The organism is Catenovulum agarivorans DS-2, assembly GCF_000568405.1.
In the GTDB taxonomy this organism is placed as follows: Bacteria; Pseudomonadota; Gammaproteobacteria; order Enterobacterales; family Alteromonadaceae; genus Catenovulum; species Catenovulum agarivorans_A.
In genome coordinates, this window is the sequence record NZ_ARZY01000010.1 from 57,672 (window position 1) to 112,175 (window position 54,504).

Here is a 54,504-nt window from a genome sequence, read left to right on the forward strand (position 1 = left end):
TAATATCTACAGCAAAAAATTCTGCTAAATATTGCATCACCCAATGAGTTTGCACAACGCCAGCTAAAATTGGCGCACTGCTAAAATGACCTTGGAAGTAATACAGGTTAGCCGGCACATGAAGCTTTAAATCAACCTGTTGCTCACCAACCGTTTGCGAAAGCACCTTTGCCTCGTATACAAAATCAGTCAAAATATGATTCCATTTCTAGTTTGTTCAATTTTCCCTGCGCATTATAAGGTAATGCGCCTATATATCTAAATTTTTTTGGTGTGACAACAGATTCAAACCACTGAAACAAATGCCGACGCAAGTGTTGATCAAATTTAAACTTACCTAGTTGCTCGAGCTGAGAACAACCAAGCTCAGTCAATACCGCAACTGCGGCAAGTTGTTGGCGCTTTTTGCGTTCAACTGGCAATACAAAAATATCTTGAATAAATTCGTGTTCAGACAATCTGAGCTGAAGGTCATCTAAGCTCACGCGTTTTTCTTCGATCTTAACCACCCTGTCCACTCGACCGAGCAATTGAAATTTTTGCTGAGAGTTTACCTCAACTCTGTCATCAGTCAGATAATTGCTCACGGCTATGTATGGAGAATTGATAATAAGCCGTTGATCGGCTTGATTAGCGGACACTTCAACACCAGGAAACGGCTGCCATAATTCACTGTCGGCTGAACCATCGTATTGACGCCACGCTATGCCACCCGTTTCTGTACTACCAAAAACCTCTGTAACCTTACAAAACATGGGTGCAGAGAACAGCAAATTTTTTTGCTTATCAAGTGGACCACCTGAAGAGTAAATTTGTTTAATCTGGTCTGCGACCTCAACTAAAACATTATCCAAAACCAATCGATGAATATGCGCTGGGCTGGTTATCACCACGAATTGTTGCTGTGTCGCAGAGATTGCTTGCACCATATGTTCTGGGTATTCAAAAGTTTGGCTGAATAATTTATGCCCACAGACCAGTGGCCACAAAAGTTTAAACAACATTCCATAAATGTGTTGGTGCGAGACGGTCGATACAACACAGATGTTTTGTTGGTTAATTGCAAACGTCTGCTCTAGTGTAAAAATTTCGGTCAGCAACTGTTCAAGCGTTTTATTAATGCACTTAGCTTTACCAGTCGAGCCTGATGTAAAAAAATCAATTTTACAGCTGACGGTTAGCTCAATTTGCTCAGCCGCTGTTACTGTAGAATCTAACACCAGCTTGTCTACCGCAAATATTTCAGCGCCAGTACATTCAACAATTTCAGAGACTTTTTGCTTTTGATTACTCGGCGGCAGCACAATGTGTCTATTTTCTGCAATTAAAGCAAACAAACAGGCTGAAAATATGAACGAGTCTTTTTCAAATAACAACCACGTATTATTCTGTTGTTGTCTAATTAATTGACGACTCGCTTGAAAGTATTGCATCCACAAATCGCTACTTTCACCAGCATCACAAAATTTAAAAAGTTTAGGGTTAAGATTCAGATTCTGGTTCATGACGTTTTTTGTACTGTTGACGTACAATCCATTCAATAACAAATAACAAGCCGCAGAGTAAATAAGATAAGAAACCGTTGTAAATCAACCAATATTTACCTTGTTGGTAAAATATACTCCAAGTCGCGACACAGGCATTTAGCAGAAAAAAAACACTCCACACTTGAGTAACCTTGGAGGTATATTTGACCATGGATTCGCTGGTCTTTTCTCGAAGCTGTGCAATTAAGGTGACAACCGTTGGTGGTTTATAAACAGAGTAAATAAATACACTTGCCAAACTCAAGTTGATCACAACAGGGTAAAATTTTAATGCCCATTCGGAATCAAAAAGTCCACCAACCACAAACAATATGGCGGCACTAACCGTTGCTAGTTTCAACGCTGGAGGGGGTTGCGCACTCGAACGTGCAAATAATCCATAACGAGCGGTGACGATAATCAGCATCAATAAACAAATCCATTGAGCTGAAAAGCTTTGTATACCGAAGTAAACTAAAAACGGATAGGCGAGCATAACTATCGCCAATATTGCTCGCACTATCATTGATAATTTAGTTGAGTAGTTTATGTAATACTGCTATCAAATCACTAATCGTTCTAACTTGCTTAAAGCTTTCAGGTTCAATTGATTTACCTGTTGCTGCGCGCAATTTAACCATTAGATCAACCGCATCAATACTGTCGATATCCAAATCTTGATAGATATTAACCTCTTCGGTAATGTCTTCTGGATCAATCTCAAATTCGTTAACCAGAATATCTTTTACCATTGAAAAAATTTGTTCTTGATTCATTTATTCTAACCACTTATTGACAACTGCGGATAAACTCACATAACGAATTTACCGAGTAAAAATGTTTTTTGCTTTCTTCAGAATTGCCGTCGATTTTTACATCATAGGCCTTTTTAATCGCTACACCTAATTCAAGCGCATCGATTGAATCTAATCCCAAACCGTCGACAAACAAAGGAGCATCGTCTTCAATATCTTCGGGTGTTATATCTTCTAGGTCTAAGGCTTCTATAATTAATTCTTTTACTTCTAGATTTAAGTCAGCCATGCGCTTGCATTTCCTTTCTAATATATTTCTCAATGTTTTTAGTTAACAAACGAACCGATTTAGCATCACTGTCCGTTTGGCTATATTCGGTAACTTGGTATTCAGGCAGCACAACTAAATGCACCTTGACCCGTTTAGGGCTCACTTTATACCAAGGCTCACCCTTAGTTAGGGTTGTTGGCGATACGTCTATCAATACAGGCAAAAAATCAGATTGAGTTCTGACCGCTATATTGCCCGCACCTCGTTTAAAACACGGGAGTTCGCCGGGTGTTGTACGAGTTCCCTCAGGAAACACAACTAAATTTGCACCTGCCGATAGAGAGCTTTTACACGCTTGGATAAATTCCTCAGGATCAGTATCGTTTGCAATATAGCCAGCGCTTCTAACAACCCCACCGATAAATGGTGCTCGCCAAAGTGCGGATTTTACCACACAATCTGCGTTTTCTAATAACGAAATTAACACAACCACATCAATTAAAGACGGGTGGTTAGCAATTACCACTTTGCCTTTGGCTTGTTTAAGTAACTCAACATTGTCGACTTGTAAAGAGATTATGCGCATAAAACGCATATATCCAACAAACCCTTTAAACGTATAATGAATTACCTTACGGGCATACTTTGTTTGCACTTTCCCTTTAGGCAAACAGATTCTAATTAGGGGAAAAACCGTTAACGTTAAAATTAATCCACCTAAATTGAAAAACAAAAAAGCACTGCCAGTGGCGAGCACACGATATGCGTACAACATAATTGGCCCTTTATTATTGTTTTTTGCCAATTGTCAATTGCCACCCCAAACCACCAGATTGAAGCTGGCAGCTTGGTTGGCCACTGTAAAATTTTTGCAAAAAGTCTAATGGTTGATACCCTTCAGCGTCGCATGGTTCAGACATGGGTGACAATTGGCATTGAGTACCTGTATCGGCACTCAGCAGCAGAGCAATCGAGCACGCGCATTCTTGACTATTGACATAAGGTCGGTAGTACTCTGGTATATCATAGTCAGAGTACACATATAAAATACGTTGCAGGTGGTTTGCTTGCAGTTTACTCACTGCGTCGAGTAAACCTGTCATAAAGCTTTGCTCACCAGCCGCTACCGCCGACATCGGCGCTTTGTTTTTAGTAAAAATACTGTATAAACCTGCCACTGCGTTGTGTACTGATAGTCCAAACTGCGTTGGTGACAACGTTTCTTGCTGTGCCACATCTTCAATCAACAAAGCGGTGCGCTTTAAATCTCCGTGACGCGAAGAAAAAACTGTATCAATATGCTCTGAAGGTAGATCAGCACAAACATCAAGCGTCGTTGCCAAGGTAATTTTTGCAAAAGGGCTCAATCGACGCCTCTGCATTGCTGGCACTTGTTTTAGTGCAGGCATGACCGCATTAGCTGGATCGATTCGTTTTTTATTGTTTGCCCAGTCTACCAAGTCCTGCTGTGTATCAATTCCTGGTAACCAAGCAGAACATTGCTCTATATTAAATGCCAAACTCATTTTATTCCCCCAAAAGCATATGGAGGCGAATATTACAAAACAGTCAGGTGTGAATCAACTTGGAACGCTGGCATCTGATTGGGGTTTGGGTATAAACTAGGTTTTTTTGGCCAAAAACGTAGTGAAAATGCAATTTCCACATCTCCTTTCAAGTTATCAAGTCGGCTCAGTGCACTTAAAAAACCGCGTCATTATGGGCTCAATGCATACTAATCTTGAAGAACAACCACAAGGATTTGAGCGTTTAGCAACTTTTTATCAGGCCAGAGCAAAAGGCGGGGTTGGTCTGATAATTACGGGTGGTGTTTCGCCCAACCAACAAGGGATTCTTGCGCCAAACAGAGTGGTTTTTAATCACCACAGTCAAATCGCCCAACACAAAAAAATTACTGATGCAGTGAATCAATATAACAGCAAAATTTGCATGCAAATTTTGCATGCCGGCCGCTATGGTTACCATCCAGATATACTAGCGCCGAGTCCGCTGCAAGCTCCAATGATTCCATTTGCGCCCACAGAGATGACGGATGAACAAGTGCAGCAACAAATTGGTGATTTTGTAAACTGTGCAAAACTCGCTGAGCAAGCAGGCTACCATGGCGTAGAAATCATGGGCTCTGAAGGCTATTTAATAAACCAGTTTTTATGCGCTAAAACCAATCAGAGGTCGGACAAATGGGGCGGCTCATTGAATAATCGCATGCGCTTTGCATTAGAAATCGTCAAGCAGATTAGAGCCAACTGCAAGGATAGCTTTTTACTCATCTTCAGAATATCGTTAATTGATTTAGTTGAACAAGGCAGTCCGTTTACTGAGGTTATTGAGTTTGCCAAACAACTGCAAGCCTGTGGTGTGGATATACTCAACTCTGGGATTGGATGGCACGAATCTCGAGTTCCAACGATAGCAGGGGTCGTGCCACCAGCAGCTTTTATCTCCCCCACTGCGACGCTTAAACAGCATATTGATATACCTATCGTTGCTTGCAATAGAATAAATACACCACAAATTGCTGAAGAAATCTTAAAACATCAACAAGCTGATTTTGTTTCACTCGCGCGCCCTTTTTTAGCTGACAGTGACTTTGTCAATAAAGCAGCAAACGGCAACAGCCACTTAATTGCCCCCTGTATAGCGTGCAACCAAGCATGTTTAGACCGAATTTTCGAAAATAAAGTTGCCAGCTGTTTAGTCAACCCATTGGCTGGCCATGAGACGCTTTACCATAAAAAAACGCAAGCTAAACTCAAAATTGCAGTGGTTGGCGCTGGACCTGCAGGTATTATGGCTGCAATTACTGCCGCTCAGCTTGGGCACACGGTAAGCTTGTTTGAAAAAACAACAAAACTTGGTGGGCAACTCAACTTAGCAGCCAATATACCAGGCAAAGAAGACTTTAAGTTGTTGCTTAATTATTTTACCAACATGCTTGAACACCTGCCCATTGATGTCAAACTCAACATGTCAGTCGATGCGCAACAGCTCAACCAATATGAGCACGTCATCATTGCAACAGGCAGTACCCCAACAATACCTGAAATTGACGGCATAGAGCATGAGAAAGTCGTCACGTATCAGCAAATATTGAGTAAACAAGTAACAGTTAAAAATGAAATTGTCATCATAGGCACTGGTGGTGTGGCAATCGATACATGTTTATTCACCCTCAAGCATCAACAACACTGTGATTATAATGAACATTGGGGAATAGATTTATCGAACCAGCAAGGTGGATTAACAGAAAAACAAATAACGCCAAGCAAGCGCCAGGTGACATTAACCCAGCGCAAGGTGCGCAAACCAGGAACTGGATTAGGCAAAACAACAATTTGGATCCACCGACAAGAGCTTAAAGATTATGGTGTTAAAGTTGTATCAGGTGCTCAGTATCAGAGTGTGACTCAACAAGGTTTGCAGATATCAACACGCAAGCAAGACAGACTTTTGCCCGCCGAACAAATTATCCTTTGCGCTGGGCAACAAGCGCATATTCCTGAGGTGCTTGCTCAGCTAACTGTCCCTTACCAAGTCATTGGTGCCGCCGATAAAGATACAACTATGGATGCGTATAAAGCAATAAAACAAGCTGTTGAGCTTGTATACGCGTTATAGCTTATCAAAGTGCGACGCCCGCCTCATAAACCGCTTTTTTCTTCACCCCAAATGTTTCGGCGACAATCGCCGAAGCAGCTTTTAGCGGCATGTACTCAATCAAGCTTTTAAGTAACTTAATACATTTCTCGTCTACTTCTGCTTGTTGACTATTACCTTCTAACACCACAACAAACTCACCCTTTAGTTGATTTGCATCATCAGCCATAATTTGCAAAATTTCACTTACTGGAGCAGAAAGAAATGTTTCAAACGTTTTGGTTAGCTCACGCGCAATTACCACAGGTTTATCCGCGCCCAATACATTTTGAACATCCTGCAAACAGGCAACAATTCGATGAGTTGACTCATAAAATACACTGGTTGCAGCAGTTTGTGCTGTGGCGGCTATCGCAGCTTGACGCGCTTGTTTTTTCGCTGGAAGAAAGCCTCCAAAAAAGAATTGGTCAGTAGCAACGCCCGCAGCAGAGAGCGCTGTGATAATCGCACAAGCGCCAGGAATAGGCACCACTTTGATATTAGCTTGACGGCAAGCTTTGACAATCCGATATCCAGGATCATTAATTAATGGCGTACCAGCGTCTGAAATTAACCCAATATTGGCGCCAGCTAATAATTGTTTAACTAAAGATTGCGCTTGTTGTGTTTCATTATGGTCATGATATGCAATACATTTTTTATCAATTGAAAAATGCTGGAGCAGCTTATATGCATTGCGGGTATCTTCAGCGGCTATTACATCAACCATTTTCAATGTTTCGATAGCTCTTTGGGTAAAATCAGCCAAATTACCAATCGGAGTTGCAACAACATATAAAATGCCGCTATTTTGCGCAGTTCGATCTTGCATATAGTTTACCTATATCATGTTATTTATTTTCTTGGCGTAGTAATATACCCGCCATGCGAGTGAGATAATATAGTTATTCAGGAAAGAATGAACAAAGGTCTAAAAAAAGCGCTAATTGTTGCATGCCTAGTAGGTTTAACCGCCTGTGGCAGCACGCCGAAAAAATCACCACAAGTGGTTGAAAGCAAACCTGAGATCAAACAACCCGAAGCGGCACGTATAACCGCGGGCGCCTATTTGCTTCGAGCAGAAAAAGCCCAAGACCAATTCCAAGCAAGTATTTGGTATGTTCGCGCTGCTGACGCTTATTTACAAGAGCAACAGCCAGCTAAAGCACTCGCGCTGTTAAGTGAACTAAACGATAGTTATTTAAGTGAGTACTTAGTCAAACAAAAACAGTTATTTCAAGCAGAAGGGCTTATCCACTTTGAGCAATTCCAACAAGCATATGCACTGATTGAGGGTATTGAAAAATTACAAGGTTTCGAGCAGCGCTTACTCCAAGCCAAAGCGACTTCAGCACAACAAACCCAGCATTATTTAGTTGCTATTAAAAGTCGAATTGCGCTTAAGCGTTTTGTTGTACAGGAACAAAAAGCACTGATAGACGAACAAATTTGGTTAGATCTCAATCAATTAGAAGCCACCGCACTAGAACATTTTCAAGAACCAAATCAACCTGAGTTGAGCGGTTGGTTAAAATTACTGCAAATAACCCGTACGCATGCTAGTGCTCCTGCCAACATGCTACTCAACATTAAAAACTGGCAAAGCCAATACCCCAGTCATCCAGCGGCCCTGCAGCTGCCACAAGCACTTACCAAAGCGCTTGAAGTTAAACCCTATCAACCGCAAAATATCGCAGTAATATTGCCGTTAACGGGCAAATACCAAAAACAGGGGCGATACATACAACAAGGAATAATGGCAGCATTCTACGAATTGCGTCGTTCACACTCACCCAATATTGAATTTTTAGACAGCAACAATTTAAGCCTGCCAGACTTCATACAAACACAACAGCAATCGGCCACTTACGACTTTATTATTGGTCCATTACTAAAGAGTAACGTTGAGCAGCTCAGGGCAGCAGAATTGCCAACCCCTAGGCTATATTTAAATGACATATCCCAAGACCTAACACTAACAGATCACCAATATAGTTTTGCACTTGCACCTGAGATAGAAGCTGAGCAAGCGGCGAAGCATATACTTGCGCAGGGATATACTCAACCTATAGTTTTGGCTGCAAACAATGCCTATGGTCAGCGCATGAGCCATGCCTTTAGCCAAGTTGTCGAACAACAAACCCAACACCCAGTTTCAATTGGATTTTTTAGCAACACCGACGAAATGCAAAACCAAGTTGAAAATTTGCTTGAAACAGCACAAAGCAAAGATCGTATCAAAACCATTAAACAATTATTGGGTAACCCACAAGGGTTTGAAGCCGACGCGCGTAACCGTCAAGACATTGATGTGATATACATTATTGGCGATCCAACCCAAACTCGAATTTTAAAACCTTATATTGATGTAAATACCGCACCATTTGCCGAGCTCATCCCCATTTTCGCCAGTTCGATTAGCTTTAGCAGCAAATTAAATAATGCCGACTTACGCGATCTAAACGAAATTATATTTAGCGATATGCCGTGGATATTGCCCGGACAAGCAAACAGAAGCAAATTGGCCTATCAGATGGAACTAGTATGGGAAAATCCATCAGATGCGCTTTCACGCTTTTTTGCTTTTGGATTTGATGCCTATCAGCTAATAACTAATTTAGCGCAAATGCGTGTCTTTCCAAGTTATACAGTGACTGGATTGACCGGCAAATTAACCGTTAACCAGCAAGGAAAATTACACCGACAACTGAAATGGGCCAAATTCAATAATGGTCGTGTTGTAAACCTCGTTATGAAATAACATGAATAAGAGACAAATAGGCGAGCAATACGAACAAGCTGCAGAAAACTTACTTTCCAAACAAGGAATTAACTGCATTGCGCGCAACTTTAACTGTAAAATGGGCGAAATAGACTTAATTTGTCGCGACCAAAACTGTTTTGTATTTGTAGAAGTCCGCTTTCGTCAGCAAAACAGTTACGGCAGCGCAGCTGCAACTGTGAGTTATGCCAAGCAACGAAAAGTGCAAAAAGCAGCAATGTTTTTTCTAAAACAACAAGGGCTGAACATACATCACACCGAAATGAGGTTTGATGTTGTTAGTTTCGACTTTGATGTATCACAACCCAACTGGATAAAATCAGCATTTTAAAAATCAGCTATGCAAGAATTAATTAAACAAAGTTTTACCGAGAGCATCCATACAAAAATAGCCGCGTTAGACGTGCTTGCCCCAATCGTAGAAAAAGCGGCAGAAACCATGCTTCAAGCCTTATTGGCAGAAAAGAAAATACTCACCTGTGGCGACGGTTTAGCCCATGCTAACGCAGGTATATTAGCCAATGCGCTTAATTACAAATTAGAACACGAGCGCCCTAGCCTGCCAGCAATGGCTCTATCGTCAGATGCAATGGCTACGTCCATGTTAAGTGATGACAACCAAGCTTACCAACAATTTTCAGGACAATTACGCGCCATAGCGCAATCTGGCGATGTTTTGGTGATAGTCAGCAGTAACATGAACTCACCTGTATGTTTAAGAGCAATCGAGGCGGCACTTTCTAAAGACATGTTAGTCATAGCATTAACAGGTGGTGACGGTGGTGAAGTCGCTGGACTATTAGGGCCAAACGATGTAGAAATTCGAGTCCCTTCAGATAGCCCAGTTAGAACCAATGAAGTCCACCAACTGGTGATCCACAGTATAGTAGACGCAATCGAGAAAACGTTATTTCCGGGTATGTGATATGAAATCAATCTTTAAATTTACCTTTATTTTTATCCTTGCCACTCAAACCTTGGGCTGTGCTGTTGCTGTATTCAGTGGCGCAGCTGCGACAACAGCAGCGGTTTCAGCCGACAGAAGAGATTTAGACACCCAATTGCTAGATCATGAAATTGAACAAAGTATCGCGCGAGCTATAGATAATGAAGCAAGCCTATTTGAACAAGCACACGTGAACGTTGTTAGCTACAACCGTAATGTCTTACTGGTAGGTCAAGCGACAAGTGAGTATGTACGTAACAAAATACTCGATATCGCTGGACAAAATACCGACCTCAAGGATATCTATAACGAAATCACTATCGAAAAGCCCACATCGACAGCACAACGAGCAAAAGATGCATGGTTAACAACTAAAGTAAAAACACGTATGCTCGCCGACAAAGAGCTTGATGGCCATCAAGTAAAAGTCTTCACTGAAAACCAACAAGTTTTTTTAATGGGCTTGCTGACTAAACGAGAGAAAAAAATCGCAGTCACGATAGCAAGAAATATGGACGGTGTAGACAGAGTGATCGACGTTATCGAAACGAACGAGCAATACGCGAATGAAAGATAGCTACATCATTGCTGTCGACGGTGGTGGCTCAAAATGCCAAACAAGATTATATAAACACCAGCACCACAATTTTTTGGCTGAGCACATTGGTGGTGCCTGTAACTTCGCATCAAACTTTGCACAAGCAACGACAAACTTAATCCAAAGCATTGAAAAGCTGTTACACAAAGCCAACTTTGCTGAACTTAGTATTAGCCAGTGTGTCGTGGTTGGTGGATTTGCAGGGGTCAATTTGCCAAAAGTCTGTCAACAACTGTCAAATTGGCAACACCCATTTAAAGAATTTTTATTTACGACCGATTTACATTTAGCCTGTTATGCAGCTAACCAGTCATCCACTGGCAAAGCTATTATCACCGGAACTGGCAGCTGTGCAATCGCAACTAATGATCATTCAGAAGTTGTCTTTGGCGGTTACGGCTTTCAACTGGGCGACCAAGCATCAGGCGCTTGGTTAGGCCGACAAGCCATAGAACACACTTTACTTGAATTAGATAATTTGGCCACAGCTAGCCAAGTGAGCAAGCAAGTCACCCGCTACAGTCAAACATCTGATGCCACCCAATTGAGTCAGCAATGGTACCTTGCCAGCCCGAAGCAGTTTGCACAACTGTCGCATATCATCATAGAGCTAACACAACAGCAAGATCCAACTGCGATGGTGATTACTCAAACAGCTGTCAGCTATTTAGCCAGAATAGTAATGCAGTTGAATCAAATTCAAGACGGGCCTATTTATTTACTCGGTGGTTTGGCAGAATTTTATAAACGACAATTACAACAGCAATACCCTGTAAGCTTATCTGACCATCAACCGATTGATGGAGCCTTGGTTTTGTTGCAAAATCCAAAGTTAAGTTTAAATGAAACAAATGCTTAACAAACTAAACATTGAATATATGTATGGAATAAATCGATATAAAAAAGCGGTTTTAAGCCACGCATAACCTGCTAAAGTTGCGGTATCAAGCTGCACATAATCAACACAAAATAAAAATGCAAAATTCATTGCTCACCCAAGAAGCACTCGAAACACCTGAACGAGTCGCAGAACAGTTAGAAGAAAACGAACACGCAATAGAAAAACTCGGCTCCCATCTAAAAATCATGCAACCAAGGTTCATTTACATGGTTGGTCGCGGGTCATCTGATCATGCGACTGGATTTGCCAAATATTTGTTTGAGACAGAAACAGGCGTACCCGTCGTTGGCGCGGCTCCTTCTGTCACTAGTATTTATGGGCAAAAACTTAACTTAGAAAAAGCCTTAGTATTAGTTGTCTCTCAAAGTGGTCGAAGCCCAGATATTGTCGAACAAGCTAAAATGGCCAGAGAATCAGGTGCGTACGTTGTCGCGATAGTCAATGATGAAAACTCACCACTGGCAGATGAGATTGACGTGATCTTACCGCTCAAAGCGGGGGAGCAGCAAGCTGTAGGCGCAACCAAAACCTATCTTGCAACACTCTCTGCATTGCTCCAATTAGCCGCAACATGGTCTCATAATAAAGCTCTTAAAAAACAAATTCTGCAATTACCCGAATATCTTCGCCAAGCAATCGACCAACCAGCGTTGTTAACACCGGAAGATTTTAACCAAGTTGAACATTGCGCTATTTTAGGTCGAGGGTTTAGTTTTGCGGTCGCAAAAGAAATAGCCCTAAAATTAAAAGGTTTGTGTGCTATTCATGCTGAACCATTTTCAACGGCTGAGTTTTTACATAGCGCCGCGGGCTTAACAGAACAAAACATTAAAGTATTTAACACAGTGATTGAAGATGAATCATACAGCAGTCACATGCAACAAATTAACAAGCTTACTGAGCACCAGCATCAAGTTCGCAATATACAGAGCCAGCTCAAAGACATCCCCGTCAGGTTACAACCTCTTACGCTACTGCAAAGGTTCTATTTAGACTTAACACCAATAGCGGCCTCTCGTGGCATAGATATCAATCATCCACCTGGATTACAAAAGATTACAAAAACAGTTTAATTATTCATTTAAACTTTGCGCTTTTGCCTAAGCACTTCTAAAATTTTGCCTAGGGCAGTTAATAAGTTGGGTAAAAGTGCACAAGTTCCTTGGAAAGGTTATCGCTGTTAGTTTGCTTATAAGCACACCGCTTTGGAGCATAGCAAAAGACAATTTATTAGCGCGCCTCAATCAACAATATCAGCAAACACTCATTGATAACCATATGGGAGTTATGCGTCAACTCGCCCAGCATAAGCTAACGTTAGATTTATTACAGCAGAGAAATCAAAATCCATTGCCACTAACGAAAATTCTTGAGATTGATAAAAATTGGTCTAACAATCAGTTTTGGCATAATCAAGTTACCAACAACCCTATCACAGAAAAGTTTGCGAAACTTGTGCAAGCAAAACTCTATGGCTTTTCAGAGCTAATGCTAGTTGACACAGCGGGAGCATTAGTTGCCGCATATCCACTCACCAGTGATTTTTGGCAAGGTGACGAAGAAAAGTTTATTGTCGCAATGAACAAACAAATGTTTTCCGTGACCAGTGCAAATTGGGATCACAGCACACAAAGGTATTCTTTTTTTGTAACCGTGCCAATACAGCAAGATAATCTATCACTCGGCGCTTTAATCGCAGGGCTCGCGGTTACCCCACAGTATATGCAAAGCTTGAGTAAAGCCTCACAAGATTAACGGTTCAATTGCTTGCGTTGATTGAAACAGTCCATTTGGCGTTTGCATTACAGTACGACCTTGCACGAAAAAAATCTGCACAACAAAAGCCGTTTGTTGACCTGCAAACCAAAAACTCACAACTCGGTCTGGATATTGATTGGCTGCTGCAGGCATCTCATGCAAACTTTGCACTTCAAGCTGCTGCCACTGCTGAATAATATTGTGTAAGTGCTCACTAGAGTGGTTCGACTCAGGCACTGTGCGCCAACTTCGGCCAATCCGCTCAACCGATAGATTTGCAAAATCTACAGTTAAAATCATCTGGTCTGCGGGCAATAAATAACTCAGCTCAATAGCATCGTCGTCATTGGAGAATATTTTTAAGTGCAAACCATTAAATAAAAAGATCATAATCAAGCTAGAGAATATCAGAATATTATTCCAGCCAGCTCTGGACAGCCTGATCATACAAAACTCCTTGCGACTAGCTCATCTGCGTAACTGATTTAGCTTAACGAATTTTAGATATAAAAAAACCCGGCAAGCCGGGTTTTTTACACAAAATCAGTAAAGATGCTTATTTAATTTTAGCTTCTTTAAAAACAACGTGTTTACGAACAACTGGATCAAATTTTTTGATTTCAAACTTGCCAGGCATGTTCTTTTTGTTTTTGTCGGTCGTGTAAAAGAAACCCGTACCGGCACTAGATACTAATCTAATTTTATCGCGCATTACAGAATTCCTTAAACTTTAACACCGCTAGAGCGGATGTCTGCTAAAACGGCATCGATACCTTTTTTGTCGATGATACGCATACCTTTAGTGGATACACGCAGTTTGACAAAACGGTTCTCACTTGCTACCCAAAAACGGTGCGATTGTAAGTTTGGTAAAAAACGACGCTTAGTAGCATTTAACGCGTGAGAGCGATTGTTACCAACCATCGGACCTTTACCAGTCACTTGGCATACTTTAGACATTGCTGTGTCTCCAATACTGAGTTTCAAAGTTGCTGCTTCGAAACAAAATAAGTTGCGTACCCTTGATTCAAGAGGGCGCATTTTATACATGACAGGGGGCGTTTAGTCAATCTATTTTATTAAAATTGTCGAAAATTAAAGCAAACCACGCTCGGCAAATGAAACAGGCTCGCCATCGCCAATTATAAAATGATCTAGAACCCGAATATCCACCAACGAAAGCGCCTGCTGCAACCTATTCGTTATTTGGATATCTGCATGGCTTGGTTCTGCCACTCCTGATGGGTGATTATGACTAAATATTACGGCCGCAGCTTTGTGTTTCAGCGCTTGCTCAACGACCACTCGTGGATAAACACTCGCACCATCTATCGTGCCATAAAACAACACATCAAAACGAATGACTTTGTGTTGATTGTCTAAAAACAACACAGCAAATACTTCGTTATGTTTATCCTGCAATTGCGCTTTTAAGTAACTTTTAACCGCATCAACTGAAGTTAACGCATCTCCTCGCTGCAAATTTTCAGCTAAAAAGCGCTTGGTCATTTCGACACTGGCCTGCAGCTGGCAGAATTTAGCAGCACCTAAACCTTTAGCGGCACTAAAATCATCTAAAGAAGCGCCTAGCAGAGCACGTAAGCTACCAAAATGGTCGAGCAGTTGCCTAGCTAGGTCGACAGCAGAAATACCAGCTACGCCCGTTCTAAGAAATATTGCGAGTAGTTCCGCGTCTGATAAAACATCAGCACCGTGTGCCAGCAGTTTTTCCCTTGGCTGCGCCTCCGCAGGCCAATCCTTGATACTCATCGTTTATCCTTATCCTTGATTCGTATATTTGCAGTATACAAGTTTTTGCAATCAATAAAACCCAGCAGCAACGACTAAATAAAGCGCTGCCAGAATTGTGCTCTATACCCAGAAGGTAAATGGCGAATTTATCGCAAAAACGCTTCAGGCCCGTCCGTGAGTCGCTCACACAAGGCTTCCCTTCCTTGTGAAGTTTTGCTCCAAACCTCCCCATCCACCTTCTTATCCCTTAAATCGCTGACATATTTTCCAGGCTTCGGTACAAATTAGCTACGTCAATTCGCACTCCGAAAATAAAGCGATAAAAATGTTAAATACAAGCCTGTTTGAATGCTGGTTTTCAAAAACTTCTTTATCAAGGATGATAAAGCAGAGCGCCCACGGACGGGTTTACCGCGTTTTTTGAACAACATGCTTCAAACGGGCTTGATGTGCACTGACCACACAGCAACGACCTAGCTCATATGCACCAACACATTGCCATATACCGCCTTTTAAGAGTATAGTTAGTACCAATTAACATAACAAAAAGAGCTTGGTTGTGAGCATGTTAACCAACAAAAATATCCTACTTGGCATAAGCGGTGGAATAGCCGCTTACAAATGCGCTGAATTAACCCGCAGATTAAAAGACCAAGGTGCAAACGTACGGGTGGTAATGACCGAAGGTGCAAAAGCATTTATCACCCCGCTAACCATGCAAGCCGTTTCTGGCAACCCAGTATCAGATAATTTACTCGACCCCGCAGCGGAAGCTGCAATGGGACATATAGAGTTAGCCAAATGGGCAGATGTTATTTTAATCGCCCCAGCCAGCGCTGATATAATGGCAAAATTGGCCCATGGCTTAGCAGACAACTTATTGACCACACTATGTTTGGCCAGCAAAGCCCCAGTAGCTATAGCACCAGCAATGAATCAACAAATGTGGGCAGCCCCCGCCACACAACGCAATTTATCTATATTGCAGCACGATGGTCGATTTATATTTGGTCCAGGCTCTGGTGAACAAGCCTGTGGGGATGTTGGTGCGGGTCGCATGTTAGAACCACATCAAATCATTCAATTATTACCGAGTTTATTTTTACCCCAAGTGCTGCAAGGTCGACGTGTGCTTATAACGGCAGGTCCGACACAAGAAGCAATCGATCCTGTTCGTTACATCAGCAACCACAGCTCAGGAAAAATGGGTTACGCGCTCGCTGAAGCCGCAGCTAATATGGGTGCCCAAGTTACCCTAGTATCTGGGCCAACTAATTTGGCTGAACCTGTATGGAGTAATCGAATACCCGTCACCAGTGCCCAGCAAATGTTAAATGCGGTTGAACAAGCAAGTCATGACCATGATATATTTATTAGTTGTGCTGCAGTGGCGGACTATAAAGTTAAAGACGTAGCAGCCGAAAAAATAAAAAAATCACAGCACCAAATGAGCATTCAGCTTGACCGAAATCCAGATATTCTAGCTACGATTGCACAACAAATTGAAAAACCGTTTTGTGTTGGTTTTGCCGCTGAAACCAACAATGTCATTGAATATGCTAGCGGTAAAATGCAGCGTAAAAATTTAGATATGATCATCGCTAATGACGTGTCTAACAAGGATATCGGATTTAACAGTAGTCAAAATGCGGTAACTGTGTTGTGGCCCGATGGCCAGCAATCATTTGCACAAATGGATAAAAGTGCTTTAGCTGAAGAATTGATTCGACTTATCGCCAAACAATTTGAACAAACAAGAAGTAACTAAAGATGAATACAAAACGCGGTAATCGCAAACAAGAAATATTACAAGCACTGGCCAATATGCTCGAAACCAAACCTGGTGAGCGTATAACCACGGCCAGATTAGCCGAAGCGGTAGGCGTAACGGAAGCGGCGTTATATCGTCACTTCCCCAGCAAAGCGCGAATGTTTGAAGGTCTGCTAGACTTTGCAGAAGATACTTTGTTTACTCGCATCAACAAAATTTTAGAAGAAGACAAACAATCGCTTGGGCGCTGTTTAAAAATTTGTCAGTTAGTCTTGTTATTTACGGAGAAAAACCCAGGCATTTCGCGCTTGTTAACCGGTGATGCATTAATGGGTGAACAACAAAGATTACGTGTTCGAGTAAACGCTTTGTTTGAGCGCATTGAAACTCAATTTAAGCAAGTATTGCGCGAAAGATCGATGCGTGAAGGAAAGGAACTACCTACAAACGAAGCAGTAATTGCAAACTTATTTAGTAGCTGGTTAGAAGGGCAAATTCGCCAATTTGTACGCAGCGAGTTTAAACATCTGCCATCTAAACATTTGGCGGCACAATGGCAGCTTATTCAAAAATCTATTTTTGCTTAAAATTTGTTACGGCTCTGCTTGCCAGCGGGCTTATCGCTGGCTGCGAGCAACCTCCAGCAGAAGAACTCGCGTTGGTGCAAACCGACAATGGTGCATTTGCAGCAGATTTATCAACCGCTGGGGTATATTCAGTGATTAGCACACAAACTGGTGTGCAACTCTGGGATGTTGAAAAGCAATTACCAACATTTGCTTGGCAGCATCAACCTAACCAGCCTAACCTTGTACATACGGTAAAAATTTCGCATAACAATAAGTTTGTGCTGACCGCTGAAGATCAGGCCTTTGCCGTTTGGAATATGCAAACTGGTGCAAACAAGGGTTATTACCGGATAGAAAAATCAGAAATTGTTACCGCTGATATTTCTCAAACGGGCCAACAAGTTGCGCTGGGGTTGATGGATGGGCGGGTCCTTTTTATCGAGCTAGATACAGGTCGACGACTAGAGTTTTTAGGTCACACTGAGCGAATCAGCCAACTGAGCATGTCTGCTAACGGACAATACATATTAAGTGGTGGGTATGATGGCAAAGCACTCCTATGGCGCAGCCAAAACGCTCAAATTGTCTATGATTTCGCGCACACTGGCCGCATCACCCAAGTCGCTTTAGATCACCAAGCGAGGTTCGCATTTACTGCAAACAGTACCAATCAATCATATATTTGGGATCTAACCAATGGTGAAAAGCTCAGCCAACTCAACTACACAGCCCGCCAGCAAATATTCACCAGCGTCAAGTTTTCGCACAATGGCCTGTGGTTGGCAACAGGCGCACCAAAACAAAAAATAAAGATATGGTCGGTAAAATCAGGTGAGCTACTGGCTCAGTGGCCTATTAAAGCGGACAATTTCGCAGCCACAGTGCTCGACTTTGCCTTTAATTTGCAAGACGACGTGTTATATGCAAATACAAGTTTTGGGTTAGTCCAAGCTTGGTCGTTACAACTGTTTCAGCAACAATAGAGCCTCTTCACAAATATTGACGCAGAAAATCAACCGACGGGGCAAAAAATGCGGCGCCCGTTTCTGCCTTGGTGTATTCCAATAGTTTATCATGTTGGCCCTGCTCATCTCCTTCAATCATACTGCGCAACATGAGTTCAAATGGTTTAGGGCTGTGACAAACCGAGATAAAAAACAACCCCTGTATTTTCATCGTGCCATAAGGCATGCTCTGACGAAGAATTTCAATAGAGTTACCCTGTGGGTCTTTTAAACCCGTACGTTTGACATGAGAAAATGCCATCTTTTTCTCACTTGAATATTCTATGTTGTCGGTTTTAGTGCGTCCAATAATGTTCTCTTGCACTTTAGTTGGTAACTCATTCCACTGCTCCATCGCATGACGATAGCGCTGAATATGCACATAACTGCCACCAGCAAAAGTCTGATCTTGCGCGGCATCGACTAGCGCCACTTTGCGTCGGTGCGCTCCATGCGGGTTTTCCGTACCATCAACAAACCCTGTCAAATCTCGCCCATCTAAATAGCGAAAACCTTTTACTTGTTCTTGCAAATGCACTGCATCTCCAAGCAACTCACATACATGAGTGCCAACCAAATGGTTAACATCAGTTCGGTCGGAGCGAATATGGACAAAAAGATCGTATGGTGTATGAGGTGCTTTTCGGTTGTCTTTACCCATTTGCGGAAAATCGCACAGCTCAGCTGGGCGATTATCTGGAAATAATTGATCCCAGTAGGTTGCACCTACAGCAACAAAAGCAGATAACTCAGATTCGGAATAGTCTTCAGCAAACTGATTAATCAAAGCTTGAAAACACGCAAGGTGTTGTCTTATTTCTCGCTCAAAACCATCTTTGGCATTAAACATCAAGTACAAACTATGTAAATTAGCTTCGGCAACTAAGCCACGCTGAAATTGCATTAAAATACCTCAAAATTATGGCTGAGTTGCAGCCGACTGCCTTCAAACCAATCGAATATACTAATGAAATATATTACTGAATGGTCAAAAAATACAGCGACTTGGCACTTTAAACTGTCAATAACTATAATTTAATCAGATAACTCATCAAACCACTTAAAATTTATTAAAACTGACACTGTTTTGTCGTCAACTATTGTTTATAATTCAAGACAAATAGCTGTATTACAATCCAAAAATAAATAGAAGGCTTTAGCCCTATGTCGTTCAAACACCTATTTGCAGCAAAAGCTATTGCAATATCTAGCTTGGCTGTAAGTGGTGCAGTACATGGAATTGGTTGGCACCACGGTATCAGCATTGGTTTAGCTTCAGAGCAATCTGAACTGACTCTAACATCAAACGCGAAAACACTGGCTGAATTAGATAATTTATCCAGCAAATTTGCAGACAACTACTCCATTCAGGGTTATTCCATCAGTCCGAATTGGGCAATTAGCTACCAATTGGATAAAAACGAAACCGAATTAACCGACATCTCAAGCAAATACCAACAGCAAAATTTGCAGTTTGATATAGGCATGAGCGTTTTTAGCTTAGATAGAGGGTTAAACCTCTATCCACTTATTGGTATCAGGCACACTTCAGTTGATATCTTAAGCCATGACTTTTCTAGCACTCAAGGTTACGCAGGATTTAGGCTAGATGTTCCTGTTTTCAAACGATTATATTTGCACGCCAAAGCAGACACGAATTTAACCAAGGATAAAGCGACAAACATAAGCGCAGCTATTAATTATCGTTACATGCGTAATCACAGCATAATGCTGGAATGGCAAGCTAAAAGCCTTGAAATGACCGAGCAAGAAAACAACACGGACTATTTACTGGAACGAGACTCATCGCAGCTAGCGCTGCGCTGGTATCTAGTTTGGTAAATCGGCGAGCCAATTAGAAAACTGAAGAAGATCCAACTCACCCTGTTTACGCGCAATAACTTGACCATTTTTGATTGCAACTAAAGCAGGGGGAGCTATCACCTTCCATTCATTTAACTTAGCCTGTTTCTGTGCATCTACATCTGTTAGATCAAGTTGATAATATTGGTACTCAGCTTCCCTATTTGTTGGCTGATAAAGTAAAAATACATCCCGTTCCATTTGTTTACAACTGGCGCACCAATCGGCATAAAGATCAACAATAACAATCTGCTGGTCGGCAGCTTGCTCGATCTGCTTGGACAAAGCTTGCGCTGAATCAAAACGACTAAATAGCCTAGAGTCTGTATGTTCAGTTTGATTTTGTTGAATTTCGGCTGTAATCATTCCAGCTGGCTGATTAATAACCGAGACTAAATACAAAAATAACGCTGATACAACATAAGCATGTATTTTAGTTTGGCTAAATTTATTTGCTAAGCCATACACCTGAACTGCTAGCCAAATGAAAAATACTGACCATAAGTACACGGAAAAATTACTATCGAGTAATCGAGCAAGTAACCAAACGGCCATTGCAAGCATAGAGGCTGCAAAAAAATACTTCACGTAAATCATCCAACCACCAGCTTTAGGTAATAAATTCCCCATGCCAGCACCAAGTAACAATAAGGGCAAACTCATACCTAAACTCAATACAAACAAAGACAGCCCTCCTAATGCAGCATCACCAGTCGCAGCAATATAAACTAATAAGCTTGCCATAGGAGCTGTAACACAAGGAGATAAAGCCAAACTTGCAATACCACCAGTTAGATATGTAGTGAAATATCCGCCACTGGCCTGTTGATTTGTCCCCAACCAATTTTCTAACTTTTGCGGCATTTTTAGCGTAAAAACGTCAACCATAGTTAACGCAAAAAATATAAAAACGATTGCAAATACAACGCTTACAATCGGAGTTTGCATCCACAACTGTAAATTAAATTTTGCCCCTAACAACGCGATTAAAATACCACTGATACTATAAAAACTCGCCATCCCTAACACATAGGCAATAGATAAAAACAAACCATCCCATTTCTTGTTGGGTTGTTTTTTAGCAGTGATGATGCTTGAAAGAATAGGCGCCATAGGCAATACACAAGGAGTAAACGACAAGCCCACTCCAATAGCTAAAAAGCTAATTAAAGTGACGATTAACCCTCGATTCGCTAGGCTTGCTTGCTCAGTCATTTCATTTAGCTCGTCCCGTTGAACCAACAAATTCTCAACAACATTTTGCGATGGCAAAAGCAAAATTTTGTTTTGCGGTGGATAACACAACCCCGCTTTAGCACATCCTTGATATTGCAAATGAATTTGAGACGCAGAAGTAGAGAATTCAATTGAAAAATCCTCTTCAAATACAGCCACCTCACCAAAAAACTCATCTTGTTTTATTATTGGAGAAATTGAAAAATGCGGAGTGAGCTTTTCGCCGTTGGCTTTGACACTCAACCTATTCTGGTAAAGGTAGTAGCCATGCTCGACGTCAAACTGAATAACAACTCTCTCACCTTGCTGCTGGTAACTATATTGAAAGGCTTTGTCCACAGGCAAAAATTCACTTTCTGCCGACAACGCCAGATTCGCTGAAGCGAAAAGACAAACAAACAGATAAATTGAACGAACCAAAAGAGTTTTCATAATGCTTCCGACAGATATTTTCTGCCAGAATACATATCAAAACTTAACGTAAGCTTAAAACCACACTGGCTTTTAACCCTTTACCATTTACATTGTCTGAAAATATCAGTTTAGCCTGAATAATCTCTGTGGCGCGCTGCACAATAGCTAAACCTAAGCCGCTACCTTGTTGCACACAAGTATTAGCACGATAAAACCTAGTGGTCGCTTGCGCTTTTTGCTGTTCAGTCATACCTTGGCCTTGGTCTAGTACATAAATTTCAACCGCCCCCTCTTGCATGACTGCCCCCAACTCAATAGCACTACCCACTTGACTATATTTGTGTGCATTTTCAAGTAAGTTCCGCATAACAGTGAATAACAGTTGCCTATTTGATTGCACAACAACAGGTTCAGCTTGCAAGCTCACATCATAATTTTGCAAAACATTCACCGGTAATTCAGCAATAACTTGCCCTAACAGCTCTGCTAAATTAACCAGCTCAAACAAATCATAGTTACCTTGTTGCTCTAAACGATTTAACTGCAATAACTGCTCAATCGTGTTCGACATTCTATCTATGCTAGATAACAACAAATGGTGTGATTCTTCGGCTTGAGCGGACAATTTAATATCATGTTTCAAGTTGTGTGCATGCACTCTCATCGCGGCCAGTGGTGTGCGTAATTCATGTGCCGCGTCTGCACTAAAGGCTTTTTCTTGTGCAACATTTTTATGCACTTGTTCAACTAAGCTATTTACCGCATTTTCAATCGGCTGTAGCTCTTTTATATGACTGTCCGGCAAAGATTGAAATTGTAGAGGTTTTACTTCCGCTAACGCTTTAGACAACCGGCGTAACGGTTTAAGTCCTAAAGAAATAATCCCCATTAGCACTAATACAGTTAACATAGAAGCAAGCCACATCGGCCACAAATTATCCATAACGATCTGGACGATAAGTTGCTGGCGAATATCGCTACGCTGAGCAGTATGCACCCACATATCTAATCTAGGCATATACAAAGTAAAAATACGCCAATCTATGTCCTGATACTGCACTGAGGTAAACCCTTGATTATTTGCAGATAAAGGGTAAAGCGGTGCATTACGCGACATGATACGTAAATTACCTAAGTTGTCCCAAACCTGAAAAGCAATGCTGGCTTCTTTATTGTGTTGAGAGGACAGTTCTAAAATTTGATCGGACGGTGACAATCTTTCTTGTGCAAAAACATCTTCACCATTATGTAAATGAGTATGTCGAGAAATAATAACAGCAATAGTGCGAGCAAGTTGGGCTTGCTCAGCATCTAATAAATCAGCTAATTGTTTTTGGCTATGTAAATATACTAAAACACTGGTCAATACGTTGCTGATCAGTAATACCAATAAAGTCCATTTGATAACTAAAGAACGAATCGAACTCAAAGCAATGCATCCGTATTTAGCATGTACCCTACTCCACGTATAGTTTTAATTGCGGCGTTAGTACCTAATTTTTTACGTAATTTATGCACATGAACTTCTAAAGCATTACTCTCAGGTTCTTCGTTTTCAGCGTAGGCATGTTGCTCTAGCTGACAGCGGCTTAGTACTCTATTTTTGTTTTCAAATAAATAAACCAACAAATCAAATTCACGTTTAGACAAATCTATCAACTCATCCTTAACTTGCAAACGACGTTGCGCTAAATCTAAACACACATCTCCAACAACAATATTATTGTCAACTACACCTAACTTACGCTTTAGCAACACGCGAATGCGTGCTTCTAGCTCAGGCATATCAAAAGGCTTTGTTAAATAATCATCGGCACCTAAATTAAATCCTTTTAACTTGTCATCTAACATGTCACGCGCAGTTAAGATAATAACAGCCAACTCAGCATAATTTTTGCGGATGCGTTTTAGTAAGGTTAAACCATCCATGTCCGGCAACCCCAAATCCAAAATAACTAAATTAGGTGTTTGCTGTTCAATGGCTAACTCACCTTGACGAGCAGTGGTACACCAATTCACTAAGTAACCAAAGTGTTCAAGACTCGTTTTAACGCCCGAACCCAGTAAATTATCATCTTCAATCAATATAATATTCATCAGCGACTACACCAAAATTTAACCTGTTGCGCTTGCAGAAAATCTTCACAATCAGCGCCATACAATAACCCTATAGTTGCCAAACAGCCGGCTTGGATACAATGGCTAGCCAGAACTGTTACTGAGCGCGGTGCGTTTACAACTGGCCAACCCGTTTGCGGATTTAAGATATGGCTATATCTAACACCATCTTTAAGCAGATATTTATTGGTATCCCCGCTAGTAGCGAGTGCACCACTGGTTAACTGTAATACCTGCTCAGCTTTACCAGTAATGGGATCTTCAATGCCAACATGCCAAGCTTGACCATTTTTTTTGGCTTGGCTAACCTGAATATCACCACCAAAATTCACCAATACCGAATTATTTGGTGCATGTGCTAAACATAACTGAGCTACGCGACTTACTGCGTATTCTTTACCTATTCCGCCAAAATCTAATTGCATATCCGGCTGAAGGCGAATGCTGTTGTGTTCAAACTTCACTTTATCCCAACCAACATACTGCATGCAGCTTTCTACTTGCTGTTGGCTAGGTAAATTATCACTACAATCAAAGTGCCAGGCTTTGCGCAGCACACCTGAAGTGATATCAAATAAATGCTCAGACAATTGATAACATTGTTCAGCAAAGGTGAGTAATTGAAAAACTTCTTGATCAATTTCGACTACTTGACCACAGGATGAGTTAATCTTCGCCACTATGTTGTCAGCAACATAGCGGCTAAATTTATGTTCGATGCGTTTAGTTTCCGCATAAGCGAGTTTGGCTAACAGCTCAACGAGTTCAGGCTCTAAAGTATCAACTAACAACTCACAAGGACTAGCCATAGCATTAAAGTGGATAGAAGCATGCTCATCTTTTAATTGCCAATGGTAGCCTTGTTGTGTTTGTAGCAAAATAACTTAGCCTATTATTTAAAATTTATAACCTAGTTGAAATATAACCGCACTGACAGATGGATACAAATCTACATCGGCTAATTGCCCTGGACTGTTAAATCCCGAATTTTCAGGCGTTTGCTGATAGTATTCCAACCGCATGCTCAACTCGTCACCATCAGATAATTTCTGGGTATATTTTAAGCCTAGAGTGTAGGCTGTCATTTGGCCAATTCGATAGTCTGCTGACATATATTCAGCAAGATCCCCTTGCACAAATGGACGATAGAAGTCTGCGGCTGACTGCTGATAATAACGCACATGAGGCGTGATCCAAGCTGAATCTGAAAGCGGAATATATAACCTAGATTCTAAGGTGTGAGAATCAATTCCCCAGTCATCCGATGCTAATCGATACGACATATCCCAAACCAAACTATCAAAGTGATACTTTGACTGAGCAAAAATTGAATGTTTACTGCGAGAGTCTGGTCTCGACTCGTAATAATGACCAAGTGCACTACCTGTATCATCAACCAAACTCACGACTTTAAACGGGTCGGATAAATAACCATCCACTTGTGAATAGCCATAATTAAATTGCACTAACCAACGTCGATTAATAACTTGGCTTAAACCAAATATAACATCGAGCGTATCCTTGTTTTCACTCTCTCCAATTCGAGTATCATCAAAACCTGAGTTAAATGCGTCGTCATTGGCAAAGTCACCACGAATCGCCATTTTCGACAACGCCAGCGGTATGCCGCCTTCAGGACTATATTCGTCTGCAGCATAGGATGCGGCAACTGAGAAAGTAGTATTTTTACGATTAAAATCAAGTGCATAATTGGCATTTAATGCCACAGATAAATAATCATATTCATTAGAAATATGTAAACCTGCACCGACTTTTTGGTTAGCACCCCAAGGTTGATTCCACGCCAAATTTAATTGCACACGCGTATCTCTAAAAGTATCGTCTAACGGTGTATCGCCAGCTTCAACTGTGTACTCACCATTACCTGATGGGCGCGTAAACGTTTGCGCACTTGTTTGTGCAACAGCCCCATTTGCCGAAGCACCGGTTAAAGTGTCTAATACTAATTTTGTGCTAAAAACGTGTTCATCACCAAAATCTTTAGTTGCACTAACAACGCCTTCAACCGCTTGCACACGGTCAGGTTCGCCGTAATACATGATTGCAGTATCAAATTGCCAGTCATTTGACTTTTCGTCCGCTTGCGCGTTTGATACGCCCGCCAGCAAGGTACAAGTAGCAGCAGCTAAAGCACCATTAATATTAGAAAATTTTATTAATTGCATCCACAACCTCCACCAGCAAAACTACGGCCACCGCTGGTCGCTTCTTTACTAAAATAAATATGATCATCTAATGCCATATCAGTACTTTCAGCAGCTAATTGCATTTGCGGTTTGGCAAGTAAATCACGCTCCCAAGGGTTAACCCCCAAGTTTGCACAACCAGATAAAGCTAAGGACATCAAAGACAGAGCCAACAATTGTTTTTTCATAACCAACTCCTAATTAGCAGCAGAGGAATGTTTAAGCAAACTTTCAATTTCGCTTTGATAGTCTGCAATTTTGTTTTCAAAAAATCCTGTGTGGCTATAAGCAATTTCACCTTGTTTATTAATAATAAAACTACTTGGCATGCCTAGTAGATCAAACTTGGCCGCGATCTCACCCTTTGGGTCATAAACTATCGGAAAGTTTGCAGGGACTTGCTGCAAAAATATTTCAGCTAAGTCTATATCTGAATCTACATTTACCGCCAACATGACAAACTCATCATTTGAATACTTTTGCTGCAGTTGGTTCATCCAAGGAAAAGATTTGCGACACGGCTGACACCAAGATGCCCAAAAATCTACGTAAACAACCTTACCTTTAAGCTGCGACAACTGCTTTGGCAAAGTTGGACTTTTTAGGGAAAAGTCGGGGGCTTGCTGAGCGCTAAGCGGCGCGACAAGAAAAATCAATAAACAGATTATTTTTTTCAACATGGAGGTCTCCACAAATATAAACTAAAGTGAAGAATAGAAAACAAAGCTTAAAGAAACCTTAACACTTGTATACCTGTTACACATCAAAGAAATCTTCGATACTATCGCTATTTACCTTATCAAACCGCCTAACATAGGCTTGGGCTATGTGGTTCAAATTCATGGCGCCAATCAAGTTGATTCTACTGCGACTACCTGTTGTCTTTATAGCTTTGTCTTGACCTTTTTTTTATCCAACCACAGCTCATTTTAGTCGCTTGACTTGGATGTGTCGCATCCATAAAAAATATTTCATCATCAGGCACTTGTGACTTTAATTCTTCATAATGTTGAATAAACTGCTCTTGCTTATTTTCATCGAATTAATGGGGTACGCCTTTAGGCTGTTTATAACTAAAACCTTGTTGATGAAGCCATTTATTTAATCCCGAAATCGAAAATCGGATAGCGAATTCTTGCCATATATAATCAGCAATTTGATAAGAGTAGCGGTAGGTGTGCTCGCTAATGTGGTTAACAACTGTCTCTGTTTGCTCTGGAGACAAATAAGATTGGGAGCCACCATTATCAGGCTTGAGTTTATTTTTATTCAGAAAATCATCAATGTGGCGGATTATTGATGTTTCATGTAGTCGAAGTGCTTGAGCTATCATAGGTGTCGTCCACCCTTCAGAGCGAAGTAAAACCGCTTTAATTCGGTCACGCACACAGCCATCTCTAGTCGCGTCATGTTGCGCTTCTAAATCAACTTTTTGCTCTGGAGTTAAGATAACTTTTTTCATGGGGCATATCATGATCCTCAATTAATAATTAATCAAGCATCTTCATTGATCACGGGTATATAATTTTATAATGTTTAACACAACTATTCGTTTGATATTTGCTAGCACAATTGAGTATCATCAAAGCTCACCTTTGTTGCGGGGGTGCTGTTACAACAATAATAAGGACAGCGTGCATGTTGTTAGATAGCAAATCAAAACCAGGTAGTGTTGCTTATCAGCAAGATAAACTGAGTAAAATACCGTCAATGGCGAGTGGTATTTCAAAAAAGATCGCCAAATTTCGTCAAGATTACAATCAATTAGTCAGTAATGCAGAAAAATTCTTTGTAGATTACCCACAACAAGCTGAACGCAAACAAAAATTATCCGACAATATTGATGTTTATCAGCAGCAAATTACCGTCATCGATAACTATAAAAAAGAACACGGCAAACTACCTAAAATAAAAAACGAACCTTCCACCGAGGTTTACCATAAAAAGCTCCACCGTCTGCTATCGCAAGCCAAAGCAGAAAAAGCCCAACTGGAAAAAGAATTAGGCACCAATCAGATACACAGATACGAGATGCTAGATCATTTAGTTGACCAAATGCTTGATTTACTCAATGGTCACCGTATCTTCAGTCAATTTTTGGGGACCATTGCGTTATCAGTGCCAGCGCCCGAAGAAAAAGTCCGTCATGTGCGCAATGAAAAAAATAAACCCATTTACATTGCCGCACTAACCATAGCTTTGTTTGAATCGTTAAGAATGGCTGGTTACAAACACATACCATTTCTACAAGCAAAACTAGATAGGCTGTTTCCAACAGACGAACACCAAACGCTTAGCCTGTTGGCCGAGGCACACGAAGTAACACCTGAATTTGTGCCAACCTCGCATTTAAAGCCTATGCCGCTCGAACTCAAGGTCCAATATCGCGAAGAAATCCTAAAACCAATCGCCAAAGCAGCTTTAGTCCAGTCTATCGGTAGCCATAGCCAAGCATGTAAAGATATTTTAGGTGAAGATAAGTACCGTATTTTAGCCAATGATGAGCGTGAAAAATTGGTCCATACTATTCGGGTAAAATCAGTCGAGTTTATTCAAAAAGGTATAGGTATTCCACCTAAACGTTTTAATACTAAACAAGAGCAAGCCGAGTACGTAAAAGAACATACAACCCTGCTCAAATTTATGATTAAAATGCAGCAAAGCCTGCAAAAACCACTCGACCCACTTGGCGATTTAGTTCGGATACCTATGGTATATTCGTCGATTATCCTTTCGACCAAACCTGAATTTGATTACACACAAATTTATCAAGCTTACGATATACTGAAAAAAGGCGCTGCAGACAAAAGTTACCGACAAGACTATATTGAAGTATTTTTGTCTATGGTCGGTCGATTCCCACTAGGCTCTGGTATCTACATGATCCAGCAACAAAGTGGCGAGGTTGAACGAGCAATAGTTTCATCACTCTTCCCTCTAAAGCCTGATGAACCAATTGTTAAACAAATTACTCGTCGGCAGCTCCAGTTTTTGAGCCATATGGAGCTACTGGTACATCCCAGAAGCAACATGTACTTTGAGAATACTCGGCGAGAGTGTCATGTTAACCGTGAATATATGGCCATGCGCTTTAAAGGTGAATATGTTTGGAATGCCGCTGAGCTGTGGGAAGTTCAAATTCCAGCACTGACTTTTTGGAAAAAAGACGGTACTCGCAACTACAATGATATTTACCAACCGCCTGATGTAATAGAAGGACCACAAGGTCTAACTTAATGCTCCAACTAAGGATAAAAAATGAAATCTGATATAGATAGCCCGTTGATCTCTAGGTTATACAAGATTGTTCGTGTTGCTGTAAGAGTGTTAGCCGTAATGATGGTGTTTGTTATCCTTATGGGTGTGGTTGACGTCGCATGGACAATTTACGAAAAACTATTTACGCCGCCAAAATTTATTTTAACCATATCTGACATGTTAGCGACCTTTGGTGCTTTTATGGCGGTGTTAATTGCAATCGAAATACTGATCAATATTACCGTTTATCTCAGAGATGATGTCATCCACGTAAAAATAGTGATGGCAACCGCGTTAATGGCGATTGCCCGAAAAATCATTATTCTCGACTTTGATAAAGTGGAACCCAGCTACTTATACGGCACCGCACTCATCACGATAGCGATGAGTATTGGCTACTGGCTGATCCACACTATGCCCAGCAAAAAACATGTAGAGTAGGCAATTAAAATGCGGAACAGCACATTGTGGTAAGCTACATAGTTACAAACTCTTCAGCGCTGGTTGGATGAATTGCGACAGTATTGTCAAAATCGGCTTTGGTTGCGCCCATTTTTAAGGCAACAGCAAACCCTTGCAGTAACTCGTCAGAGCCAAACCCAATACTATGTATACCAACAATTTTTTCTTCAGCGCCAACACAAACTAATTTCATCCGTGTTGGTTGTCTGTGTTGTGTCATTGCTTGGTACAACGCAGTAAACTGACTGGTATAAACCTTTACTTGCGCATCACCAAATTGCTGTTTTGCTTGTACTTCAGTTAACCCAATCGTTCCGATTGGCGGATGGCTAAAGACTACGGTCGCCACATTGTCATAGTCTAATTTAAGGTTTGTTTTGCCATTAAATAGGCGTTCGCATAAACGGCGCCCAGCAGCTACAGCGACAGGCGTTAACGCTAAACGGCCAGTATTGTCACCTACCGCATAAATACCAGCAACACTGGTATTTTGGTATTCATCAGTAACGATAAAGCCTTTGTTGTCTGTTTTCACATCGGTTGCAGCTAAGTTGATATTATCCGTTGCAGGCTCACGACCAATCGCCATTATCACACATTCGACTGGCGGTAAACATTGACCGTTATCACTAACTAACTGTAATAAACCATCTGGCTGTTTTTCGATTTTAGCTGGAGTGAATTGTTTGTGCAGGGTTGGCCCTTCACTTTCCATTATATCAACGAGTGTATCCGACATCAGCGCATCAAAGTCGCGTAATGGTTTGTCTTTGCGCACGGTAAGATGGGTTTCACTACCCAATGCATGCATCACACCAGCAATTTCAACTGCAATATACCCAGCTCCAACTACAGCTACACTTTTTGGCTGCTGAGCAAGTTCAAAAAATCCGTCAGACGTAATTGCATGCTCGATACCGGCAATATCCGGCAAAATCGGCCGTCCACCTGTCGCAATAACAATATGGTCTGCGGTATATATTTCACCATTCACCTCAACACTTTTGTTATCTACAAACCGAGCAAACCCATTAATCAAGGTAACACCATTGTTGGCAAACCCTCGGCTATACGAAGCGTGAATTCGTTCTATGTAAGCCTGACGACTCTCAATTAACTTTTGCCAATCTAATTTATTCACGGACAAGTCAAACCCATAATCTGGCGCATATTTAAATGCATCGGCTATTTGACCTGCATACCACATAGCTTTTTTAGGTACACAACCAACATTTACACAAGTGCCGCCAACGTGCTTGGCTTCAATGACAGCGGCCTTTTTGCCTAACTTAGCTGCTCTATTAGCGCTGGCAATACCACCGCTTCCGCCCCCGATGGCGATAAAATCAAAATGTTGAGACATGGTTTTTCCTATCAATTTAATCTGAATTTGGTCTATGATAAGACCGTTTAAAATCAAATATGCATTCAGCTAATCACTATAATCAAGGAGCTTGTATGTCACAAGAGACGATCTTTAGCAAAATCATCAACAAAGAAATTCCTGCAGACATAGTTTACGAAGACGATATCGCATTAGCGTTCAAAGATATTAACCCCCAAGCACCTTTTCACTGCTTAATTATTCCTAAAAAGCCAATCGCAACCATTAATGATATCACAGAAGACGATCGCGAAACGGTTGGGCATTTGTATGTTGTGGCAGCAAAACTCGCCAAAGAACAAGGATTTGCCCAAGATGGTTATCGTGTGGTAATGAATTGTAACGACCACGGCGGCCAAACGGTTTATCACATCCATTTACATATGTTAGGCGGCAAAAGCATGGGTTGGCCACCTTATACAAACAAAATAAAATCCACGGCGTAATTTATTTTGCTGATAATCGGTCTATTATCATTCTAGTAGACCGATAATATTTGGAAAATACTAATGCCGATATTTCGCACTGTAAACAGCAAGATGATGGTGGGTTATTTATTAATCGGGCTAATTGGCCTATTAACCGCCATCTTATTAGAATTTAGTTATAAGCAAGTACTCGATAAAAAAGAAGAGTTGATTCAACAAACCCTGCCAGAGTACAGGCAAACCGCAGTATTAAACAACGCCTACAACCAATTAGTGATCAATGCATATGCCCTGTACGGCACCACAATAAGTACAAAAAGTTATACAGAGAAAAACCAAGTCTATCTCGAGATAATTAACGTAAACACATTCGAACAAACGAGCTCATTTACCCAGCAGCTGCAAAGACTACATGCCATCATGTCGGCCAATTCAGTGGATTGGGATTTGGCTCGGAATGTACTTAACCAACTGGAACAGAGCAAACAACAAATTAAACAGCAGCTTGAAGAAAACGCACAAAAAATATCAAATCATATGTCGGCGAATATTGATGAACTAGCTAGCTCATTGTCGGATAGCCAAACAGCTATTTATGCCCAATTTGCATTAATAGTACTAGTATCTGCAACAGCCTACTTGCTTGCGAACAAACTCATCTCAATACCTGTGCGTGACACATCTAGCAATATTAAAAACATTGCTGAGCAGCACGACTTAACCAAACAGCTTACCACCCGCAGTAAAGATGAAATTGGCGACATATCTCACCAACTATCCCATCTGCTTGCAGTTTTCAGACAAAGTCTACAAAAAGTCTCAACCGCGGTAAGTGATATTACCGAAGCAACAACCTCTTTGGAGCATAACGGCCAGCAATCACAGCAAATTAACCGAGAATTGGCAGATGCACTTGGTTATTTAGCAGGACAAATTGATAATTTAAATGCGCACATGGACAACAGCGTAAATTGTTCCTCTGAAGCGGCAAACCAAGCTGAACAGGGCGCAAACGTAATAACCTCATTGCAACAGCAAGTACAAACCACCTCTGACAATATCCAAGTACTGGCAACTGACATCAAACAAACAGCAGACATCTTGGCACAATTGCAACTGGCGGGTGACAATGTTTCAAGCGTGGTTGGCACAATAGCCGATATAGCCGCTCAAACCAATTTACTAGCTCTCAACGCTGCAATTGAAGCTGCACGCGCAGGTGAATCCGGCCGAGGATTTGCAGTGGTTGCAGATGAAGTTAGAACACTAGCAACACGCACCCATCAATCGACAGTAGAAATTAATCAGATATTGGTCACAGTGGTCGAATCAATAGGTTCGGCACAAAGTACTATGGATTCTAATCAGCAAAAAGTACAAGTGTCGGTGGAACAAGCAAGCCAACTGGTTGACGAGCTAGAAGTTACTCGCGGCGTAATGCTCGCACTCAGCAGCAGCAGCGAACAATCTGCGCAGTTTGCCCGAAGTGCGCAAAATGACGTTGAACAACTCAACAACAAAATAGCCTCTTTTAAACAAATTGGTGATACAGTCACACTAGTGAGCAAGCGGACACAAAGCACAGCGCAAGATTTATCCGATCTTGCTGAGCATTTAACTCAGCAAGTGAAAGTTTTTAAGCTTTAAGGGATTAACAGCTAATCTTCTGCGGGAATATTTTCTTTTAAATACTGAAAAATTTGTCGAGCTGATTTTGGTGGTTTATTTAATGAAGCTTCTTTTTTAGCCTGGCGGACCAACTGACGCAATTTAGGACGCTCTAAATCTGGATATTCGGCTAACAATTGATTAATTGCGTCATCCCCTTGCTCAATCACTTGATCACGCAAGTTTTCAAGCTTATGGAAATATTGATTGGCAATCAGGTGCTGATTTTCCACTTTAGCTATCGCAATATTGATCGGCTCTAGCTCCCGAGAACGGAGCAATTTCCCGACATAGTTGACCTGACGCTTAAATGCGCCATGTTTATTCCTAATTTTAACGGCTAAATGTACAGCTTCCGATAATTCAGCATCCATTGGAATTTTTTCTAAATTTGCTGGAGACAAATTAATTAGCTTCTCACCCAGTTCTAAATGCATTATTGCATCACGTTTTAACTCAGATTTACTGATATAAATAATTTCTTCGTCTGGATCGACTTCATTTTGCCATTCGTCGTTCATACCACTCACTTAACGATAATCATACTTGTGTAAACTATAGCCTATTCGTAGCTACTTATTCGGCTTTTTAACGGTTAAAAACGCTATCACCTTCAAGTAACTTAGGTATATGTTACACTAAGTTATATGCTTTGTATTATTTGAATAAGAATATGCTTCAAGAAATAGATTCAGTAAAAGTAGCGGTTGCCGATGCGCTGGCACTTGCTAAAAAACTTGGCGCAACGAGTGCCGAAGTGTCAATCTCAAAACAACAAGGGTTATCAGTTAGTTGCCGGATGCAAGAGCTTGAAACCGTTGAGTATGACTATGGTGGTGCACTGGGGATTGCTGTATGGTTTGGCCAAAAGAAAGGCAGCGCATCTACCTCTGATTTATCCACTGCGGCACTCAAACAAACAGTTGAAGCAGCATGCAATATCGCAAAATATACCTCTGAAGATCCGTTTTCGGGAATCGCTGATCCTGAGCTAATGGTAAAAGCAGAGCAACTGCGCGATTTAGACTTATACCATCCTTCCAATATATCAACAGAACAAGCGATTGAATTAACGCTCGCATGTGAAAAAGCGGGTTTGCAAGCCAACAAGTTAATTACCAATAGTGACGGTGCGTCTTTTTCTTCACACCAAGGTTTTAAAGTATATGGCAACTCGACAGGGCTGATTGCCAGCTACCCTAGCTCCAGACACAGCTTAAGTTGTTCGTTAATTGCGAACTCTGCTCAAGATATGCAACGAGACTATGCCTATACAGTTTCACGCCTAATGAGCAAATTGGACAGCGCTGAATTTGTTGGACAAAAAGCCGCAAAAGAAGTGGTCGAACGCCTTGATGCGCAAAAAGTCAAAACCTGTAAAGTCCCAGTTATGTTCAACAGCGAAATTGCCAGCAGTTTATTTGGCCATTTTATTGGTGCTATCAGTGGCGGTAACTTATACCGTAAAGCGTCATTTTTACTCGATGCAAAAGGAACCCAAATATTCCCAGATTGGTTGACCATACGCGAAGATCCATTTATCGCCCAAGGACTATCCAGCCGAATGTTTGACTCTGAAGGCGTCGCCACCAAACAACGCCAAATTGTCACTGACGGAATATTAAATACCTGGTTGTTAAGTAGCTATGCCGCACGCAAGTTAGGTGAACAAACCACAGGCCATGCAGGAGGCATTCATAACTGGTTAGTCAGTGCTGGCGGTGGTGCATTTGAACAAATGCTACAAAAACTCGGCACCGGCCTGCTGGTCACGGAAATGATGGGGCAAGGAGTTAACTTGGTTAATGGCGACTATTCACGCGGCGCTGCTGGTTTTTGGGTTGAGAATGGTCAAATCCAATACCCTGTTAGCGAAATTACCATAGCTGGCAAACTGCAAGATATGTTTAAAAATATTGTCGCAATTGGCGATGATGTAGACCCCAAAGGCTCTATTCAAACCGGCTCTGTTATCGTTGAACAAATGACAGTAGCTGGCAATTAAAGTAAACAGTCGGGTTGCAGATTATGCGGCCCGCAACAGGAAAATCCGTTTGTTAGCGATTATACTCTGATTAATATTCATTCATGAGCCGATCTGTGTCCAATTTAATAACTATATTCATATATGCGTTTATTCTATCTGTGTATAGCAGTATGGCTATGTCGGCTGTTAGTGTTGTCTATATTCCTCAGCCGCGTTCGCATTTAGATATTGGTCATCATTATCACGTTTCATTGTTGGAAAAAGCCTTAGAGCATGGCTCAAACGGTCGCACCATCCCTCGAATTGTTACTTCTTTGCATATGCCCGAAGCTAGGGCTTACCACGAACTTATTAAAGGCGAAAAAATAGACGTATACTGGTTTGGAACCGATGGCAAAAAAGAGCAAGCTTTACACCCGATAAAAATACCGACCAGCCGAGGACTCATAGGTTACCGAACCTTTATCATTCACAAAGATTCAGTGGTTCAGTTTGAGCAAGTAGAGAACTTAGCTCAGCTACGTAACTACACTGCATGCCAAGGTGCTCATTGGCCTGATGTACATATCTTAAAGTCAGCACAATTGCCTGTGGTGACCAACACCATGTATGAAAACATTTTTAAACGAGTTCATGCCAAGCGCTGTGATTATTTCCCTAGACCATATCATGATGGTTATAATGAAGTAAGAGTGAGACAACTGCAGTATCCTGACCTTTATCATTATCAAAAAATTATTCTGCATTACCCGTTTGCAGTATATTTCTTTACCGCCAAACACAATAAAGAACTGGCGCAATGGATTGAAGACGGATTAGAAAAGATGATAGACAACGGTGCGCTGATTAAACATATGCAAAATCATCTACTCACTGGACATATTTTCCCACTATCAGTTGAACCAGGTACTCGACATATCTTAATTGATAACCCAATCATGTCAGCTGACACAGACTGGACGAATACCCGGTACTGGATGCAACCTAGTGAGTTTGGTTTTGCCCGTTAGAGCGTTCAAACTGTGCCTGAATAGCTGTAAGCGCTATGGTATACACAATGTCTTCAACCAAAGCTCCACGACTTAAATCATTCACCGGCTTACGCAAACCTTGCAGCATAGGCCCTATGCTGACTACATTGGCAGAGCGCTGAACTGCTTTATAAGTTGTATTACCCGTGTTTAAATCAGGGAATACAAATACCGTTGCCTGGCCTGCTACTGGACTATTTGGTGCTTTGCTTTTAGCCACAGATGCAACACTAGCAGCATCGTATTGCAGAGGCCCATCAATCAGAAGATCTGGGCGTTTCGCTTTAGCTAATTCGGTAGCTAATTTAACCTTCTCGACATCTTGACCATGGCCACTGCTACCAGTGCTATAACTAATCATGGCAATTTTGGGTTCAATACCAAAAGCCAATGCAGAGTCACCGGCTTGGCAGGCAATTTCGGCCAGTTGCTCTGCAGTGGGATCAGGATTGATAGCACAATCCCCATAAATTAACACTTGATCGGGTAAACACATAAAAAAGATCGACGAAACAATACTGCTTTCAGGTTTAGTTTTAATCAGCTGCAATGCTGGACGCACAGTATTTGCAGTGGTATTAACCGCACCAGAAACTAACCCATCCACTTGCTCAAGTGCTAACATCATAGTGCCTATCACCACTGGGTCTTCCAGCATTTCGACCGCTTGCGCTTCGGTGACTCCCTTGTGCTTACGCATTTCCATTAAAGGCGCTACATATTGTTCACTAATGCTAGCTGGATTCATCACAGTCACACCGTCAGGAAGGGTCAACGACAAGCTATTTGCAACCATTGAAACTTTTTCGGGTTCTGCCAATAAAATACAATCTGCAATGCCCTTTTGTGCACAAATAATGGCAGCTTCAACAGTGCGAATTTCATCTCCTTCAGGCAATACAATCCGCTGCTTTTGTTTGGCTGCTTTACTGATCAAGCTATGACGAAACGCGGCTGGAGACAAACGAATATGTCGTTTAACATCAATTCTATTCGCCAACTTAGCGACATCAATATGTTCGGCTACATACTGCATCACCAATTCCATTCGCTGTAAATCGTCTACTGGCACATGTGGGTTGAGTTGATTTAACGAAATTGCAGTATTAAAAGTATTCTCTTCAACCGACATAACAGGTAAACCCGTTGCCAAAGCATTTTGACACATATTGAGCAATTTCGGCGCAGGTTGATATCCACCGGTTAAAATAATTCCAGCCAATGGAATGCCGCTCAATGCTGCGCTACAACAAGCTAAAAAGATATCATCTCTGTCGCCTGGCGTGACTATTAACGCACCCGCTTTTAAAGAGTCAACCATGTTCACCACTGTGCGAGCACAAATACTGACGTTATTAATGCGCCGATTTAAATCAGCAGCGTCATTCAGCACAACACAATTTAAATGTTTTACCAAATCACACAAACGTGGCGCAATTAACTGGTGTGAATACGGCACAGCGCCTAAACACGCAATGCTCACTTTGCTCTCAAATACCGCTAGGTCTAGGTTCTGCTCAATCGGTTGATTGTCTGAAACTTCAATTGGTAATGCACTTTTACTTTGTTGTTTATTTGCACCTACTTTATTCAGCACAAACCCTAAAATATTCGCTTCTTTACTCTGTCCATACACATTGGCTGTTACTTTTAATTGATTCACCCATGCTTGTGCACGTTGTTGCGATTTTTCAGCACCTTCAGCTGCAACCAGTACAACTTGACTATCCAACGAGTTAGCGATACTGGTGTTAATTTTATGAATAAAAGGCGAATCGTCTTGCGGTACCAAACCTTCGATAATTATCACATCAGCATCTTCGCCAGCTTGATTGACTTTATCGACCACCAACTCCATTAAGTCATCCGATTTCCCCTGCGCCATAAGCTGTACAGACTGTTGCAAGGTGATAGGTTCAGGCACTGGTAGTTTTTTTATCTGGCGAATAAAACTAACCGATGGCTCAACGCCTTTGGCGGTGTCATTCCCTTGGGCAATAGGTTTGCAAAAAGCAACTTTAATCCCTTGTTTATCCAGCGCATGAAATAACCCCAAACAAATCGAAGTAACCCCAGTTTCATAGCCTGTCGGTGCAACTAATATCGTTTGTTTCATAATGTGTCCTCCGCAGCCGTTTTTACAAGTTGGCTAACACTCTGCGCTATCATCCACTCTTCATTGGTGGCAATAACGGCCAATTGCACCAAAGACGAGTTATGGTGGATTGGATTAAATTCATCATAAGACTGTAAGTTTTTCTGCTCATCCAGCACGCAATGCAACACTTTCAAATGTGCTATCGTTTTACTGCGTATGGCAGCAGCATGTTCGCCAATACCACCCGTAAATACAATCGCATCAAGCTTAGGCAAAGCAGCGGTGCTCGCACAAATATGTTTTGCTAAACGATAACAAAACATATCAATTGCCAATATCGCTCCCTCATGCCCTTGCTCAGCATGCTCCAATAAGGTCCGCATGTCGTTGCTCAGTTGCGATATTCCCAACAAACCACTTTTTTTATTTAATATATTGGTTAACTCAGTTGGCGATAAATTCAGCTTGTCACATAAATAATTAAACACACCAGGGTCTAAGTCACCACAACGAGTGCCCATCATTAAGCCATCTAGTGGTGTTAACCCCATTGAGGTCTCAACTGATTTGCCATTAAACACAGCACAAACACTCGCCCCATTACCTAAATGCGCCACAATCAGACCATGATCTTTTTGCGCTAAGTTAAGTTGCGCTACAGCTTGTTGACTGACATATTGATGCGATGTTCCATGAAAACCATATTTCCTAACCTGCAGGTCTTGGTAATAGTTATACGGTAAGGCATATAAATACTTTTCAGCCGATATACTTTGGTGGAAAGCTGTGTCAAATACCACAACCTGTGGCAAATTCGGCTGCATTTGTTGAATGAGCTTAATTGCGATTAAATTGGCTGGATTGTGGAGTGGCGCCAAATTGTTGCAACTGGCAATTTTTTCAATCACTTGCTCGTTGACTAATACGGGTGTTGAAAAATGCTCGCCGCCATGAACGACTCTATGGCCTACTGCGGCTATATTTAAATCAGGTAGCTGCTCAGATAAAAAATCGAATAAAGCAAGCAATACCGCTTTGTGGTCTTCGCCTTTTATTCTTAGTGAATGTTTTTGGTGTTGGTACTTAACCACACAGCTAATTTGTGCGCTAAATAAACATTCAGCTAAGCCTGTTAAAATTGGTGTGGGTGAGTGAAAATCAAAAAATGAAAACTTAATCGATGAGCTGCCGGCATTGACAACTAGATGTCCGTCGATATGCAAAATAAATCTCCCCTGGTGCATGTGTTTACACTAGTGTAGGTATAACTGAAATTTTCACCTTGTGCTAGATCAAACTGAGTATTTACAATTGCGATGAACAATTCGGCTGTTTAAATTTTACACTAGACATTCAATCTAGTTGCTGTACACTATGCAACATAGCTTGAAGAAGCAATCTAAATTTACATTCTACATTTCGCTGTTTTATTCATAATAATTAACTCGTTCTGCAGTATTAAGTTCAATTCTCAACCAAGCTACATCAGCCAATTTTGGCACATTTTTTTAAGAACAGGATATATTATGTCTAATACAGTTAAAGGAACCGTTAAGTGGTTCAACGAAGAAAAAGGTTTTGGTTTTATTGCTCAAGAGTCTGGCGCTGACGTGTTCGCACACTACAGTTCAATTGCTAGCGAAGGCTTCAAAACATTAACTGAAGGTCAAGCGGTTGAGTTCACTGTAACTCAAGGTGCTAAAGGCCCTCAAGCTGAAAACATTGTTGCGCTATAATTTTAGCTAACAATTGTTTTTAAAAGGCAAGCCAATGGCTTGCCTTTTTTGTTTCTACTTCTTTTTCGCCTTAGCAAAAGCTTCAGCAAAAGCATTATTCATCAAACCACCACCATTGCCACCGAACGAGCTTTGTTGGTTACGGCCTTTATTGCGATTGCTTGCATTATTTGATTTATTGCGCGCAGCTGGTTTATTGCCACCCGCCGACTTTGCAGGACCGTCAGCATGTACTTCGTCATTTAACCACATGGTTAGACCAATACGTTTGCGCGGTACGTCTACTTCGATCACTTTAACTTTAACAATGTCACCCGCTTTAACCACTTTGCGCGGATCATCGATAAAAGTTTCAGACATGGCTGAAATATGCACTAAACCGTCCTGATGCACACCAATATCAACAAAAGCACCAAAGTTAGTGACATTGGTAACCACACCTTCTAATTTCATTGCAGGCTTAAGATCAGCAATGGTTTCAACCCCTTCTTTAAAGGTTGCTGTTTTAAACTCAGGTCGAGGATCTCGTCCAGGCTTTTCCAGTTCTTTCAGAATATCTTGAACTGTTGGTAAACCAAATTTCTCGTCGGTGAAGTCCGCCGCGTTGAGTTTACGTAACTTGTCAGTGTTCGCGATGAGATTGGTGACCACCTCATCATTGGCTGCAACAATTTTCTCAACAACGGGATAAGCTTCTGGGTGAACGGCCGAAGCATCTAGAGGGTTGTCACCACCGACTATTTTTAAGAAACCAGCACATTGCTCAAACGCTTTAGGACCTAAACGCGAAACTTTTTTAAGTTGATTGCGGTTCGAAAAGCCACCATTCTCGTTGCGAAACTCCACAACATTTTGCGCCATGGTTTTTGTTAAACCAGATACTTTAGACAATAACGGAACCGATGCCGTATTTAAGTCAACACCCACTGCGTTTACACAGTCTTCAATAACCGAGTCAAGCGACTTGCTCAGTGCACTTTGGTTGACGTCGTGCTGATATTGGCCTACACCAATTGATTTTGGCTCAATTTTGACAAGCTCAGCAAGTGGATCTTGTAAACGTCGAGCAATTGATACTGCGCCACGTAAACTTACATCTAAATCAGGGAATTCTTTTGCCGCAGTTTCGGATGCCGAATAAACCGACGCACCCGCTTCACTGACCATAATTTTATTCAGTTTTACATCATCCGCTTCTTTCAAAATTTCTGCGGCCAACTTATCGGTTTCGCGTGATGCGGTGCCGTTACCAATACTGACTAACTCAACTTTATGTTTTTTAATTAAGTTGATTAAAGTACGTTTACTTTTATCCCACGCATTTTGTGGTGGGTGTGGAAATACAGTTGCGGTATCTAACAACTTGCCGGTTTGGTCGACAATCGCAACTTTCACACCAGTTCGAATACCTGGATCTAACCCCATGGTAACTTTTGCACCCGCAGGTGCAGCCATTAGCAAGTCTTTTAAATTAGAAGCAAATACTGAAATCGCCCCTGATTCTGCACGTTCTCGAACATCAGCAAACAACTCAGTTTCCATATGCGTTAATACTTTAACTTTCCACGTCCAACTAATTACTTGTTTTAAAAACGTCTCACCCGCACGGCCTTGCCATTGAATGTTTAGGTAATCTGCTATCATGCTTTCGACAATTGAACCCGTTTGATTGTCGTCTTTGTTAGGATCAGCATTGAGCGCTAAGGTCAAAAAACCTTCATTACGGCCACGAAAAATTGCTAATGCACGGTGTGATGGAATGGTTTTAATGCTTTCGCTAAATTCAAAATAATCAGAAAATTTTGCAGCTTCTTTTTCTTTGCCATCAATCAACTTAGCTTCAATAGTTGCGTTGTCGGTCAAATACTGACGAATGCGCTTTAATAGTGGCGCTTCAACCGCAAAACGTTCCATTAAAATATAACGAGCACCATCTAAAGCTGCTTTAGTGTCGTCTATCCCCTTGTCGGCGCTGATATAATCTTGCGCAAGCTGTTGTGGATCATTCGACAAATCAGCCATGATCGCATCTGCAAGAGGTTCTAAACCTGCCTCAATTGCAATTTGTCCTTTAGTGCGACGTTTCGGCTTGTAAGGAAGGTAAAGCTCTTCTAGATCGGTTTTACTTTGAGCTTGTTCAATCGACTGGGCTAATTCAGGTGTCAGCTTGCCTTGCTCTTCGATATTTTTCAGAATAACTTGGCGGCGTTCGGTTAATTCCCGCAAATAACCAAGGCGGTTTTCCAAATTACGTAACTGAGTATCGTCTAAACCGCCTGTTACCTCTTTACGATAACGGGCGATAAAAGGCACAGTTGCACCTTCGTCTAATAACTTAACCGCTGAAACAACCTGCGTTGGCTGTACTGCTAATTCCTCAGCGATAATTTTTAAAATATCTGTCATTTTTTATCCTGTGTACACAGTTAAATCAACTGTATTTACCATGCTGTACACTCGGCATTTGAGTGCTTGTAAAAATATTCGTGATTTTATAGCAAACCAATTTAATCACCACAAGCAAAGTGATTAAATTGGTGAAGTTTTCTGCAAGAATTTACGACTTGTACAATATAGACGGCAACCACAGGGTTAATTCAGGAATAAAGGTCACCAATATTAGGACAAAAACCAGAGGAATTAAAAACGGTAAGGTTGCTTTGGTGCAAGTTTCAAATGGCACTTTGGTTACGCGCGATAATACATACAACACCATGCCCACAGGTGGGGTTAATAAACCTATCATTAAATTAAGCACCATGATAATGCCAAAGTGCACAGGGTCTATACCTAGGCTTATCGCAATGGGTAATAGAATTGGCGTTAATATGGTGATAGCCGCAATGGTTTCCATAAAACAGCCAACAATAAACAGGATCAATGCCATCAGCAGTAGCAATGCTGTTTTATTTTCAGTAAAACCCAACATCCATTGGGTAAACAATTCGGTTATTTGTTGAGTGGTTAACACCCAAGAAAAAATAGCAGCTCCGGCAATAATCAATAAAATAATGCTGGTTGTTTCGATTGTTTCTATACTAATCGCAATCAATTGTTTGAAAGTTAGCGTTTTATAAACGACTGCACTTAACACTAAAGCATAGGCACTGGCGGCAACTGCGGCTTCGGTAGCGGTAAATATTCCAAATAGTATGCCTCCAATAATAATGACTGGAGTCAACAAGGATAAGAAGGCTGATTTAAATGTCACCAAAGTTTTGCTGACAGAAAAACCTGCATCTTTTGGGTAGTTACGTTTTCTTGCATACCAAGCAATCATTGCCATAAGCCCCAGCGCCATTAACAATCCAGGAATTAAGCCAGCAGCGAATAGTTGCCCTATAGAAGCCGACGCCATAACCCCATATATAATGATGGGTAAACTTGGCGGTATAATCGGACCTATCGTTGAAGACGCGGCGGTTATCCCCACTGCAAATCCAGCATCATAGCCTTTGTCGCGCATGGCTTTTACTTCAATTGCACCTAAGCCACCCGCATCAGCGACCGCGGCACCTGACATACCAGCAAATAAGACCGAAGCGCCAACATTGACATGGCCCAAACCACCACGCAACCAGCCAACCAGTGAGTTTGCAAAATCAAAAATCCGCTGAGTAATCCCAGACGCATTCATCAGCGCACCTGCAAAGACAAAAAAGGGAATTGATAACAAAGGAAAACTGTTGACCCCAGCAACCATACGATGCAACACCACCAGTTCAGGTAATTGCCCATCAACTAAAATAGCAATCAACGACGATGCAATTAAGGCAAACGCTACAGGTACGCCTAAAATAATCAACAACAATAGTGAAATAAATAACGCGGCAATAACCATATTAGCATTCCTCCTGCTGGCGCGACTGGCACTGATTCAGCATCTTTGTTTTGTCTATTGCTACGCGAATGGTACGTATCAACATGGCGAGAATGAACACCAGCAATAACACATACACCCAGGTTAAAGAAACCTGTAAAGATGCTAAAGAATGCGGCGCAATTAACGGAATGATCTGCAAACAAAAGTAACCTAAAATACCAATAATCAAGACGTTAAAGCATTCAATTGCAACTTGCAGTTTGCCAAGCAAACCATTTGGCAGCCAACGATGGAATAAGGTCATTGCAATGTGGGAAGTATTGCGGCTTGCAATACTTGCACCAGCAAAAGCCAACACAATGAGCAAATAACGGCTCAGCTCTTCCGACCAACCAAACGCGAAATTGAACACATAACGACTAAAAAACTGCGTAAATAAAATAACCGCCAACCCCCAAAATATAATTAAGCAAAACCAATCTTCAATATGGAGATTTTTTAACGACATCGCTGGCACTTGAGTTTCAAAATGGTCCATGGTTACTCTCCTGATTGACTGTTGGATTGATTGCTTGGGTTAAGCGCAATTAAAGCTTGGTAATTGTCTTTTCCGACTTTTTCGATATAAGGTGCATGACGTTTTAATGTTGCTTGCCTAAATTTCAGTGTGTCTAATGTATTGACCGTTACCCCGTTTTGCTCAAACCAATCAATCAGCGCTAACTCATTGTTGCGCGTTTCCTCTGACACTTTGGCTGCGGCCTGTTGCAGCACCTTGTTTAAGATTTTTCGGTCTTGTGGTTGTAATTTATTCCAACGATAGCTACTGACAATCGTCAATATTGACCCCAATAAATGACCGGTTAAATTGATATGACTTTGTACCTCGTAGAATTTTTTCGCTTTAATTGTGGGCAATGGATTCTCTTGTGCGTCCACTACACCTTGTTGCAACGCCATATAAACTTCAGAAAAAGCAATCGGTGTCGGGTTTGCGCCAACTGCAAGTGGGAATTCTTTAAAAATACTGGCATTTGGCACTCTGATTTTTAGGTTTTGCATGCCAGATAAATCATCTATTGCTCGGTTAGCAGTTACATGCCGTTGGCCATAATAATTATTGCCCACAATTTGATTGCCATTAGTTGCTTGCGCATATTCCGCAGCAAGCTTATTCAACAACTCGCTGTGATTAAACGCCTGCCAATGCGAGTAGCCATCAAACACATAAGGTAAATCAGCTATTGCCAATGAAGGTGACAATTGGGCTGCAAAGCTGGTCCCTGTATAGATGATATCAACCACACCTAAACTAAGACTTTCGTTTAATTCAGCCTCTTTACCTAAAATAGAAATTGGAAAAATATCTATTTCAACACGACCCTCGGTCTGCTGCTTAATTTCACCAGCCGCCCATACAGCCCATTTGTGTAAAGGTTCACTGGTTTCGTATACATGCCCCCAAAGTAACCGCTCGGTGGCACTCAAAACCGGTATGTTGAATGCCATGAACAACGTAGTGAATAAAGCCAGAGTTGTTTTGTTCATAATAGAGTCTTCACATTTAATTTTGTTACACCTATTAATAGCGACATTGCTTATTTAAACAGCAGGCGTTTACAGTATTTGTTACCAATGCTACCATAATAAAGTTAAATGTTAACAATAAATTTAAATAACCCCACCATACACAACATACGTAACCTCTGAAGGATTGGTGGTTACAACTAAGGTGATAGTTCGAGGAAGATGATGAAAATTACAACTTTGATATTGTTATACCTAAGCTGCATCAGCACTGTATTTTCAGCACCGCCTAGCGGTAGCGCAATATATCAACAATACTGTGCAGGCTGCCATGGCGCACAATTGCAAGGCGGTTTAGGGGTTAACTTAGTTGATGGTGAGTGGCGACACGGCAGCAGTCAACAAGCGATTATCAAGACCATTCAAAACGGTGTATTAGACAAAGGCATGCCTGCTTTTGCCACAGGCTTAACCGCAGAACAAATTAATTTGGTCGCTCAATTCATTATCGCGCAAAATAACAAATCTAACACGGCAAACACACCAGCACTTCATAAATCGTTTAGCAGTGAAGATTATAAATTTGATTTACAGCTACTCAGCGTATTCGACAGTCTAACTTGGGCAATCACCTTTATGAATGCCAATGAATATTTAGCGACTGAACGCGATACTGGCAACCTCTACTACGCGAATATAGACGGTAGCTACCGCCTGATTAAAGGCACGCCCAAAGTTTGGAACAATGATCAAGGTGGTTTATTAGATGTCGCACTAGATGTTAATTTTGCTCAGAACAACATCATTTATTTGGCCTACGCAAAAGAGAATATCAACACAGCTTGGGACAAACCAAAAGGCATGACCGCAATAATGAAGGCTAGAATTGATGGCGACAAACTCGTTGAACAACAAGACATATTCAGCGTTGACGACCAATACGCCCTACCCTCTGGTCGCCATTTTGGTTCACGCATAGTCGTAGACAACAACTATCTATATTTTTCAATTGGTGAACGCGGTGTTCGGCCTGATGCACAAGATTTATCTAAACCAAATGGCAAAATTCATCGCATTCATTTAGATGGCTCAATTCCACCTGACAACCCGTTTGTAAGCCAAGCTGGCGCATATAAAAGCATTTGGACCTATGGTAATCGTAATCCGCAAGGCTTAGCTAAACATCCAACAACCGGCGAGTTATGGTCGACTGAACATGGTCCCAAAGGGGGTGATGAAATTAACCTGATTAATAAAGGCCTAAACTATGGTTGGCCCGTTATTACATATGGGGTTAATTACGATGGTACCTCTATGACAGATAAAACCCATATGCCTGGCATGCAACAACCGATTCGTTATTATGTCCCCTCAATCGCCACTGGTGGCATCGACTTTTATCAAGGTAGCAAGTGGTCAAAATGGCAACACAATATGTTGGTAACAGGTATGGGCGCACAAGAATTGCGCCGAGTAAAAATAGTCAACAAACAAGTGGTTGAAGAAGAATTATTGATAAAAGATTTTGGTCGAGTTCGAGATGTCGCGGTCAGCCCATCTGGAGATATTTATATTATGATCACCCGAAATCACAAGGGGCATATGTATAAATTTATTCAGAGGAATTAAAGATCTGTGACAACAACAGCGCCGACTGGCTGCTTAGCTATGCCGCACTCAGCGACTTATTTTTTCTAATGTCGCTGAAGTATAAATTATAATATCTTAGGTAGCTTTTTAGTGTTAATTACACCAATCCATCGGATTTAGAGGTTGACCTTGATAACGCACTTCAAAATACAAACCTGGTTTTGACTGCCCACCAGACTGCCCGACCAGGGCGATCGGCTCCCCAGATTGCACAATATCCCCGACATCTTTCAGCAGTGCTTGATTGTGCCCGTATAAAGTCATAAATCCGTCGCCATGCTCAACCACTATCACTAAACCATAGCCTTTCAACCAATCGGAAAACACCACTTGGCCCGCATGAACATTGTGTACGGTATCGCCTGTGTCTGCATCAATTTTAACCCCTTTCCAACGCAACTGGCCCGATTTACGTTTGCCATAAATATTTTGAATCCGCCCTTTGGCTGGCCACAATAAACGACCTTTAATATCTTGCAGGCCATTTAATTCAACTTGTTGCGGTAATTCATCTATTGCTTCTGCTAATGCTTCTAAAGCTTGCGACAATGCAATTTCATTATCGCGTAAACGTTCAATTTCAGCGGATTCAGATTTTATCAGTTTGGCCAACGCATCGATTTGTTGCTGTTGCTGACGCTTTAAGCTGACTAATTCTTGTTGTTTTTGTGCTTCTATCTCCAGCAGCTCGGTTAACCTCAGCTGTTTTTGATTTAACGTTTGTGTGGTTTGGTTGAGCTCTGCTAGTGTAGCTTTTAAATTTTCAATCGCTTGAGTGCGGGCTTTATTCAAGTATTGGTAATAACTAATGACCCGTTCTAATTTGGCTGGTGAATCTTGGTTTAACAATACTTTTAAGTAATCATGTTGGCCGATGTGATAAGCACTATTCAACTGCTTTTCTAATACTTGTAACTGCTGTTGTTTGAGTTGTTCTAATTCTTGCTGGCGAGCAGACAATTTTTTAAGTTGCTTCTGTGTTTGCCGAAGCTCTTGTTTAGTTTGGCGCAACACTCTTGAAGCCTGACCAATTTGTCTATCAGTTTGTGCTAACTGCGTTTGTGTTTGTTTAAGTTTACTGTGGCTCTTATCTAGCTTATCTTGTTTGCTAATAATTTGCTGCTGGACTTTTTCAAGTTTACGCTGCGTTTCTTCCGCAGTTGAATTCGCCAAACAACTTGCGCTGAACAACAATTGCAGCAAATAAAAGACAACAAGGCAAACACTTGTTCTGCTTGCCTTGTTGTGCTGTTGGTTTAATTGAGCAATCCTTAGCTGGTTCAATTTAAACCAATTTAAAGATAGATTGACCTGTCATTTCTGCAGGCTGTTCCATACCCATTAAGTGCAACATTGTAGGTGCTACGTCACTTAATACACCATTTTGCTTAGCTAATTCAGCATTACGGCCAAAGTAGATAAATGGTACAGGCTCGCTAGTATGTGCTGTATGTGCTTGCCCTGTATTTGGGTCAACCATTTGCTCTGCGTTACCATGGTCAGCGGTAATTAAACACTCACCACCCACTTTGGCTAACGCTTCAGTTACACGGCCAATTGCAGTATCTACAGCTTCACATGCTTTAACCGCAGCTTCAAATACACCAGTATGACCAACCATGTCGCCATTAGGATAGTTACAAATAATTGCATCAAATTCTTGGCTTTCAATTGCTTCGACTAACTTATCAGTTAACAATACTGAGTTCATTTCAGGTTGAAGATCGTAAGTTGCCACTTGCGGAGAAGGAATCAACACACGTTTTTCGCCTTCAAATTCATCTTCGCGGCCACCACTGTAGAAGAAAGTAACATGCGCGTATTTTTCAGTTTCAGAAATACGTAACTGAGTTTTACCATGTTTTTGCAACCATTCGCCCATTACATTAACCAGCTCAGTTGGCGGGTATGCGCAGCTTGCTTGAATGTCTGCAGCGTATTGAGTCAACATAACAAAGTCGCTGTATGCTGGTAATTTTGCACGTTCAAAACCGTCAAAGTCAGTATCTACAAATGCACGGGTAATTTCACGCGCACGGTCAGCACGGAAGTTCATAAAGATAATAGCGTCGCCATCATTTACTGTCGCAGCTTGGCCATTTGCATCAACAATTGCTGTTGCTTTTACAAACTCATCGTTTTCGTCACGCTCGTAAGCAGCTTTTAAACCTTCAACTGCAGTTGTTGCAGTGAATTCCGCTTTACCTTCAGTTAATAATTCATAACAAGCTTGCACTCGGTCCCAACGCTTATCGCGGTCTAACGCAAAGTAACGACCAATAATGCTGGCAACTCGGCCTTTGCCTGATTCAGCTAATTGTGCTTCTAACTCAGCTAATGGGTTTTCAGCACTGCGTGGTGGTGTATCTCGGCCATCTAAAAATGCATGCACATAAACTTGCTCAGCACCACGTGCTACTGCCATATCAACCATAGCTTTAATATGATCTACATGGCTATGTACACCACCTGGTGAAGCTAAGCCCATAATATGTACTGCTTTACCTGCGTCTTTAGCACTGTCTACCGCTTTAGCTAAAGCAGGGTTGTTTTGGAATTCGCCGTCAGCAATATCTTTAGTTATGCGGGTAAAGTCTTGATAAACAATACGGCCTGCGCCTAAATTTACGTGGCCGACTTCACTATTACCCATTTGACCATCAGGTAAACCTACATCCATGCCAGAGCCTGATATCAATGTGCTTGGATATTCTTTCCACAATTTGTCTAAGTTTGGCGTATTTGCCGCCATTATCGCGTTGTCTGTTGGGTTTTCACTGTAACCCCAACCATCCATAATAATTAATACTAGTGGTTTCTTCGCAGTCGTCATGCTTAATACCTGTCGTGTTATTTCTAATTTAAGTAAATTTTACTCAGATTTGCGCTACAAACCAATGGCAATCCGATGATTTCCTGCAGTTCTGGCTTATGTTGCAGATAATTACCGATTATTGTCGCATATTTGGCCGGCAAAAAGCGATTGTATTGGTTTAGTTAAACGATAAGGCTATAATCTTGCCCAATTAAAACATTCATAGGTCTTATTGATGCAAGAATACATTCAATTTTTTTCCAACCACCCGATTATGACAGGTGCTTGGTTCGTATTATTTTTCGCGGTTATCTACACTTTCGCTCAGGCGAAGTTTGCGCCGTACACTCGAGTTAATACGCAGCAACTTACCTTATTAGTAAACCGTGAAGATGCAACCATTGTTGATATTCGCCCAGCGGCAGAGTACAACAAGGGGCACATTGCCGGTGCATTAAATATTACCAACGACAAAATTGAAGGTGGTAAAAACGCAGCCCTTGAAAAAAACAAAGACAAACCCATTATTGTTGTTTGTACCGCAGGTTTAAGTGCTGCTAAAGTAGCAACTCAACTATGTCAAGCAGGATACCCAAAAGTAAACTTACTTGAAGGTGGTATGAATGCTTGGTTAAATGCAAATCTTCCTGTCGCAAAAGGTTAATCTTAAATGGCTACAGTAACTATATATAGCAAAGGTTGGTGCCCGTTTTGTCGTCGAGCAAAAGCACTATTCATGCAAAAGGGTGTTGAATTTAATGAAATCGACATTGATCAACAACCAGAAAAACGTGATGAAATGATCCAACTGAGCGGGCGTTCTGCTGTGCCACAAATTTTTATAAATGAGCATCATGTTGGTGGATGCGACGATTTATTCGACGCTGAATACAACGGTGAATTAGACAAATTGCTCAACGCATAATTTTTAATAAAGGTATTGTCATGACTGATCAAACTCCAGAAAACGCAGCAGAAAACAACCCACAAGCAGGTGAAAACTCACCTCAATTCGCTATCCAGCGTATTTTTGCAAAAAATATTTCATTTGAAACACCAAACTCTCCTGAAATTTTTACCATTCAGTGGAAGCCAGATGTCCAAATGGACATTGATACTAAAAGCAAAAAACTTGACGGTGATGCGTATGAAGTTGTTTTATCAATTACAGTAACGGCTAAAATTGAAGACAAAACTGCGTTTTTAGTAGAAGTTGAGCAAGCGGGTATTTTCGCAATTGCTAATTTACCACCACAGCAAATGGCGCATACAATTGGTTCTATGTGCCCTGGCATTTTATTCCCTTATGCACGTGAAGCAATTTCTAACTTAGTTAACCGTGGTACTTTCCCACCACTTAACTTAGCACCAGTAAACTTTGATGCTTTATTTGCTAGCTACATGCAACAAGTTGCGCAGCAAGCTGAAGAAAACCAAGAGTCAAACCAAAAATTAGATTCTTAATATGAGCGAACCTTTATTTGATATTGGCGTAATTGGTGCTGGCTCGTACGGCACCGCATTAGCCATTTGTATAGCGCGTAATGGTCACAAAACAGCCCTTTGGGGTCGTGATGAAGCACAAATTTCCGCTATGCAACAAAGCAGGGAAAACAGCCGATATTTACCCGGTTTGCCATTACCACCCGCATTGTCACCACAAGCCGATTTAGCTCATGTAGTGCAAAATAGCCGCAATATTTTATTGGTTGTGCCAAGCCATGCATTTGGTGAGGCTTTAGCACAAATAAAACCGCATTTACGTGATGATAGCTCGCTTGCTTGGGCGACTAAAGGTTTAGAACCAGAAAGTGGTCGACTATTGCAAGATGTTGCGCGTGAGCAATTAGGCGAGTCTCGTACCTTAGCTGTTGTCAGCGGCCCAACCTTTGCTAAAGAAATGGCCGCCGGTATGCCAACTGCAATTTCAGTATCATCAACCGATGCTGATTTTATTCAAACCTTGTCTGATTTAATGCACTGTGAAAAACGTTTCCGCGTGTATAAAAATAACGACTTTATTGGTGTACAACTAGGCGGCGCGGTTAAAAACGTAATCGCAATTGGTGCTGGTATGGCGGATGGTATTGGTTTTGGAGCAAATGCGCGTACCGCTTTAATAACGCGCGGCTTAACTGAGTTATGTCGTTTAGGTGAAGCACTCGGCGCAAAACCAGAAACCTTTATGGGTATGGCAGGTTTAGGCGACTTAGTGTTAACTTGTACTGATAACCAATCACGCAACCGTCGCTTTGGTTTGGCATTAGGCCAAGGTAAATCGGTTGAGCAAGCTATGTCAGATATTGGTCAAGTTGTTGAAGGCTATCGCAACACCAAAGAAGTGTATATGCTAGCGCAACGCATGCAGGTTGAAATGCCAATTGTTGATCAAATTTACCAAGTGTTATACCAAGGCAAAGCGCCAAAAGAAGGTGCATTAGCTTTGTTAGGACGCGAGCAGAAGTTTGAGTAGTAGCCGCAACTAGCTCAACAATGAATTGCGAATTTTTTATTAACGCCTGACACTGTCAGGCGTTTTTGTTTGATTTTTGGAAAAAACTAGATTTTTGCCATGCTTCCTTTTACATCGGGAAAACCGCACGCTTACGAAGCTTGATATCAAAGAATGTTAGCATTAAAGGACTAAAGCCTGCACACTAGTAAAAACAGCCTTTTTCCCTTCAAATCTGTAGTTAGTATTGTTTAACTTAAGAACAATTTGTTTTGTATTTTCCGCTTCATTAGCAAAAAAATGCCAACTTTCTTCGTAGTTAAATTCTGATTTTAAGGCATCAATGACGTCAGAAAATTTAAAAATTGATGCTTCAAAATCTCTATTGATAAAATCGATAACCTGTTGAACATCATCACCTTTAACTCTAATCCAAGTATTTACGTAATTACTAAAGTCTTTAGTTTGAGATATAATTTTAAATTTTTCTAGCTCTTGTCTTTTCGTTCTTTTTAGCTCATTTAATACTCCTTTACTTTCGTTACATAGAGGTGTACACACCTCTGTCGAGCAATGCAGCACATGATTTCTCTTACGAATTTTACCTTCAAAATTACAAAGTATTTTGTGGATAATAATCGTATTTAGCAGCTCCCCCACTTCGCACTCCCTTGGTGGAAGAGACGACAATGGGTACTCTTCTTTATAAATTTTTTTAATTTCGATGACTTGAGCAATGCCTTCTAAAGCATCCACCCAGTCATTAACCTTGATGTGATCTGTCATTATGTAAACTCTTATTTACGCCTACCGAACACTCTAGACACCGCAGTATACATAGCTTCATGCTAAACCTACTTGGCGGATTAATAGCCTACTGCTTAAAAGATGATAAGCCATCATTAGACCAGAATTTGATATGCTTGGCGGTGTCAATTTAGTAATAGCTTAACCAGATCTCAGGTTAGCCAGTCTTGAGAACACAATCCAAGCAAGCTACCCCAGAAAAAACAAAGCCCCGCTTCCTAGGTCAGAGTGCGAGGCTTTGGATTCAAAAGTTTTACCCATTATATCTCGTCAAAAAAAGGTTCTTTTGACTTATTAGATACTTCACAAGGCCCTAACTTTGTCGGACAAAAGTAAAGTAGGAAGTCATCCCCCTTATTTTGATACTCCAAAACCGACATAAATTTAACTTTTGGAGAATTTTTAAGTTCGTCAAGTGAATTAGGGTACTTTCCATTCAATTCTTTGAACTCTATCACTTTTAATCGCACGTTATTAAGCGGGTAGCTAAACGTAATATTCATATATATGAATATGATAATTACTGTTGATAGAACCAAGAAACTGATAATCAATTTGAAAAACCTTTTCATACTAGAAGTTTTCATTTAATGCATCCTTTGCACCTGCTGGCGTGAAAATGAAGGTATCCATTTTTTCTATTTTATTATAGAGATTAGTGGCTTCAGATTGTAACGCTTTTGAAAAACCAGCTTCAGGATTCATTACCCCTTGTAGTGTAGATTTCAACGTACCAAAAGTATGTGAAACACAATTTGGCCCTGTTAATCCCCAATCACTTCCTGAATACCTTTGTGTAGAGGAAAGTTCAGAAGGACTCGCTAAACTTTCCAGCACATCTTTGGGAAGTGTCGCGCTACCTGCATCAAATGCCGCTCTAAACCCTTTGGCTATTTCATTATCTAGCGCCTGACTGACGCCCAAATCAAAAACCTTATAGCCAGAGTAACTTGCCGAACTAGGCGTTCCACCTGTTCTCTTTAATATACCGGGACCACTATATATGCTATTAGAGTAACGGCCTTTATATCTACCAAAATCGTAGTTAACTTCATTGCCTTTATAATTAGTTGTGATCCCAACGTGGCCTGTCCCCTGTGTCTCTACATATATTTTTGCTTGACCATCAGGATCAACGTATTTGTAAGGGTTATTTGCTACGTAAGAGTAACGATTAAAAGTATCAACTTCACCAGTAAACCCAATAGGATCATTCGAGTAGAAACGACCTATGACTGGATCATAGTATT

Annotated in this window: 56 protein-coding genes and 3 pseudogenes (1 of these 59 cut by a window edge); 25 read left to right on the forward strand and 34 right to left on the reverse strand. The window is 41.2% G+C overall.

All coding sequences use genetic code 11. From position 1 onward, the window contains the following. The 7 genes in view from DS2_RS07310 to DS2_RS19755 are tightly spaced (at most 49 nt apart) and all read right to left on the reverse strand, a layout consistent with a single transcriptional unit that may run on beyond the window. A protein-coding gene (locus DS2_RS07310; RefSeq protein ID WP_035014041.1) for an acyl-CoA synthetase crosses the window boundary here: on the reverse strand, window positions 1–193 show its 5' portion. Its footprint begins 161 nt before the window's first position; the window shows 193 of its 354 coding nt (coding positions 1–193); the start codon lies at window positions 191–193; the stop codon falls past the left edge of the window. Beyond that, window positions 186–1,433 carry an AMP-binding protein gene (locus DS2_RS07315; RefSeq protein ID WP_160168546.1) on the reverse strand — a complete coding sequence of 416 codons (1,248 nt, stop codon included), beginning with the start codon at window positions 1,431–1,433 and terminating at the stop codon, window positions 186–188. Before DS2_RS07315 ends, DS2_RS07310 begins: the two co-directional genes overlap by 8 nt. A gap of 49 nt (window positions 1,434–1,482) precedes the next feature. Continuing rightward, window positions 1,483–2,022, reverse strand: coding sequence for a hypothetical protein (locus DS2_RS07320; RefSeq protein ID WP_051479708.1), 540 nt, complete (start codon window positions 2,020–2,022; stop codon window positions 1,483–1,485). Window positions 2,023–2,059: 37 nt separating this feature from the next. Beyond that, window positions 2,060–2,302 (reverse strand): acyl carrier protein, encoded by a 243-nt coding sequence (locus DS2_RS07325; protein ID WP_035014043.1) that lies wholly within the window; start codon window positions 2,300–2,302, stop codon window positions 2,060–2,062. Between the two features lie 13 nt (window positions 2,303–2,315). After that, window positions 2,316–2,570: a phosphopantetheine-binding protein gene (locus DS2_RS07330; RefSeq protein ID WP_016956417.1), complete on the reverse strand. Its 255-nt coding sequence runs from the start codon at window positions 2,568–2,570 to the stop codon at window positions 2,316–2,318. After that, window positions 2,563–3,327, reverse strand: a complete 765-nt coding sequence (locus tag DS2_RS07335) for a lysophospholipid acyltransferase family protein (protein ID WP_035014097.1) — start codon at window positions 3,325–3,327, stop codon at window positions 2,563–2,565. Before DS2_RS07335 ends, DS2_RS07330 begins: the two co-directional genes overlap by 8 nt. Window positions 3,328–3,340: 13 nt before the next feature. Beyond that, complete coding sequence (locus DS2_RS19755) at window positions 3,341–4,078, reverse strand: beta-ketoacyl synthase chain length factor (RefSeq protein WP_051479709.1); 738 nt, start codon at window positions 4,076–4,078, stop codon at window positions 3,341–3,343. 127 nt (window positions 4,079–4,205) lie between these two features. Between DS2_RS19755 and DS2_RS07345 the strand changes: the two genes are divergently transcribed. After that, complete coding sequence (locus DS2_RS07345; protein ID WP_035014044.1) at window positions 4,206–6,191, forward strand: FAD-dependent oxidoreductase; 1,986 nt, start codon at window positions 4,206–4,208, stop codon at window positions 6,189–6,191. A gap of 4 nt (window positions 6,192–6,195) precedes the next feature. Here the strand turns inward: DS2_RS07345 and rsmI are convergent, their stop codons facing one another. Continuing rightward, complete coding sequence (gene rsmI, locus DS2_RS07350; protein WP_035014045.1) at window positions 6,196–7,041, reverse strand: 16S rRNA (cytidine(1402)-2'-O)-methyltransferase; 846 nt, start codon at window positions 7,039–7,041, stop codon at window positions 6,196–6,198. An 87-nt stretch (window positions 7,042–7,128) separates the two neighbouring features. Between rsmI and DS2_RS07355 the strand changes: the two genes are divergently transcribed. The 7 genes from DS2_RS07355 (at window position 7,129) to DS2_RS07385 (ending at window position 13,191) form a co-directional block, all read left to right on the forward strand. Beyond that, window positions 7,129–8,970, forward strand: coding sequence for a penicillin-binding protein activator (locus DS2_RS07355; RefSeq protein ID WP_035014046.1), 1,842 nt, complete (start codon window positions 7,129–7,131; stop codon window positions 8,968–8,970). Window position 8,971: 1 nt separating this feature from the next. Then, window positions 8,972–9,322 carry a YraN family protein gene (locus DS2_RS07360; protein WP_035014047.1) on the forward strand — a complete coding sequence of 117 codons (351 nt, stop codon included), beginning with the start codon at window positions 8,972–8,974 and terminating at the stop codon, window positions 9,320–9,322. A 9-nt stretch (window positions 9,323–9,331) separates the two neighbouring features. Then, the gene (locus DS2_RS07365) at window positions 9,332–9,916 is read left to right on the forward strand and encodes a D-sedoheptulose-7-phosphate isomerase (RefSeq protein ID WP_035014048.1); all 585 of its coding nucleotides are present in this window, start codon (window positions 9,332–9,334) and stop codon (window positions 9,914–9,916) included. 1 nt (window position 9,917) lies between these two features. Further along, the gene (locus DS2_RS07370; protein ID WP_051479710.1) at window positions 9,918–10,514 is read left to right on the forward strand and encodes a BON domain-containing protein; all 597 of its coding nucleotides are present in this window, start codon (window positions 9,918–9,920) and stop codon (window positions 10,512–10,514) included. After that, on the forward strand, window positions 10,504–11,394 hold the full coding sequence (locus DS2_RS19760; RefSeq protein ID WP_051479711.1) for a BadF/BadG/BcrA/BcrD ATPase family protein: 891 nt from the start codon (window positions 10,504–10,506) through the stop codon (window positions 11,392–11,394). The genes DS2_RS07370 and DS2_RS19760 overlap by 11 nt, the downstream gene beginning before the upstream one ends. 116 nt (window positions 11,395–11,510) lie before the next feature. Beyond that, window positions 11,511–12,509: a glucosamine-6-phosphate deaminase NagB-II gene (gene nagB-II, locus DS2_RS07380; protein WP_035014049.1), complete on the forward strand. Its 999-nt coding sequence runs from the start codon at window positions 11,511–11,513 to the stop codon at window positions 12,507–12,509. A gap of 76 nt (window positions 12,510–12,585) precedes the next feature. Then, window positions 12,586–13,191: a cache domain-containing protein gene (locus tag DS2_RS07385; RefSeq protein ID WP_152537561.1), complete on the forward strand. Its 606-nt coding sequence runs from the start codon at window positions 12,586–12,588 to the stop codon at window positions 13,189–13,191. Here DS2_RS07385 and DS2_RS19765 read toward each other — a convergent pair. From DS2_RS19765 to radC, 4 genes are all read right to left on the reverse strand, one after another. Next, window positions 13,180–13,641, reverse strand: coding sequence for a hypothetical protein (locus DS2_RS19765; RefSeq protein WP_152537562.1), 462 nt, complete (start codon window positions 13,639–13,641; stop codon window positions 13,180–13,182). The two genes, DS2_RS07385 and DS2_RS19765, sit on opposite strands and share 12 nt — an antisense overlap. Before the next feature lie 109 nt (window positions 13,642–13,750). After that, the gene (gene rpmG, locus DS2_RS07395) at window positions 13,751–13,906 is read right to left on the reverse strand and encodes a 50S ribosomal protein L33 (protein ID WP_016956430.1); all 156 of its coding nucleotides are present in this window, start codon (window positions 13,904–13,906) and stop codon (window positions 13,751–13,753) included. 11 nt (window positions 13,907–13,917) lie between these two features. Next, window positions 13,918–14,154, reverse strand: a complete 237-nt coding sequence (gene rpmB / locus DS2_RS07400; RefSeq protein ID WP_026016844.1) for a 50S ribosomal protein L28 — start codon at window positions 14,152–14,154, stop codon at window positions 13,918–13,920. Window positions 14,155–14,289: 135 nt separating this feature from the next. Further along, window positions 14,290–14,964 (reverse strand): RadC family protein, encoded by a 675-nt coding sequence (gene radC / locus DS2_RS07405; protein WP_035014052.1) that lies wholly within the window; start codon window positions 14,962–14,964, stop codon window positions 14,290–14,292. Between the two features lie 547 nt (window positions 14,965–15,511). On the opposite strand from radC, the gene coaBC reads away from it, so the two are divergent. Genes coaBC through DS2_RS07420 form a run of 3 tightly spaced genes read left to right on the forward strand, consistent with a single transcriptional unit; the run spans window position 15,512 to window position 18,269 of the window. Then, window positions 15,512–16,714: a bifunctional phosphopantothenoylcysteine decarboxylase/phosphopantothenate--cysteine ligase CoaBC gene (gene coaBC, locus DS2_RS07410; protein ID WP_035014053.1), complete on the forward strand. Its 1,203-nt coding sequence runs from the start codon at window positions 15,512–15,514 to the stop codon at window positions 16,712–16,714. A 2-nt stretch (window positions 16,715–16,716) separates the two neighbouring features. After that, window positions 16,717–17,304 (forward strand): nucleoid occlusion factor SlmA, encoded by a 588-nt coding sequence (gene slmA, locus DS2_RS07415; protein WP_035014054.1) that lies wholly within the window; start codon window positions 16,717–16,719, stop codon window positions 17,302–17,304. Then, the gene (locus DS2_RS07420; protein WP_035014055.1) at window positions 17,271–18,269 is read left to right on the forward strand and encodes a WD40 repeat domain-containing protein; all 999 of its coding nucleotides are present in this window, start codon (window positions 17,271–17,273) and stop codon (window positions 18,267–18,269) included. The genes slmA and DS2_RS07420 overlap by 34 nt, the downstream gene beginning before the upstream one ends. A 7-nt stretch (window positions 18,270–18,276) precedes the next feature. On the opposite strand, the gene DS2_RS07425 is transcribed toward DS2_RS07420, so the two are convergent. Then, window positions 18,277–19,194 carry a Dyp-type peroxidase gene (locus tag DS2_RS07425; protein ID WP_035014056.1) on the reverse strand — a complete coding sequence of 306 codons (918 nt, stop codon included), beginning with the start codon at window positions 19,192–19,194 and terminating at the stop codon, window positions 18,277–18,279. A 260-nt stretch (window positions 19,195–19,454) separates the two neighbouring features. Between DS2_RS07425 and DS2_RS07430 the strand changes: the two genes are divergently transcribed. Next, window positions 19,455–20,132 (forward strand): porin family protein, encoded by a 678-nt coding sequence (locus DS2_RS07430; RefSeq protein ID WP_035014057.1) that lies wholly within the window; start codon window positions 19,455–19,457, stop codon window positions 20,130–20,132. Here DS2_RS07430 and dsbD read toward each other — a convergent pair. The 9 genes and pseudogenes from dsbD to DS2_RS21045 all read right to left on the reverse strand — a co-directional run. Continuing rightward, window positions 20,121–21,821, reverse strand: a complete 1,701-nt coding sequence (gene dsbD / locus DS2_RS07435) for a protein-disulfide reductase DsbD (protein WP_035014058.1) — start codon at window positions 21,819–21,821, stop codon at window positions 20,121–20,123. The two genes, DS2_RS07430 and dsbD, sit on opposite strands and share 12 nt — an antisense overlap. A gap of 43 nt (window positions 21,822–21,864) precedes the next feature. Beyond that, on the reverse strand, window positions 21,865–23,232 hold the full coding sequence (locus DS2_RS07440) for an ATP-binding protein (protein ID WP_035014059.1): 1,368 nt from the start codon (window positions 23,230–23,232) through the stop codon (window positions 21,865–21,867). After that, window positions 23,229–23,900, reverse strand: coding sequence for a response regulator transcription factor (locus tag DS2_RS07445; RefSeq protein WP_035014060.1), 672 nt, complete (start codon window positions 23,898–23,900; stop codon window positions 23,229–23,231). Before DS2_RS07445 ends, DS2_RS07440 begins: the two co-directional genes overlap by 4 nt. Beyond that, window positions 23,900–24,799: an FAD:protein FMN transferase gene (locus DS2_RS07450; protein WP_326979544.1), complete on the reverse strand. Its 900-nt coding sequence runs from the start codon at window positions 24,797–24,799 to the stop codon at window positions 23,900–23,902. The genes DS2_RS07445 and DS2_RS07450 overlap by 1 nt, the downstream gene beginning before the upstream one ends. 18 nt (window positions 24,800–24,817) lie before the next feature. Next, window positions 24,818–26,107 carry a DUF3570 domain-containing protein gene (locus DS2_RS07455; protein WP_035014061.1) on the reverse strand — a complete coding sequence of 430 codons (1,290 nt, stop codon included), beginning with the start codon at window positions 26,105–26,107 and terminating at the stop codon, window positions 24,818–24,820. Then, window positions 26,098–26,316: a DUF4266 domain-containing protein gene (locus DS2_RS07460; protein ID WP_200870125.1), complete on the reverse strand. Its 219-nt coding sequence runs from the start codon at window positions 26,314–26,316 to the stop codon at window positions 26,098–26,100. The genes DS2_RS07455 and DS2_RS07460 overlap by 10 nt, the downstream gene beginning before the upstream one ends. 9 nt (window positions 26,317–26,325) lie before the next feature. Then, window positions 26,326–26,805 (reverse strand): TlpA disulfide reductase family protein, encoded by a 480-nt coding sequence (locus tag DS2_RS07465; RefSeq protein ID WP_035014105.1) that lies wholly within the window; start codon window positions 26,803–26,805, stop codon window positions 26,326–26,328. A 156-nt stretch (window positions 26,806–26,961) separates the two neighbouring features. Continuing rightward, window positions 26,962–27,254: pseudogene (locus tag DS2_RS21040) on the reverse strand (winged helix-turn-helix domain-containing protein); the annotation flags it as partial. A 77-nt stretch (window positions 27,255–27,331) separates the two neighbouring features. Further along, a pseudogene (locus DS2_RS21045) lies at window positions 27,332–27,590 on the reverse strand (helix-turn-helix domain-containing protein); the annotation flags it as partial. A 176-nt stretch (window positions 27,591–27,766) separates the two neighbouring features. On the opposite strand from DS2_RS21045, the gene DS2_RS07475 reads away from it, so the two are divergent. Both DS2_RS07475 and DS2_RS07480 read left to right on the forward strand, forming a co-directional pair. Next, window positions 27,767–29,365, forward strand: a complete 1,599-nt coding sequence (locus tag DS2_RS07475; RefSeq protein ID WP_035014063.1) for a hypothetical protein — start codon at window positions 27,767–27,769, stop codon at window positions 29,363–29,365. A 21-nt stretch (window positions 29,366–29,386) separates the two neighbouring features. Then, window positions 29,387–29,827 carry a phosphate-starvation-inducible PsiE family protein gene (locus tag DS2_RS07480; protein ID WP_035014064.1) on the forward strand — a complete coding sequence of 147 codons (441 nt, stop codon included), beginning with the start codon at window positions 29,387–29,389 and terminating at the stop codon, window positions 29,825–29,827. A gap of 34 nt (window positions 29,828–29,861) precedes the next feature. Here the strand turns inward: DS2_RS07480 and gorA are convergent, their stop codons facing one another. Continuing rightward, a complete protein-coding gene (gene gorA / locus DS2_RS07485) occupies window positions 29,862–31,211 on the reverse strand; it encodes a glutathione-disulfide reductase (RefSeq protein ID WP_035014065.1) in 1,350 nt (449 codons plus the stop codon). A 95-nt stretch (window positions 31,212–31,306) separates the two neighbouring features. Here gorA and DS2_RS07490 point away from each other — a divergent pair, with 95 nt between their 5' ends. Both DS2_RS07490 and DS2_RS07495 read left to right on the forward strand, forming a co-directional pair. Further along, on the forward strand, window positions 31,307–31,678 hold the full coding sequence (locus DS2_RS07490) for a histidine triad nucleotide-binding protein (protein ID WP_035014066.1): 372 nt from the start codon (window positions 31,307–31,309) through the stop codon (window positions 31,676–31,678). Window positions 31,679–31,741: 63 nt separating this feature from the next. After that, a complete protein-coding gene (locus DS2_RS07495; protein ID WP_035014067.1) occupies window positions 31,742–33,307 on the forward strand; it encodes a methyl-accepting chemotaxis protein in 1,566 nt (521 codons plus the stop codon). Between the two features lie 11 nt (window positions 33,308–33,318). Here the strand turns inward: DS2_RS07495 and yjgA are convergent, their stop codons facing one another. After that, entirely contained in the window at window positions 33,319–33,849 is a 531-nt protein-coding gene (gene yjgA, locus DS2_RS07500; protein WP_081754222.1) for a ribosome biogenesis factor YjgA, read from the reverse strand. Between the two features lie 152 nt (window positions 33,850–34,001). Between yjgA and pmbA the strand changes: the two genes are divergently transcribed. Then, a complete protein-coding gene (gene pmbA / locus DS2_RS07505; RefSeq protein ID WP_035014070.1) occupies window positions 34,002–35,333 on the forward strand; it encodes a metalloprotease PmbA in 1,332 nt (443 codons plus the stop codon). Window positions 35,334–35,491: 158 nt separating this feature from the next. After that, a complete protein-coding gene (locus DS2_RS07510) occupies window positions 35,492–36,325 on the forward strand; it encodes a hypothetical protein (protein WP_200870126.1) in 834 nt (277 codons plus the stop codon). Here DS2_RS07510 and pta read toward each other — a convergent pair. Continuing rightward, on the reverse strand, window positions 36,300–38,462 hold the full coding sequence (gene pta / locus DS2_RS07515) for a phosphate acetyltransferase (protein ID WP_035014073.1): 2,163 nt from the start codon (window positions 38,460–38,462) through the stop codon (window positions 36,300–36,302). The two genes, DS2_RS07510 and pta, sit on opposite strands and share 26 nt — an antisense overlap. Next, the gene (locus DS2_RS07520) at window positions 38,459–39,667 is read right to left on the reverse strand and encodes an acetate/propionate family kinase (protein WP_035014106.1); all 1,209 of its coding nucleotides are present in this window, start codon (window positions 39,665–39,667) and stop codon (window positions 38,459–38,461) included. Before DS2_RS07520 ends, pta begins: the two co-directional genes overlap by 4 nt. Before the next feature lie 303 nt (window positions 39,668–39,970). Between DS2_RS07520 and DS2_RS07525 the strand changes: the two genes are divergently transcribed. Beyond that, window positions 39,971–40,180, forward strand: coding sequence for a cold-shock protein (locus DS2_RS07525; RefSeq protein WP_035014074.1), 210 nt, complete (start codon window positions 39,971–39,973; stop codon window positions 40,178–40,180). Window positions 40,181–40,234: 54 nt separating this feature from the next. On the opposite strand, the gene DS2_RS07530 is transcribed toward DS2_RS07525, so the two are convergent. From DS2_RS07530 to DS2_RS07545, 4 genes are all read right to left on the reverse strand, one after another. Then, a complete protein-coding gene (locus DS2_RS07530) occupies window positions 40,235–42,586 on the reverse strand; it encodes a Tex family protein (protein ID WP_035014075.1) in 2,352 nt (783 codons plus the stop codon). 151 nt (window positions 42,587–42,737) lie between these two features. Beyond that, window positions 42,738–44,021 carry a TRAP transporter large permease gene (locus DS2_RS07535; RefSeq protein WP_035014076.1) on the reverse strand — a complete coding sequence of 428 codons (1,284 nt, stop codon included), beginning with the start codon at window positions 44,019–44,021 and terminating at the stop codon, window positions 42,738–42,740. 1 nt (window position 44,022) lies between these two features. After that, complete coding sequence (locus DS2_RS07540; RefSeq protein ID WP_051479715.1) at window positions 44,023–44,541, reverse strand: TRAP transporter small permease; 519 nt, start codon at window positions 44,539–44,541, stop codon at window positions 44,023–44,025. A gap of 2 nt (window positions 44,542–44,543) precedes the next feature. After that, entirely contained in the window at window positions 44,544–45,551 is a 1,008-nt protein-coding gene (locus DS2_RS07545; RefSeq protein WP_235188557.1) for a DctP family TRAP transporter solute-binding subunit, read from the reverse strand. 204 nt (window positions 45,552–45,755) lie between these two features. On the opposite strand from DS2_RS07545, the gene DS2_RS07550 reads away from it, so the two are divergent. Then, window positions 45,756–47,159: a PQQ-dependent sugar dehydrogenase gene (locus tag DS2_RS07550; protein ID WP_051479716.1), complete on the forward strand. Its 1,404-nt coding sequence runs from the start codon at window positions 45,756–45,758 to the stop codon at window positions 47,157–47,159. Window positions 47,160–47,273: 114 nt separating this feature from the next. Here the strand turns inward: DS2_RS07550 and DS2_RS07555 are convergent, their stop codons facing one another. Beyond that, window positions 47,274–48,353 (reverse strand): murein hydrolase activator EnvC family protein, encoded by a 1,080-nt coding sequence (locus DS2_RS07555; RefSeq protein ID WP_235188558.1) that lies wholly within the window; start codon window positions 48,351–48,353, stop codon window positions 47,274–47,276. Window positions 48,354–48,465: 112 nt separating this feature from the next. Next, complete coding sequence (gene gpmM / locus DS2_RS07560) at window positions 48,466–50,013, reverse strand: 2,3-bisphosphoglycerate-independent phosphoglycerate mutase (RefSeq protein WP_035014078.1); 1,548 nt, start codon at window positions 50,011–50,013, stop codon at window positions 48,466–48,468. 217 nt (window positions 50,014–50,230) lie between these two features. Here gpmM and DS2_RS07565 point away from each other — a divergent pair, with 217 nt between their 5' ends. Genes DS2_RS07565 through gpsA form a run of 4 tightly spaced genes read left to right on the forward strand, consistent with a single transcriptional unit; the run spans window position 50,231 to window position 52,468 of the window. Beyond that, on the forward strand, window positions 50,231–50,659 hold the full coding sequence (locus DS2_RS07565; protein ID WP_035014079.1) for a rhodanese-like domain-containing protein: 429 nt from the start codon (window positions 50,231–50,233) through the stop codon (window positions 50,657–50,659). 6 nt (window positions 50,660–50,665) lie between these two features. Then, window positions 50,666–50,920, forward strand: a complete 255-nt coding sequence (grxC, locus tag DS2_RS07570; RefSeq protein ID WP_035014080.1) for a glutaredoxin 3 — start codon at window positions 50,666–50,668, stop codon at window positions 50,918–50,920. Window positions 50,921–50,940: 20 nt separating this feature from the next. Continuing rightward, the gene (secB, locus tag DS2_RS07575; protein ID WP_035014081.1) at window positions 50,941–51,459 is read left to right on the forward strand and encodes a protein-export chaperone SecB; all 519 of its coding nucleotides are present in this window, start codon (window positions 50,941–50,943) and stop codon (window positions 51,457–51,459) included. Between the two features lies 1 nt (window position 51,460). Beyond that, on the forward strand, window positions 51,461–52,468 hold the full coding sequence (gene gpsA, locus DS2_RS07580) for an NAD(P)H-dependent glycerol-3-phosphate dehydrogenase (RefSeq protein WP_035014082.1): 1,008 nt from the start codon (window positions 51,461–51,463) through the stop codon (window positions 52,466–52,468). A 162-nt stretch (window positions 52,469–52,630) separates the two neighbouring features. Here the strand turns inward: gpsA and DS2_RS07585 are convergent, their stop codons facing one another. Continuing rightward, entirely contained in the window at window positions 52,631–53,233 is a 603-nt protein-coding gene (locus tag DS2_RS07585) for a hypothetical protein (RefSeq protein WP_035014083.1), read from the reverse strand. Between the two features lie 26 nt (window positions 53,234–53,259). Here DS2_RS07585 and DS2_RS20415 point away from each other — a divergent pair. Then, window positions 53,260–53,388: pseudogene (locus tag DS2_RS20415) on the forward strand (IS982 family transposase); the annotation flags it as partial. 439 nt (window positions 53,389–53,827) lie between these two features. Here the strand turns inward: DS2_RS20415 and DS2_RS07595 are convergent. Then, a partial coding sequence (locus DS2_RS07595; protein ID WP_035014085.1) for an RHS repeat-associated core domain-containing protein occupies window positions 53,828–54,504 on the reverse strand: 677 nt, incomplete at its 5' end.

Excerpts from the sequence above, each read along its gene's own strand:
- DS2_RS07430 (WP_035014057.1), top strand. The coding sequence starts at position 19,455 with ATGTCGTTCAAACACCTATTTGCAGCAAAAGCTATTGCAATATCTAGC.
- DS2_RS19755 (WP_051479709.1), bottom strand. The coding sequence starts at position 4,078 with ATGAGTTTGGCATTTAATATAGAGCAATGTTCTGCTTGGTTACCAGGA.
- DS2_RS07345 (WP_035014044.1), top strand. The coding sequence starts at position 4,206 with ATGCAATTTCCACATCTCCTTTCAAGTTATCAAGTCGGCTCAGTGCAC.
- DS2_RS07475 (WP_035014063.1), top strand. The coding sequence starts at position 27,767 with ATGTTGTTAGATAGCAAATCAAAACCAGGTAGTGTTGCTTATCAGCAA.
- DS2_RS07325 (WP_035014043.1), bottom strand. The coding sequence starts at position 2,302 with ATGAATCAAGAACAAATTTTTTCAATGGTAAAAGATATTCTGGTTAAC.
- gpsA (WP_035014082.1), top strand. The coding sequence starts at position 51,461 with ATGAGCGAACCTTTATTTGATATTGGCGTAATTGGTGCTGGCTCGTAC.
- DS2_RS07425 (WP_035014056.1), bottom strand. The coding sequence starts at position 19,194 with ATGCAATTTCAGCGTGGCTTAGTTGCCGAAGCTAATTTACATAGTTTG.
- DS2_RS07455 (WP_035014061.1), bottom strand. The coding sequence starts at position 26,107 with ATGCAATTAATAAAATTTTCTAATATTAATGGTGCTTTAGCTGCTGCT.
- yjgA (WP_081754222.1), bottom strand. The coding sequence starts at position 33,849 with ATGAACGACGAATGGCAAAATGAAGTCGATCCAGACGAAGAAATTATT.
- DS2_RS07355 (WP_035014046.1), top strand. The coding sequence starts at position 7,129 with ATGAACAAAGGTCTAAAAAAAGCGCTAATTGTTGCATGCCTAGTAGGT.
- grxC (WP_035014080.1), top strand. The coding sequence starts at position 50,666 with ATGGCTACAGTAACTATATATAGCAAAGGTTGGTGCCCGTTTTGTCGT.
- DS2_RS07360 (WP_035014047.1), top strand. The coding sequence starts at position 8,972 with ATGAATAAGAGACAAATAGGCGAGCAATACGAACAAGCTGCAGAAAAC.
- DS2_RS07370 (WP_051479710.1), top strand. The coding sequence starts at position 9,918 with ATGAAATCAATCTTTAAATTTACCTTTATTTTTATCCTTGCCACTCAA.
- gpmM (WP_035014078.1), bottom strand. The coding sequence starts at position 50,013 with ATGACGACTGCGAAGAAACCACTAGTATTAATTATTATGGATGGTTGG.
- DS2_RS07495 (WP_035014067.1), top strand. The coding sequence starts at position 31,742 with ATGCCGATATTTCGCACTGTAAACAGCAAGATGATGGTGGGTTATTTA.
- DS2_RS19760 (WP_051479711.1), top strand. The coding sequence starts at position 10,504 with ATGAAAGATAGCTACATCATTGCTGTCGACGGTGGTGGCTCAAAATGC.
- DS2_RS07490 (WP_035014066.1), top strand. The coding sequence starts at position 31,307 with ATGTCACAAGAGACGATCTTTAGCAAAATCATCAACAAAGAAATTCCT.
- rpmG (WP_016956430.1), bottom strand. The coding sequence starts at position 13,906 with ATGCGCGATAAAATTAGATTAGTATCTAGTGCCGGTACGGGTTTCTTT.
- rpmB (WP_026016844.1), bottom strand. The coding sequence starts at position 14,154 with ATGTCTAAAGTATGCCAAGTGACTGGTAAAGGTCCGATGGTTGGTAAC.
- coaBC (WP_035014053.1), top strand. The coding sequence starts at position 15,512 with ATGTTAACCAACAAAAATATCCTACTTGGCATAAGCGGTGGAATAGCC.
- DS2_RS07315 (WP_160168546.1), bottom strand. The coding sequence starts at position 1,433 with ATGCAATACTTTCAAGCGAGTCGTCAATTAATTAGACAACAACAGAAT.
- DS2_RS07510 (WP_200870126.1), top strand. The coding sequence starts at position 35,492 with ATGTCGGCTGTTAGTGTTGTCTATATTCCTCAGCCGCGTTCGCATTTA.
- radC (WP_035014052.1), bottom strand. The coding sequence starts at position 14,964 with ATGAGTATCAAGGATTGGCCTGCGGAGGCGCAGCCAAGGGAAAAACTG.
- DS2_RS07460 (WP_200870125.1), bottom strand. The coding sequence starts at position 26,316 with ATGAAAAAACAATTGTTGGCTCTGTCTTTGATGTCCTTAGCTTTATCT.
- gorA (WP_035014065.1), bottom strand. The coding sequence starts at position 31,211 with ATGTCTCAACATTTTGATTTTATCGCCATCGGGGGCGGAAGCGGTGGT.
- DS2_RS07530 (WP_035014075.1), bottom strand. The coding sequence starts at position 42,586 with ATGACAGATATTTTAAAAATTATCGCTGAGGAATTAGCAGTACAGCCA.
- DS2_RS19765 (WP_152537562.1), bottom strand. The coding sequence starts at position 13,641 with ATGATCAGGCTGTCCAGAGCTGGCTGGAATAATATTCTGATATTCTCT.
- DS2_RS07445 (WP_035014060.1), bottom strand. The coding sequence starts at position 23,900 with ATGAATATTATATTGATTGAAGATGATAATTTACTGGGTTCGGGCGTT.
- DS2_RS07540 (WP_051479715.1), bottom strand. The coding sequence starts at position 44,541 with ATGGACCATTTTGAAACTCAAGTGCCAGCGATGTCGTTAAAAAATCTC.
- slmA (WP_035014054.1), top strand. The coding sequence starts at position 16,717 with ATGAATACAAAACGCGGTAATCGCAAACAAGAAATATTACAAGCACTG.
- DS2_RS07585 (WP_035014083.1), bottom strand. The coding sequence starts at position 53,233 with ATGACAGATCACATCAAGGTTAATGACTGGGTGGATGCTTTAGAAGGC.
- DS2_RS07330 (WP_016956417.1), bottom strand. The coding sequence starts at position 2,570 with ATGGCTGACTTAAATCTAGAAGTAAAAGAATTAATTATAGAAGCCTTA.
- DS2_RS07335 (WP_035014097.1), bottom strand. The coding sequence starts at position 3,327 with ATGTTGTACGCATATCGTGTGCTCGCCACTGGCAGTGCTTTTTTGTTT.
- dsbD (WP_035014058.1), bottom strand. The coding sequence starts at position 21,821 with ATGAAAACTCTTTTGGTTCGTTCAATTTATCTGTTTGTTTGTCTTTTC.
- nagB-II (WP_035014049.1), top strand. The coding sequence starts at position 11,511 with ATGCAAAATTCATTGCTCACCCAAGAAGCACTCGAAACACCTGAACGA.
- DS2_RS07525 (WP_035014074.1), top strand. The coding sequence starts at position 39,971 with ATGTCTAATACAGTTAAAGGAACCGTTAAGTGGTTCAACGAAGAAAAA.
- DS2_RS07420 (WP_035014055.1), top strand. The coding sequence starts at position 17,271 with ATGGCAGCTTATTCAAAAATCTATTTTTGCTTAAAATTTGTTACGGCT.
- DS2_RS07535 (WP_035014076.1), bottom strand. The coding sequence starts at position 44,021 with ATGGTTATTGCCGCGTTATTTATTTCACTATTGTTGTTGATTATTTTA.
- pmbA (WP_035014070.1), top strand. The coding sequence starts at position 34,002 with ATGCTTCAAGAAATAGATTCAGTAAAAGTAGCGGTTGCCGATGCGCTG.
- DS2_RS07545 (WP_235188557.1), bottom strand. The coding sequence starts at position 45,551 with ATGAACAAAACAACTCTGGCTTTATTCACTACGTTGTTCATGGCATTC.
- DS2_RS07480 (WP_035014064.1), top strand. The coding sequence starts at position 29,387 with ATGAAATCTGATATAGATAGCCCGTTGATCTCTAGGTTATACAAGATT.
- DS2_RS07365 (WP_035014048.1), top strand. The coding sequence starts at position 9,332 with ATGCAAGAATTAATTAAACAAAGTTTTACCGAGAGCATCCATACAAAA.
- secB (WP_035014081.1), top strand. The coding sequence starts at position 50,941 with ATGACTGATCAAACTCCAGAAAACGCAGCAGAAAACAACCCACAAGCA.
- DS2_RS07565 (WP_035014079.1), top strand. The coding sequence starts at position 50,231 with ATGCAAGAATACATTCAATTTTTTTCCAACCACCCGATTATGACAGGT.
- rsmI (WP_035014045.1), bottom strand. The coding sequence starts at position 7,041 with ATGCAAGATCGAACTGCGCAAAATAGCGGCATTTTATATGTTGTTGCA.
- DS2_RS07550 (WP_051479716.1), top strand. The coding sequence starts at position 45,756 with ATGAAAATTACAACTTTGATATTGTTATACCTAAGCTGCATCAGCACT.
- DS2_RS07320 (WP_051479708.1), bottom strand. The coding sequence starts at position 2,022 with ATGCTCGCCTATCCGTTTTTAGTTTACTTCGGTATACAAAGCTTTTCA.
- pta (WP_035014073.1), bottom strand. The coding sequence starts at position 38,462 with ATGAAACAAACGATATTAGTTGCACCGACAGGCTATGAAACTGGGGTT.